Source organism: Croceibacter sp., from assembly GCF_002716225.1.
Taxonomy (GTDB): domain Bacteria; phylum Bacteroidota; class Bacteroidia; order Flavobacteriales; family Flavobacteriaceae; genus Croceibacter; species Croceibacter atlanticus.
Genome location: NZ_PAZX01000013.1, coordinates 1 through 57,671 on the forward strand (window position 1 = coordinate 1; position 57,671 = coordinate 57,671).

Below are 57,671 nucleotides of genomic sequence, written 5' to 3' on the forward strand. Positions count from 1 at the left end.
TTATGATTATTTAGAACAATTTTTTAGAGCTTATGTAATGGCTGGCGTACTTATAGGTAATGATCCTGTAACACCAACTTGGACTAAAGGAGATAAGTACGAAGAAGCAGCAAAAGAATTATATAAAAAGTAAATTTTAATTGAAAAAGAAAAAGCCCTTTCAGAATTACTGAAAGGGCTTTTTCTTTTTATAAAAGTTGCTTAATGTATTATGCTAATACAGCTTGTACTTTATCTGCAGCTTCTTTAAACTCGATAGCACTTTGTACTGGTAAACCACTATTGTCTATAAGTTCTTTTGCTATGTCTGCGTTTGTTCCTTGTAAACGTACAATGATTGGTACTTTTACAGCATCTCCCATTGCTTTGTAAGCATCTACAACACCTTGTGCCACACGGTCACAACGTACAATACCTCCAAAAATGTTTATTAAGATAGCTTTTACTTCTGGATCTTTTAAGATTAATCTAAAAGCAGCCTCTACTCTAGCAGCATCTGCAGTACCTCCAACATCTAGGAAGTTAGCAGGAGAACCACCAGCTTGCTTAATTAAATCCATAGTTGCCATTGCCAATCCAGCACCGTTAACCATACAGCCAACATTACCATCTAGATCTACATAGTTAAGACCAACTTCTTTAGCTTCAACTTCTGTAGGATTTTCTTCTCTTATGTCACGCATTGCTGCATAATCTTTATGACGGAACAATGCATTCTCATCTAAAGTTACTTTTGCATCAACAGCAATAATTTTATCGTCACTAGTTTTTAAAACTGGATTAATTTCAAACATAGAAGAATCAGATTCCATATATGCTTTGTATAATGCAGTAACAAACTTTGTCATTTGTTTAAATGCCTGTCCTTTAAGACCTAGGTTAAAAGCTATTTTACGAGCTTGAAAACCTTGTAGTCCAGTTGCAGGATCTATCTCTTCTGTAAAAATTAAGTGTGGTGTTTCTTCGGCTACAGTTTCAATATCCATTCCACCTTCTGTAGAATACATTACCATATTTTTACCTGTTGCTCTATTTAAAAGCACACCCATATAATATTCTTCTGGTTCACTATCGCCAGGATAGTAAACATCTTCTGCAACTAATACTTGGTGTACCTTTTTACCTTCTTTAGAAGTTTGGGGAGTTACCAAATTCATCCCGATGATATCATTAGAAATGCTTTCTACCTCTTGAAGGTTTTTAGCCAACTTAACACCGCCACCTTTACCACGGCCACCAGCGTGAACCTGTGCTTTAATCACGTGCCAACCTGTTCCGGTTTGCTCTGTTAATTTCTTAGCTGCCTCAACAGCTTCTTGTGGAGTTTGTGCCACAATACCGCGTTGTATCTCAACGCCAAAACTGCTTAATATTTCTTTTCCTTGATATTCGTGTAAGTTCATAGTGGTTGTCCTAAAATTTTAGATTGCAAAAATAAAAAAAGGGAGTCGATTACCCTAATCTATCTTATAAAGGTTTATCAAAAAAAGAGAAAGCTTGTTATTTAGGAGATTTTATAATACAAAATTTTAAGGTTAAGCGTATTTATTAGAGTTTCTTTAAGAGATATACTCAAAGAGTTGTTTAATTTTACGCCCTTATTTTAATTTCAATTATTTAACAATGAAAAATCAAGACCTTTTAAACATTACTGAGGCATACGGTAGTCCCGTATATGTGTACAATGCTGAGACGATTGAATCTCAGTACAAACGCTTAACCAGTGCATTTAAAAAGGTCAAACAGGTGCGTATTAACTACGCAGTTAAGGCATTATCTAATTTAGCAATACTTCAACTAATGAAGCGTATGGGCGCAGGTCTAGACACCGTTTCTATTCAAGAAGTAAAATTAGGCTTAGCTGCTGGCGTAGATCCTAAGAAAATTATATACACTCCAAATGGAGTGTCTATGGAGGAAATAGAAGAAGTTGCAGCACTTGGTGTTCAAATAAACATAGATAATCTTTCTGTTTTAGAGCAATTTGGTACTAAACATCCTAAAATTCCTGTTTGTATTCGTATAAACCCACACGTAATGGCAGGTGGCAACACTAACATTTCCGTAGGACATATAGATAGTAAATTTGGAATAAGCATTCACCAAATTCCGCATATACTAAGAATTGTAGAGCTTACTAAAATGAATATAAATGGTGTGCATATGCATACGGGTAGCGATATTTTAGATATTGATGTTTTCTTATATGCTTCTGAAATTTTATTCGACACGGCTAAAAACTTTAAAGATTTAGAGTTTATAGATTTTGGTAGCGGATTTAAAGTACCTTATAAAGAAGGCGATATTGAAACTAATATTGAAGAGTTTGGAGACAAGCTTTCTACACGCTTTAAAGAATTTTGCAAAGAATATGGTAAAGACCTAACCTTAGCGTTTGAGCCAGGTAAATTTCTAGTAAGCGAGGCTGGTAAGTTTTTAGCCAAAGTAAATGTTGTAAAGCAAACAACATCTACAGTATTTGCTCAAATAGATTCTGGTTTTAATCACTTAATAAGACCAATGCTTTACGGTTCTCAACATGAGATTATGAACATTTCTAACCCTAACGGGAGACAACGTTTTTATTCTGTTGTAGGCTATATCTGTGAAACAGATACTTTTGCAAACAACAGACGTATAAACGAAATTAAAGAAAATGACATTTTAGCCTTTAGTAATGCAGGAGCCTATTGCTTTAGTATGGCTAGTAATTACAACTCAAGATTTAGACCACCAGAAGTACTTTGGTACCAAGGTAAGGCACATTTAATACGCGAACGTGAAACCTTCGACGATTTACTGAAACACCAAGTTCCTATGGAATTTGAACCAGTAACTGCCTAACTATAAAGACAAAGCCGAGCATAATGCTCGGCTTTATTTATTTAATTTAAATTTTAGAATCGCAAAATATTTTTACAAAAAGCTAAATAGAATAATTCTAAATAAATTGTAGATTTGTGCAACATAATATCTAGACACTATGAAGTTTATAAAAACTATCCTTATCATTCTTTTAGTAGCACTTGTTGTTATTCAATTTATTCCTGTCGAAAAAAACATACAAGACAATTACACTAGCGTTGTTGCTTTTGAGACAGAAACAAATATGCCAGAAAACATTAAAGCTATTATGCGTAAGGATTGTTATGATTGTCATAGTAACCAAACGGTTTATCCTTGGTATGCACAAATTGCACCTGCAAATTTCTTTTTAGCAGATCACATAGAAGAAGGTAAAGAACATTTAAATTTTTCTGGCTGGAATGAATATAGCGCAAAACGTAAAGACCATAAATTAGATGAACTTATTGAAGAAGTTGAAGAAGGAGAAATGCCTTTGGAATCTTATACTTGGGTTCATGGCACTATTACCGAGGAAGAAAAAGAAAGCCTAATCTCTTGGGCAAAACTTGCAAGACAAGTATATACACCTCAATTACAGACTACAAAACAATAGAGCATACTTCCCCAAGTTTAACTAAATGTTAAACTTTAATTTTATTTAGAATAAATACAGATAACCTTGTTTAGATTGTATCTAGATAGTATATTTGCACGCAGATATAATTATCTATTTATAATAAATCTAAATAAATACAACCAAAGACTCCATTATGAGACACCTTATGTTATCTGCAATAGTTGCAACAAGTTTAGCAACTGTATCATGTTCATCAGATGATGATTCTAATGTAATAGACCAGCCTTCAGAAATAAATGTTCCTTCAACGTATAGCTTTTCAAGAGGTGGCGAGTCTACCGTAAGTTATAGTGGCCAAACTACACGTATATTAATGAGTGAAGAAATTGTATCTTCATTTAGTGATTTTGACAATGCTACAGAAGCTTCAATCGATGCAATGTTTGCTCACGAAGAAGGCGCAAACGATTTTTCTTCAGAAGACTTAAACGCTTCAAACAAAAGTGTACGTAGTAAAGTTGCTGCAAGTAGAGATTTCTTTAGCACTAACACTACAGAAAGTGCAGAAATTAAAGCAGATTTTGATGGTTTTATTGCAGACCAAGTTAACATTGTATTTCCTAATCAAAACACAGCTGCGCAACCTGGTGTTGCAGGACAGATTGCAGACGGAACTTCAACACGCTATGTAAATGAAAGCGGTATAGAGCTTAACCAATACTTTGCTAAAGGTTTAATTGGTGCATTAATGACAGACCAAATTTTAAACAACTACTTAAGTACTGCTGTTTTAGATGAAGCTGACAACAGGGACACTAATGACAATGATATAACAGAAGAAGGAAGTGCTTATACCACAATGGAGCACAAATGGGATGAGGCTTATGGTTACTTATTTGGTGCATCTGCAACTGCAGACAATCCTGTAGCTACTATTGGTGATGCAGATTCATTTTTAAATAAATATGTTGGCCGTGTAGAAGGAGATGCAGACTTTGCAGGCATTACACAAACTATTTTTGATGCCTTTAAATTAGGTAGAGCTGCAATTGTAGCTAAAGATTATGAGGTAAGAGATGCGCAAGCAGAAATTATAAGAACAGAAATCTCTAAAGTTATTGGTATAAGAGCTGTTTACTACTTGCAACAAGGTAGTGTAGCCATTACTAACAATGATATGGGAGCTGCTTTTCACGATTTATCTGAAGGTATAGGATTTGTTTATAGCCTTCAATTTACAAGACAACCAGGAACAAATGCTCAACTATTTACAAGAGCAGAAGTACAAGCACTTATCGCTAATTTATTAGACGATGGTGAAAACGGACTTTGGAATATAACTCCTGAAAGCTTACAGGAAGTTTCTGAAGCTATTGCAAGCAAGTTTAGCTTTACAGTAGCACAAGCAGGAAGCGCACAATAAGTGTTAATTTTTTGAATTGGTAAGCGACCGGTTGCTTAAAACAATCGGTTGCTTTTTTTAATAAATTTGCAAACTAATGAGTATAGAAATCACAAGAATGACAAAAGGTTTAAACTGGGTATTATCGCTGTTAACTATTGCAGTTATAGTTAGCTGTTCTTCAGATAGCGGTTCAGATGATGGTACAACTACTGGAGGAAACAACCAAGACAACTTTAACCGTGAAACTATGCTCATAAACTGGGCAGATAATATCATTATTCCTAGTTACATTTCTTTTAAGGCAGATGCAGATGCAATGGTTACTGCAACTACAACCTTTACAGCAACACCAAGTCAAGCTAATCTTGATAACTTAAGAGCTGCTTGGGAAGCAGCATACCTTTCGTTTCAAAATGTATCTATGTTCGAAATTGGCAAAGCCGAAGAAGAACGCTACAGAAACAGATTAAATGTTTATCCTACAAATACAACAGAAATAGAAGACTTTATTGCTTCTGGTTCTTATGACCTATCCTTACCATCTACTATAGATGCTCAAGGTTTTCCTGCTTTAGATTATTTAATTTACGGTGCAGCCAATACAGATACAGATATTATTGCACTTTACTCTACAAATGCTAATGCAGATAATTACAAACAATACTTAAATGAGCTATCTCAAACTATAGCTACATTAACAGATATTGTACTAACAGATTGGCAAACTAACTTTAGAGATACGTTTGTAGCAAACACTAGCTCATCTTCAACAGGATCTGTAGATAAGCTTGCAAACGATTATATTTTATATTACGAAAAAGGTTTGCGTGCAGGTAAAATTGGTATTCCTGCAGGTAATTTTTCTAATGAAACTCTACCAGAAAATGTAGAAGGTTTTTATAGAAAAGATTTATCTAAAGCTTTATTTAATGCATCTTTAACAGCTACTCAAAATTTCTTTGAAGGAAAGCATTTTAATAGTAATACAGAAGGCGAAAGCTTTAAAAGCTATTTAAATTTCTTAAACACCATAAAAAATGGTGATGATTTAAGTACACTAATTGTTAATCAATTTGAAGCTTCAAGAACACAAGGAAATTTATTAAATGATGATTTCACTCAGCAGATTGAAACAGATAATTCTGTTATGCTGTTAACTTTTGATGAATTACAACGCAATGTTATTCTTTTAAAAGTAGACATGTTGCAAGCTTTAGATATTAATGTAGACTTTATAGATACAGATGGCGATTAATAAATGCTAAACAACATTACAACATATCTAAATAAAAATACTGAGACCGCACCATTAGCGGTCTTTCGTATTTTTTTTGGGGTAATGATGTTGGCTAGTATTATTAGATTTTGGGCTAATGGCTGGATTTATAAATTATATATTGAGCCACAGTTCTTCTTCTCCTATTTTGGATTTAGCTGGGTTAAACCTTTAGGGTCTTACACCTACCTCCTATTTGTAATTTGTGGCTTGGCTGCTTTGTTTGTGGCACTTGGCTTAAAGTACAGAATTGCCATTATAACGTTCTTCTTAAGCTTCACCTATATTGAGCTTATGGATAAAAGCACTTACTTAAACCATTACTACTTTATAAGTTGCCTAAGCTTTTTAATGATATGGCTACCAGCTAACAGGTATTTTTCTTTAGATACCAAATACAACCCCAAATTAAAACTTAATCAAGTCCCAAATTGGACAATTGATGCGATTAAGGCATTACTATTTATCGTATACTTTTATGCAGGTTTAGCTAAATTAAATTCAGATTGGTTAGTTAAAGCTATGCCTTTAAAAATTTGGCTTCCTTCTAAATATGATTTACCACTTTTAGGAAATTTAATGCAACAGGAATGGATGCATTATGCCTTTAGCTGGAGTGGCGCATTATATGATTTGGCAATTCCTTTCTTATTACTGTGGAGACGAACTAGATTTTTAGCATTTATATTAGTTGTTGTATTTCACGTACTTACTAGAGTATTGTTTCCTATAGGTATGTTTCCATATATCATGATAGTTAGCGCACTTATCTTTTTTGATTCGGGTGTACATCATAAAATCTTAGCAGTAATTTCTAAACTTTTTAAAATAGAGACCTCTAGCCTTAATGTTGAAGAAGCTAAATCGCCTAATAAATATAAAGGAAGCTTTAACAAAGGTTTAGTGGGCGTATTCCTTGTTATTCAATTACTTTTGCCGTGGCGTTATTTAGCATATCCTGGAGAGTTGTTTTGGACAGAAGAAGGCTATCGTTTTTCTTGGCGTGTTATGCTAATGGAAAAAGCTGGCTATGCTCAGTTTAAAGTAGTTAATGCAGAAACCGGTAAACAATTTTACGTGGATAACAGTGATTTTTTGAGTCCGTTACAAGAAAAGCAAATGAGCACACAACCTGATTTTATTTTGGAGTATGCGCAATTTTTAGGACGTCATTTTAAATCTCAAGGCCATCAAAACATACAGGTTTTTGTAGAAAGCTATGTTGCATTAAACGGCAGAAGAAGCCAACCCTACATAAACCCAAAGGTCGATTTATTACAACAACGTGATAATTTAAATCACAAAACTTGGATTTTAGATTTTAAAGATGATATTAAAGGATTATAATATTTTGAGAGTTAAAAGCAAAAGCATCAGTTTAATAAAAAGCATCCTAAACCACACTAAAGCTTTAGAGGTTAAAGAATTAAAAGATTTCAAGACATTCTCTCTAACTATTTTATTTTCAGTTTTACTTTCCACTGTTTCATTTTCTCAATACACCTTTTCTGGCCAAGTAAATTCAGAAGACAGAAACTTACCTATTGCAGAGGCTGAAGTTTATATTACAACACTAGGCATTTCAACAACTACAGATAATGAAGGGAATTTCAGCTTTCAAAATTTGGATGAAGGCACATATAGCATAACCATATTTACCTATGAGTATGATTTATATGAAGAGACAATCCAACTTACAGATAACCTTCAGAAAACATATACCTTAAAACAATTAGGAGATCAGCTTACAGAGGTAATTATCACTCAACGTAAAGAACGTATTTTTGCACTAAGACAATTAAAACCTGTTGAAGGCACTGCTATTTATGCAGGAAAAAAGTCTGAAGTTGTTATTGTAGATAATATCTCGATGAATACTGCAACCAATAATGCACGCCAATTATACTCTCAAATTGTAGGCCTTAATATTTATGAGAATAATGATGCAGGTTTACAGTTAAATGTTGGTGGTAGAGGCTTAAATCCTAATAGAACCGCAAATTTTAATACGCGACAAAATGGCTATGATATTTCTGCAGATGTGTTAGGATATCCAGAAAGTTATTACACACCACCAGCCGAAGCTTTAGAAACTATTGAAGTTGTGAGAGGTGCCGCATCTTTACAATACGGTACTCAGTTTGGTGGTCTTATTAACTTTAAAATAAAAAAACCATCTAAAAAGCCTTTCGAGTTTATTACTAGAAACACATTAGGAAGTTACAACCTATTTACAACTTTTAATAGTGTAAGCGGCACAGTAAACGACTTTGAGTATTACTCTTACATTAACTACAAAAAAGGAGATGATTTTAGGCCAAACTCCAATTTTGAGTCTTATAATGGTCATGCTCATTTAGGGTATCAACTTTCAGAAAAAACTAAATTAACGTTTGAAGGGTCTTATTTATATTACTTAGCGCAACAACCTGGCGGTCTTACAGATGAGCAGTTTGAAGAAAATCCAACATTTAGTAACCGTACAAGAAACTTTTTTGAAGTAGATTGGAAACTTTATAACCTTAGATTAGATCATAAATTTTCAGAAAAAACTGATTTTAGTTTAAGTCTATTTCATCTAGATGCGCACAGAAAATCTGTTGGATTTCGAGAGAATAGAGTTTCTCAAGAAGACGACCTAGATGCGCCGAGAGAATTAATTGAAGGCAATTTTAGAAATTGGGGTGCAGAAGCTAGAGTGCTTACCAATTATGAGTTATTTGGAGATGATAATGTCCTGCTTTTAGGTGGCAAGTATTACCAATCTAACAATAACGAACGCCAAGGACCTGGTACAAATGGTACAGATGCCAATTTTGAGTTTGCCACAGAAGACTATCCCAACTATGCACGCCAATCTGATTTTGAATTCCCAAATCTTAATCTAGCCTTCTTTGGAGAGAATATCTTTAATGTTACAGATAAGTTTTCTGTAACTCCTGGATTTAGATTTGAATATATAAAAACTGAAAGTCTAGGAGAATTTAAACGTATTAACTTTGATATAGCTGGCAACCCAATCTTAAATGAAGATGTGCCAGACAATCGTGATTTTGAACGCAACTTTGTACTCCTAGGTGTTGGTTTTAGTTACAAACCTTATACATCTATTGAGTTATATGGTAATGTAAGTCAAAACTACAGATCTGTAACCTTTAATGATATTCGTATAACTAATCCATCTTTAACAGTAGATCCTAACATAAGCGATGAAGAAGGTTATACTATTGATTTTGGTGCAAGAGGACGTATAGGAAAATATATTAATTATGATATTGGCGGATTTTTCTTAAGCTATCAAGACCGTTTAGGAGTAATCTTAAGAGAAGTAAGTGATATTGAAGAAGAACGATTTAGAGGTAATATAGGTGATGCTATTACTTATGGTTTTGAAGGTTTTGCAGATTGGAACATTTGGGACACGTTTTCTGAAAACAAAGATTTTAGACTTAGTGCATTTACTAATTTATCCTTAACAGACTCAGAGTACACATCGTCTCAAGAAAATAACGTTGAAGGTAACAACGTAGAGTTTATTCCCGATGTTAACTTAAAAACAGGATTAAGATTTGGATACAAAAACTTTTTAGGCAGTTTACAATATACGTATTTAAGTGAGCAATTTACAGATGCTACAAACTCACCTAGAGATTTAGAAAGCCAAAGTGGTATTGTTGGTGAAATTCCAGCGTATGACATCTTAGACTTATCTGTGTCTTATACTTATAAACGTTTTAAGTTTGAAACTGGCATTAACAACTTATTAGACAACAGCTATTTTGTAAGACGAGCAACCGGTTATCCTGGACCAGGAATAATTCCTAGCCAACCTCGTACCTATTATGGTACACTTCAAATAAAGCTATAAATTAAAATCCTGATAAACCGTAAAGCTTATCAGGATATATTTATTAAATCTGTTAGGATTATGCTTCAGCTTGTGGTGCCCAAGACGCGCATAACATACCTGCAGATGCGTGATCTGGATGAGCACAATGTTCAGTTTCAAAACGTGCACAACTTAAACAGTTTCTATCATTTTTAAGACTTAGCTTCATATCAAAACTATCACAAGTGTGTTTTCCTGAAACCATTACTTTATGTATTGCACAAATGCCACCATCTACATAATGGTCACAGTTTATACAGTTATTCGCTAATCTAATTGCCATAATTATTATTTTTTAACTAAATTATTAATAATATCATTAAGATTCAATTTAAATTATACGCTTAGGATACCTAAATGTTACTAATATTAAATGCTTGTAAATTTATGTTTTACAACGTATTTGAGGAATTTAATCGTTATCTTTGCACGCAATTAAACACGAACTCACTTCTATACTTCAGAAGCCAATTTAATTGCTATGACTGCACACGAAAACAAAATATTAGGAGAAGGATTAACTTATGATGATGTCCTTCTTGTTCCAGCCTTTTCTGAAGTACTTCCTAGAGAAGTCAGTATAAAATCTAAATTTACGCGCAACATAACTATTAATGTACCAATTGTATCTGCTGCTATGGATACTGTTACAGAAAGTAGAATGGCTATTGCCATGGCTCGTGAAGGTGGTATTGGTGTACTTCATAAAAATATGAGCATTAAAAAGCAGGCGCTTAAAGTACGTAAAGTTAAGCGTGCAGAAAGTGGTATGATCATAGATCCTGTAACATTGCCTATCACTGCTACAGTAGCAGACGCCCAAGCTAGTATGAAAGAATTTAGTATTGGCGGTATTCCTATCGTTGATGATAATGGTAAATTATTAGGAATTGTAACCAATCGTGATCTTAGATTTGAAAAAAATTACAGTCGCTCTATAAGTGAAGTAATGACTTCAGAAAATCTTGTTACTGTATCTGAAGGTACCTCATTAGAAGACGCTGAAGATATTTTACAACAACACAAAATTGAAAAGTTACCCGTAGTTAGTGTTGAAGATAAATTAGTTGGCTTAATTACATTTAGAGATATTACTAAACTTTCTCAAAAGCCAATTGCTAATAAAGATGAATATGGCCGTTTGCGTGTTGCTGCAGCTATTGGCGTAACCGGAGATGCAGTTGAGCGTGCAGAAGCATTAGTAAATGCTGGTGTAGATGCTGTGATTATAGATACTGCTCATGGTCACACTAAAGGTGTTGTTGCTGTATTAAAAGATGTAAAAAAGAAATTTCCAAAATTAGAAGTAGTTGTTGGTAACATTGCTACTGGAGAAGCTGCTAAATATTTAGTTGAAGCTGGTGCAGATGCTGTAAAAGTAGGTATTGGTCCAGGTTCTATATGTACAACACGTGTGGTTGCAGGTGTAGGATTTCCTCAATTTTCTGCTGTATTAGAAGTAGCTGCTGCTATTAAAGGCTCTGGCGTTCCTGTTATTGCAGATGGCGGTATAAGATATACTGGAGATATCCCTAAAGCCATTGCTGCAGGTGCAGATACTGTAATGTTAGGTAGTTTGTTGGCAGGTACAAAAGAATCTCCTGGCGAAACTATTATTTACGAAGGAAGAAAGTTTAAATCATATCGAGGTATGGGTTCTGTAGAAGCTATGAAACAAGGTTCTAAGGATCGTTACTTTCAAGATGTTGAAGATGACATCAAGAAACTAGTACCAGAAGGAATTGTAGGACGTGTACCTTATAAAGGTGAACTTTATGAAAGCATACATCAATTTATTGGTGGTTTGCGCGCTGGTATGGGTTATTGTGGTGCTAAGGATGTAGATACCTTAAAAGAGACCGGACGTTTTGTAAAAATTACGTCTTCAGGAATTAATGAGAGTCATCCTCACGATGTTACTATTACTAAGGAGTCTCCTAATTATAGTAGATAAGAAAATTTTAAAGTATTAAATATATAAAGCCCAATCATTGTAGTTATGATTGGGCTTTGTATTTGTTAACTATTAACAAACTAAATTAGATACTATCTATTTAATTACAATATGGACAAGTTGCCTCATAATCTGCAATGATATCACATAAAAGATTATACTCTGTTGTATTACCAGTACACTGCGCTAATTGGGCTGTTTGACAAAATTGTGCGATTTGACCTTCTGTTGGTCCATTGTATTCAAGATTACCGCAATCTGTTCCACTGCCACCACCATTACCATCATCATCACTTGTATCAGAGCTAATAAACTCATCTGGTTCTATAACGATATTTTCACCTTCTAAGTTAAAATCCATAGACACATCCTGACTATTACCGCTTTCATCTGTAAATGAAAAATTAAGTGCGCCACTTACTTTTTCCAATGGATAATCTTGGCGCACACCATCTATTACTTGCTCACGACCATTAGAAACTCGCTCATTAACCACCATAGATACATTCTGAATACTAACAACTACTTCATTTGAAGAACCATTACCAAAATAAGCATCTTGTCCATTAATTACACCGCCTCTGTAAAAGCTCACTTGATTCTCAAAACGCATTGTAAATGAAAAGAAATAAGGATTTGTTACAATTTGGCCTACTGCAACACCATTAGAATTAAAATCTGTATCAAAGGTGAAATTAAAAACATCTATACCTACACCATTGTTTAACCCAAATCGAAAAGTGCTTGAGTCCCCAAAATGTACAATTTCATTGATATCACAATTTGATTCATCTTGTTCTTCATAATATGCACCACCTTTTAACGCGTAGGCTTGATCGTTTACTGTTATAGTAACATCTTGCGTTCCTAAGAAGTTATCTGCAGGGTTCTCATCATCGGAACAAGAAATTGCTAAAACTGCTAAGACTACATAAAGTGTAATTCTAAATACTGATTTCATAATTTTAGGTTTTAAACAAAACTAGCTGCTTAAATACAGTTATGTAATACCCATTTTTGGTTATTTTTTTAGTTAAAATAAGTCCATAAAAAAACCCGTTCAAATTGAACGGGTTTTTAAATTTATTTATCTCTTTTAATTCTGTCCTTGCGGTTGCTGTTGTTTAATAGTAACTCCCATACGTTTCATTACAGCTTCTGTAACATCAAATTTTGGATCGGCATAGCCTAATGCTCCAGAACCTATGTTTAAAACCTGAGAATAGTTTTGTGCTTTAGCTTCAGCATCTAAAGCTTTACCTATACGTTGGTACAAAGGCGCTAAAAGTTGATCTCTTCTTAAACTTAACAATTGAGAACCATTTTTTCTAAACTGCATTATATCATTCTCTACGTTAGCAATTTCTTGACTTTTAGTTTGCTTCATAGCATCAGTCATCGTTGCTTGAGCAGCATCAAAAGCTTTGTACTTAGTTTCATAGTCTGTCATCTTTGTTTGCAGTTGTGCAGATAATGATGCCTCGTAATTTGCAAGACTATCATTAACTTTTTTAAGCTCATCTGTCATGTTGGTTAAGATAAAATCTACATCTACTGTTCCAACTTTAGATTGTGCCATACTTACAGTAGTTGTAACTATAAAAAAGGCTGCTAATAAAATATTCTTCATCATATGTTTAAATTTTTACAAATGTAATAAAGCTATAAGAACTAACACATTAGTCTTAATCTTTTACAGCGTGTACTACACCTCTATGTGGTTTTAATGCATCTCTAACAGTTTTCATTTCTGTTTCTAAAACTATTACATATGCTATACTATGCATTATTGAAAGGGTTTCAACACCTATGCCAAAATGTTCTTTAGACTCAATTTGAAAATATTCTTTGAGGTGAATCTCATGATGTTTAGCTATAGGCTCTGCATCTGGACCTCTAAAATCCCAAATTAGTTTTAGTTGTCTATTTTTTTGCATTTTTCTGAGCTTCTGCCTGTTCCATCATTTCTTGCATTTTCTTAGAAAATCTGTTTTGTTTTTTAGGCTTCTTCTTGTTTGCTTCTATCTTAGCGTGAATCTTATCTTCATCTATAATTACATTCTTAATAACTAACATAATACCAATTGTAATAAGGTTAGAGATAAAGTAATATAATGATAAACCACTCGCGTAGTTATTAAAGAAGAACAACATTAATAATGGCGACAGGTACATGATAAACTTCATGTTAGGCATTCCTGGCTGAGAGTTTTGCTGCATGGTTTGCCCAGTAGTCATCGTCATATAAAAGAAGATAGCTACAGATGCTAATATTGGGAACAAACTCACGTGGTCGCCATAAAATGGAATGCTAAAAGGTAACTCTGCAATAGTATCATAACTTGACAAATCATCTGCCCAAAGGAAACTTTTCTGCCTTAGTTGAAATGCACTTGGGAAAAATTGAAACAATGCATAGAATACAGGCAATTGCATAAGTGCCGGTAAACAACCACTCATTGGGCTTGCGCCTGCCTTACTATACAGCTTCATTGTTTCTTGCTGCTTTTTCATTGGGTTGTCCTTATACTTTTCATTAAGCTCATTTATTTCTGGCTTAAGAACTTTCATCTTAGCTTGAGACAAGTAAGATTTATAAGTAACTGGAGACAGCACTATTCTTACAACAATTGTCATAATTATAATTGCCACACCATAAGATACAACTCCAAAACTTGTAATAAATGCAAAGAATGGTATAAATACATAACGGTTTATCCATCCAAAAATTCCCCAACCTAATGGAATAACCTCATCAAGATTCCTATCATAATCATTTAAGATTTTATAATCTGAAGGACCGTAGTACCAATTCATATTATAATCTATTTCACCACCTTTAGTTTCTAATGGAAACTGTGCTGTAAATTCCTTTGTGTAAACTGTATCTATATCTTCATCTTCAACCAAATTTTTAGACGTAAACTTACCTGTTTTAAAAGGCGTATCCGTAAGTAAGATTGAAGTAAAGAAGTGTTGTTTAAATGCTACATAAGTAACATCTTCCTCTTCATCATCTGTAAAATCTTGCTGTCCTAAGTAATCATCTTTACCATCTTCATATTCATATATAGCCTCAGTATATCTGTTTTCATAAGAAATACTCTTAGCGTGCCTATAACCTTTTAATTTCCAGTTAAGCACAGCAGCTTCAGATGTATTCAATACATTTTCTAAACCTTTAGAGTTTATAGAAAAATCTAACATATACTCACCAGGCTTAAGCTCATAACGGTATTCTAGATATTCAGAATTTGAAACCTTAAGCTTCATACTTAAAACTTGGTTGTCACCACTTTTAGATAAAGTAGGCTCAAATGCTAAGTTTTCAGTATTTAAAGTGCGGTTGTCAGACGTTTTAAAATTAATATTGAAAGATGCGTTGTTATCTTTTATAAGATGAACAGGAATAGAGTCGTAGGTTTTAAAATTCTTCATTTTAGCCTCAACTATTTGACCTCCTTTGTTTGCTACCTTTAAAAACAAAACATCATTTTCAAATGTTGTTACTGTGCCATTATCATATTGGTTTGAATAACCGAATGATCCTAATTGTGCATTAGCCCTAGCTTGTTTTATAGAGTCTGTTTCTGTGGTGGCTACCTGAGTAGAGTCAACAGTAGTTGGTGTAGCAACTTCATTAGTTGCGTTTACTTTTTCAACTTGCTCTGTAGTTGCTTTTTCTTGAAGTTCCTCTTCTGTTGGTGCATTTCTGTAAAGCATCCAAATAAGAATACCACCAATTAATATAAAACCGATTAATGAGTTAAGGTCAAATTTTTTATTTTCCATGTATTTATCTTCTGTGGAATTGCACGTTTCAAAAACACGCCCATTTATTAATGATGTGCCAACTTGGCACGAGTTCTTATGTTATCTGTTTTGAGAATATTGTTTACAAGCTTCAACAAAGCCAACAAATAATGGATGCGGATTTGCTACTGTACTTTTATATTCTGGATGGTATTGCACACCTATAAACCAAGGATGGTCTTTAAGCTCAATAGTTTCAACTAATCCTGTATCTGGATTTATACCTGTACTAATTAAACCTGCAGCTTCTAATTGCTCCTTATATTTATTATTGTATTCATAACGATGTCTGTGACGCTCGTGTATGGTTTGAGAGTTGTAAATCTCATGGATTTTAGAACCATCTTTTAATTTACATTCCCAAGAACCTAATCGCATTGTGCCACCCATTTGGGTAATGTTCTTTTGATCTTCCATTATTGCGATAACAGGGTTTTTAGTACTGCCATCCATCTCAATAGAATTAGCATCTGAAAGGTTAAGTACATTTCTTGCATACTCTATAACAGCCATTTGCATACCTAAACAAATACCAAAAAATGGTAAGTTATTTTCTCTTGCAAATTTTACAGCATCTACCTTTCCTTCTATACCACGTTCTCCAAAACCAGGTGCAACTAAGATACCATCTAAATGAGATATTTTGTCTTTTATAGTAGCATCATCAATAAATTCTGAGTGTATGCTTTCTATATTCACTTTTACCTCATTCTCTGCTCCAGCATGAATAAATGCTTCTAAAATAGATTTATAAGAATCTTGCAGCTCAACATACTTACCTACCAAACCAACAGTTACTTCACAAGTCGGATTTTTATGTCGTTTTAAAAAGGCATTCCAATGTGTAAGATCTGGTTGGGTGTCCTTAGAAAGTTTTAATTTATCTAAAGTAATAACATCTAAACCTTCTTCTAACATAAGGTTAGGAACATCATATATTGTAGAAGCATCAATAGATTGTATAACGGCTTCACGCTTTACATTACAGAATAATGCTAGTTTATCACGAAGGTCATCAGACAATTCATGCTCTGTTCTACAAACAAGGATATCGGCTTTTATACCGCTTTCCATTAATGTTTTTACGCTATGTTGTGTAGGTTTTGTCTTTAACTCTCCTGCTGCAGATAAGTAAGGGATTAATGTTAAGTGAATAACTAATGCATTATCATCTCCTAGTTCCCACTTTAATTGCCTTACACTTTCTATGTATGGTAAAGACTCAATATCTCCAACAGTACCTCCAATCTCAGTAATCACAATATCATAATCACCGTGCTTACCTAGCATTTGTATACGTTCCTTAATTTCATTGGTTATATGAGGAACAACTTGCACTGTCTTACCTAAAAACTCTCCACGACGCTCTTTTTCTATAACACTTTGATAAATGCGACCAGTAGTAACGTTATTTTCCTGAGACGTATTTACATTTAGAAATCGCTCATAATGACCTAGATCTAAATCTGTTTCTGCACCATCTTCTGTAACATAACATTCGCCATGTTCATAAGGGTTTAGTGTTCCTGGATCTACATTTATGTAGGGATCTAATTTTTGTATGGTTGTTTTGTAGCCTCTTGCTTGAAGTAGCTTAGCAAGTGATGCGGCTATAATGCCTTTTCCTAATGAAGAGGAAACGCCTCCCGTAACGAAAATATACTTGGTTTGTTGCGCCATTGTTTTGTCTTTACGGGATGCAAAGGTAATAAAAGTTAAGCGTGTATTAGTAAGAGATAGGATTAAACTGAATAAAATAGTTATTGTAATAATTAATATTACAACCTTCTAATTATTAATAAAATACCATAATAAATTAAAACCTATCTCTAATAGTTCTAATCATAGGTTCTAGGCCATTTACTTTAATCTCGAATATTTGCTCTAATTGATTGCCTAATTTTCCTTTTGGAAATCCTTTTTGCTTGTACCAAACAATATAATGTTCTGGTAAATCGATTAAAAATCTGCCTTTAAATTTTCCGTAGGGCATTTTAGCTTTAGCAAGCTCAATAAGTTTAGATTGATCTGGAAGTAAACTCAATAGATTATAGTGTTTTTAGGTAGGCAATAACGGCTTTTCTAATATCTCCAGCTAAACTATCTGCATTTGGAGTAACTACATTAATCACTCCTGGCTCACCCGTTTTTAGCATAGGAACATCAAAACCTTTTAATAAATAATCTGATGTTGCTATCCAATAGGACTCTTCTGCATTTATAGGCTTTCCTTTTACAAGCCAATTACCAGTTTCTGCATCCTGTGTAATGTTATAACGTTGCAAGTATGCTCCTGTTCCAGCACTTTGTTTTCCGTAATCTAACACGTCATTTAATAAGCTTCCTTTAATATTTACTTTTAATAAATTACCTCCAAATGGTAATACTCTAAAAATATCAAAACTACTTATATCGCCTTCTAATTCATCATCTATCCTAAAAGAACCGCCATTTACAAATACAGCATCTACTTCATTATTGTAAGCAAAACTCATTGCTTTAGTCACTATCTTCCCTAAGTTGGTCTGTTTGCTTCTACCCGAAGCGTCTGTACCGTCTAAAACTTCTTTTGCGGTATAAATAACCTCGTAAGGATTGTCTATAACTTTTTTTATTTCAGCATCTTGAATAGCAGTCCATTTATCAACTATCGACTGCACATAAGGGTCTTTAGGAATAGCTTTGGTAATTGGTATTAATGTAGATTTTACACTAACCTTTTTTGTGTTTGTATTGTAAGCAAACTCATGTAAGAATGCAGACTTTGCATTGGCATCTGCTTTTGTAATTCTGGTGGATCCTACAGTAACGTCAATTGCATCATGTTCATGACCACCAATAATTAGTGGTAACTGTGGTAACTGTTTTGCTAACTCTTTATCTTCTGCTAAACTTAAATGCGTAAAACCTATAACAACATCTGTTGTGTCTTTAATACTATTATAAGCAAAGGTAGCATCGGTTAAGTAATTACCGTAATCTACCCAATCCTGTGGATTAGAATCTATGGTAACACTTACAAATCCTAAAGACATTGCAATACTATCTTTATTATAAATTCTTATAGATTTAGTTTGTGGTATACCATATTTAATGCCGTAGTGTTCTTTGAAAAAAGGTAAGATAATATCGCCACCGTTATATTGAACATTAGCAGACACCCAATTAAACATAGATTCATTTAATCTGGATTGAAATTCTTTAGGTTTCAAATCAAACTCATGATTACCAAATGTTGCCAGGTCAAATTTCATAGCATTCATCACCTCAATCATCTGCTTACCCTTAATTCGCTCTCCTTCATATTTTAAGGTTCCCAACAACGAGGGATTTAAAAAATCTCCTGCCATTGTTAAGAATGTATTTGGGTTTTCTTTCTTTAATGAATCCCTAAGTGTAGCAACTCGTGCCATACCACCTATTGTACCATTCTCCAATGCTGCAATTTCATAAACATCATTTACGGCTAGAATATTGAAGCGTATTAAGTCTTCTTCAACCACATTTTTGATAGGTGCATTAGGTAATGTAGAGGTTGTACTACAAGACCACATAATCATGCTTAAAATACAAATGCAGGATACCTTTATGGAAACTGATTTTAAAAATCTGATTGAACGTGTCATAAATGCGATTGCTTAATAGTAAAACCTATTTTTAATGATACTTGGTAAATATTTTAGTGGCTTCATTATAGGAAGATTCAAAGCTCATCATCTTAACATTGGTCTCAGCTTTAACTTGCGTCATGTATGACAATACTTTTTCTGTAGGCATATTTCCTGTAAGGTCATCTTTAGCCATAGGGCAACCGCCAAAGCCTTGTATTGCACCATCAAAACGCACACAACCGGCTTGATATGCGGCGTGTATTTTTTCGTGCCATGTCGTTGGTGTGGTATGCAAATGTGCTCCAAACTCTATGTCTGGATATTTAGGAATAAGGTTTGAGAACAAATAATCTATAGTCTCAGGATCTGAGGTTCCTACAGTATCTGATAATGACAATATCTTAGCACCCATTGCAGATAATTTTTCTGTCCACTCTCCTACAATCTCAACATTCCAAGGATCTCCATAAGGGTTACCAAAGCCCATAGATATATAAGTGACCACTTCTTTATTTGAAGCATCTGCTATATTTAAAATCTCTTGAAGTGTTTCAACAGATTGTTGAATGGTTTTATGCGTATTACGCATCTGAAAATTTTCAGAAATAGAAAATGGATACCCTAAATATTGAATTTCAGGATGATTAGATGCATCTTGAGCGCCTCTAGTATTGGCTACTATTGCTAATAATTTACTCGTTGTTGAAGAGAGATCTAACTTAGATAACACTTCAGCAGTATCAACCATTTGTGGTATGGCTTTAGGAGATACAAAGCTCCCAAAATCTATAGTATCAAAACCGCAACGCAACAAGGCTTGAAGGTATTGTACTTTTTTCTCTGTTGGAATAAAATCTTTGATACCTTGCATAGCATCGCGAGGGCATTCAATGATTTTTACAGCGTTGGACATACTTACATTTTGAAGTTATTCAAAGATAATCAAATTGGATGCTTAAATAAATATGAAGATGGCTATTCCTACAAATACTATAATTTGAAGCCACTTTAACACCACGCCTATTGTATTACTTTGTCTTAAATATTTTGATATTTTTCCTGCTAGTATAGCTATACTTGAAAACACTAAGAACGAGACTAACATAAAGGTTCCGCCTAATATAAAGAATTGCAGTGTTGTATTGCCATCTGGGTTCCAAATAAACGCTGGAAAAAATGCTAAAAAGAACAGCATTACCTTGGGGTTGAGTAAATTCATTACAACGCCAATTTTAAATAATTCGATGTATGATTTTTTCTCTTGTGTACCATCTATAGCAATAGATGCATCACTTTTATAAATTTTAAACGCCAGGTATAATAAATAAGCTGCACCAATTAGTTTTATAATAAAAAAGAGTTGTGGTGATGCTGTAATAAGCGCAGACACTCCAAATGCTAGTAATGCAGTGTGTACTATACAACCAGAAATTAATCCAGCTACCGTCGCAATTCCTGCCTTGCTCCCATTGCTTATACTTTGGGTTAATACATAAATATTGTCTGGACCTGGAGAAAATGCCAATACAATAGTTGCCAAAGAAAATGAGATAAGTGCTTCTAACATTTAAGCTTGTAACAAAAGTTCTGTATTAATATCTTTTATTAGCTGTGGCCCTTCATAGATAAATCCTGTATAAAGTTGTACTAAAGATGCTCCTGCTTCAATCTTCTCAAGCGCATCTTCGGCAGAGTGTATGCCTCCAACTCCTATAATAGGAAAAGCCTTATCACTTCTTTCAGAAAGAAATCTTATAACTTCAGTGGAGCGTTTTGTGAGTGGTTTTCCACTTAAACCACCAATCTCTTCTTTATTTACAGATGTTAAACCTTCTCTAGAAATTGTAGTGTTTGTTGCAATTACGCCGTCAATTTTTGTAGTTGCTACTATATCAATTATGTCTAATAATTGGTCTTCAGTAAGATCTGGTGCTATTTTTAATAGAATTGGCTTACGTTTCTCCTTTTGGGCATTTAAGTCTTGCAATGTTGCCAACAACTTAGTAAGTGGTTCTTTGTCTTGTAATTCTCTCAAACCTGGTGTATTCGGTGAGCTAACATTAACAACAAAGTAGTCTACAACATTAAACAATGCATTAAAGCATAAAATATAGTCGTTAACAGCTTCATCATTTGGAGTTACTTTATTTTTCCCAATATTACCACCAATAAGTACATTCTTATTTTTTTGTAATCTAACAACAGCTTCTGCTACACCACCATTGTTAAACCCCATTCGGTTAATAATGGCCTGATCTTCTTTTAATCTAAATAATCGTTTTTTAGGGTTTCCTGGTTGTGGTTTAGGTGTAACCGTACCTATTTCTATAAAGCCAAAACCAAAATGAGATAATTCTTTATAAAGCTTGGCATCCTTATCAAATCCTGCAGCTAAGCCTACTGGATTTTTAAATTTAAGACCAAATACCTCACGCTCTAATCGCGTATCATTAACTTGATACAGTTTTTTAATAATATTCTTAGAACCTGGCACTTTAAATAAACGTCTTACACTTGAAAATGTAAAATGATGAATTTCTTCAGGGTCAGATTTAAAAAGGATTGGCCTTAGGATAGACTTGTACATAGCTGAAATTAGGTGCTTCAAAAATAACTGATTTAATTAGGTGCTACAAATAGGCTTCAAAAAGAAATTTTAAAGTTATACACTACTAATCCTAGCTTGTTTTTAGGACCGCATTTCTATACTTTTGAAGTAAAACAAAAAAAGCAATGATGCCCATAGATAAAGAAAAGTTAATTAAACGCTTTGTAAGCTATGTAACTATAGATACTGAGAGCGATCCAGAAAGCAACACTACACCAAGTACAGAAAAACAATGGGTCTTAGCTCATAAACTTGTTGAAGAGCTTAAAGAAATGGGTATGTCTAATGTTACAATTGATGATAATGCCTATATCATGGCTACCTTACCGAGCAATGTAGATTATGATGTTCCTGCTATTGGTTTTATTTCTCATTTTGATACAACTCCAGACTTTACGGGTAAAGATGTTAAGCCTCAAATTATTGAAAATTATGATGGTAAAGACATTATCTTAAATGCTGAAGAAGATATTGTATTGTCTCCAGCATATTTTGAAGATTTACTGCAATACAAAGGTCAAACCATTATAACAACAGATGGCACAACACTCTTAGGTGCAGATGACAAAGCCGGAATTACAGAAATAATGGAAGCTATGAAGTACCTCTTAGCTCACCCAGAAATTGAACACGGCGATATAAAAGTAGGGTTTACACCAGATGAAGAAATAGGAAGAGGTGCACATAAATTTGATGTCGAGAAATTTGGAGCAGAATGGGCTTATACAATGGATGGCAGCCAGATAGGAGAACTTGAATATGAAAACTTTAATGCTGCTGGCGCAGTAGTAACTATTAAAGGAAAAATTGTACATCCTGGTTATGCCAAAGGGAAAATGGTAAACTCAATGTATATAGCACAAGACTATATTAACTCACTACCAAGATTAGAAACTCCTGAGCATACCTCAGACAGAGAAGGTTTTTTCCACTTATATCAAATGAATGGCAAAGTTGAAGAAACAAAACTTCAATATATTATAAGAGATCACGATAAAGAACATTTTGAAGCTCGAAAAGCTATTATGCAACAAGTTGCTAATGATCTTAATGAACAATTAGAACAAATTGCAATTACTGTTGATGTTAAAGATCAATATTTTAATATGAGAGAACATATAGAACCTGTAATGCATATTGTAGATATTGCTAAAGAAGCTATGGAAACGCTAGGCATACAACCACTTATCAAACCAATTCGTGGTGGTACAGATGGTTCTCAATTAAGTTTTATGGGATTACCTTGCCCTAATATTTTTGCTGGCGGACATAATTTTCACGGACGCTATGAATATGTACCTGTTGAGAGTATGATGAAAGCTGTACAGGTTATTGTTACTGTTGCAGAACTAACTGCTAAACGATATATTTAAATACTCACTATGGACTCTAAGCAAGATAAGATTGAAGCATTTTTCAAAAAAGACTCTCCATTTAAATCACAGCTACAACAGCTAAGAACGCTACTAAACGACACAGAGTTTACTGAAACTCTTAAATGGGGAATTCCTACTTATACTATAAATGGTAAAAATGTGGCAGGCATTGGAGCTTTTAAAAACCATTATGGCATTTGGTTTTTTCAAGGTGCGTTTTTAAAAGATGAAAAAGGATTGTTGAGAAATGCCCAAGAAGGAAAAACTAAAGGGATGCGACAATTAAATTTCACAAAAGATGATGTATTGCCATTAGAAGATATAAAGTCTTATATTTTAGAAGCTATACAAAACCAAAAAGATGGGAAGGAAATTAAAATTGCAAAAGCCCCTAAAGCTAAAGATATTGTCTTGCCTGAAGAATTGTTAGCTGCGTTTAAAAGCGATAAAGATTTTCAAACTGCGTTTAAAACTTTAACATCTGGAAGACAGAAAGAATATGCACAACATATAGCAAGTGCAAAACAAGAAAAAACTAGGGTTAATAGATTAGAAAAAGCTAAACCACTTATTTTAGATGGCAAAGGCTTACACGATAAATATAAGAACTGCTAATTTTAAATTTTAGACCACAAAAAAAGCCTTCTATTAAAGAAGGCTTTTTCATTTAATTGTTAGAAACTTACAGTCCTAGCATATTTTCTTTAAGGTCATCATCTGCTGGTTTTTTTCCTAACCATATTCCAAATAATGCTTTTTTAAATTCCATACCTTTAATAGTACCTAATTCCTTACCATCTTTAAAAGCTACAACTCCAACTCCTGGTTGGTAAGTAATGTCAAATACATTGTTTTTCACAATCTCCTCAGAGAAAAATCCAGTGAATTTTTTAATGTCTGCTGCAATAGCACTTGTATTACCATTAGTTGAAGCATCAAAACCATCATTTACAGCACTTATCATTTTATCACTAGTAATAAGTTTAGATGTAATGTGTAGTTTTATAGCCATTGGTCTATCTGCATTAATAATGTTGCTAGCATTAGATGCTATTTCTGTAAGGTAAAGACCTCCAGAATAAAGATCAAACCACATTTTTTCTCGTATTCCTGCACCATTAAGTTGCAGACTAGCATCTCCTACTTTCATTGTATTAGGAAGTGTTACATCTCCTACTTTAGTTTGAGCTTGGCTTGGTGCAATCATTAAGAAAGCAATCAGGGTAAAAAGTAAAATTCTCATATTTCTAGTTTTTGTTTATAGCGGTTAAATTAATAAATTTTTATTATGTACGCATAATTTATGCGAAATTCTGTTTTAATCTGTAAATAGATGCATTCAATTCAAAACCTAAAAGGATAATGTTTGAATTAATCCAAATGTATACCATTAGTATTAATAGTGTTCCTATAGATCCATAGAGTTCATTATAATTGCTGAAATTTTCAATATAAATTCCAAATAAATATGTGGTTAACATAATTAGCAATGTTGTAAATAAAGCTCCTGCAGACCAAAAAGAAGTATGTTTTCCTTCTCTTGTTCCTGTATAATACAGTAATGCAGTAATTACATATACAATTATTACAAATACACCATATCTTGCAATTTGCAACCAGAAAACATCATCATTAAAAATACCCATACTGGTTAAGCCATCTATAATATACGATATGTAAACTGTTGCTATAACTGTAGTTAGCAACAACAATGCCAATATTATTGAAACACCTACAGCAACCATATACTGTCTTATTATAGATCTATTTATTGAAGTGTGAAATGAATACTCAAAACCCGTAAATACAGCATTTACACCGTTTGCCATTAAAAATATAGATAGCACGAATGTAAAAGACAGTAAACCACCACGTTGGTTACTTGCTATATCTGCAAAAATACCATTAAAGAACTCGGTTGTCGTTGGAGGCAAAAGAGCATCCATAAATGTGAGAAACTCTAACTGAAAATCATCAATAAAAGTTATAAAGGGTATAAGGTTAAGCATAAAAAGTAAGAACGGAAATACAGCCATAAAGAAACTAAAGGCTATTGCACTTGCTCTTGTTGAAAAAGTTCCCTTTATAATTCCTACAGAATACATTTCCCATAGGTCGTATAAAGACAGACCTTGCATACCTGGTAAGATGATTTTCTTCCCTGAAGCTACAAACCAGCTAACTATAGGGATTTTTTTTAACTCATCTTCTACAGGTTTACTCATTTAAACGGCTTTAAGACTAAGATCCATATTATAAACTGAATGTGTAAGTGCGCCACTTGAAATAAAGTCTACACCACATTCGGCGTACTTTCTTGCTGTATCTAGAGTAATGCCACCACTACTTTCTGTTAAGCACTTATCGCCTATTAACGTTACAGCGGTTTTTGTGTCTTCGTAATTAAAGTTATCTATTAATATCCTGTAGACACCATCAGATTTTAATATGGTTTTTATTTCATCTAAATCTCGAGCTTCAACAATGATTTTAAGATCTAAGTTGTTTTCTTTTAAGTATGATTTTGTTTTATCTATGGCTTTAGTGATTCCGCCTGCAAAATCTATATGATTATCTTTTAACATTACCATATCATAAAGTGCGAACCTATGGTTGGTACCACCACCTATTTTTACTGCCCATTTTTCAAGAGCTCTAATTCCTGGTGTTGTTTTACGAGTATCTAGAATTTGAGTTTTTGTACCTTCTAATAATTTTACAAACGTATTTGTTTTGGTTGCAATAGCACTCATACGCTGCATTGCATTTAGCAAAAGACGTTCTGCTTTTAAAATAGATTGTGATGCGCCTTCTACATAAAAGGCAATGTCACCATAGTTAACAGGATCTCCATCCTTAATAAGCTGCTCTATTTTAATTTGAGGATCTACATACGAAAATACTTGTTTTGCAAACTCGATTCCTGCAATAATGCCGTCGTCTTTTACAAGTAATTTTGCCTTTCCTTGTGCCTCTGAAGGTATGCAAGCCAAAGAACTGTGGTCTCCATTTCCTACATCTTCACGAATTGCATTTTTTATAATTTGGTCTATCTCGAACTGAAATTGTTCTTCTGAAATCATTTCTCTGGTTTTAATGGCAAATTATACTTTTTATAAGTTAATTTGAAATTATGAAATTGAAAGTTTTACTTTTATTATCTATTGTTTTCTTTTCCCTTCAATTAAGAACTCAAAACACCAATCCTAATGATACTTTCTATCTAGATGTTTATAAACAGGAGATAGATAAGACAAGGTATTCTGAGTTAAAGCTTACAGGTATGTTTAAAAATATATCATTTAACATCGAAGGTGATACTCACTATAAAATTACTGATAAATATAGCTTTGGAAAAATTTCAAGAGAAAATACCAATTACTTAATTAATTGTTTTTAAAATGAACATACAATTATATGCCATTGGCAAAACAGACCAAAAATTAATTGAAGAGCTCACAGATATATATACTAAACGTGTAAGCCACTATATAAATTTTGACTTTACAATTATCCCAGATATAAAGAATACTAAAAACCTTTCTATAGAACAACAGAAGAACGAGGAAGGCAAACTAATTATGAAACAGTTAGAAACTTCAGATTTTGTTATTCTTCTTGATGAAAATGGTAAAGAGTTTAGTTCTGTTAACTTCTCTGCTTATCTTCAAAAACGAATGAACACAGGTTTAAAACGTCTGGTTTTTATAATTGGCGGTCCTTATGGATTTTCCACGGAGGTTTATAGCAGAGCAAATAGTAAACTTTCACTTTCAAAAATGACATTTTCACATCAAATGATTCGTGTGTTTTTTATTGAACAGTTATACCGTGCATTTACAATTTTAAGGAATGAACCTTATCACCATCAATAGTAAATTACCTATAGCTACTTAATGTAAACTGTCTTTTTATTTACAAACTCTTTAATACCATCTTCAGACAACTCCCTACCATAACCTGAAATTTTTGTTCCACCAAATGGTAGTCGCGGATCACTTTTTACCAGCTCATTTACAAATACAGCACCATCTTCAAACAACGGAATTAGTTTTTCAATTTTAGAATCGTTTTCAGTAAATATCGAAACTCCTAATCCAAAATCAGATTGATTTACTAAATCAACTGCCTCTTCATTTGTATTAAATGTAGTCACAGATAAAACAGGTCCAAATGTTTCTTCTTTAAAAATTGACATTTCTGGTGTTACATTAGTAACTATAGTTGGCTCAAAGTAAGCATTGGTTCGCTTTCCTCCTATTAAAATTTTAGCGCCTTCTTTAACCGAAGCTTTTAATTGCTCTTCCAATTCTTCAGCTAAATCTTCTCTGGCCATTGTTCCTATATAGGTATCTTCCTCTAAAGGATTCCCGCTTTTTAAAGCAATTACTTCTTTTTTCAATTTATCAAGAAACTCTTCTTCAATAGATTTATGTAATAACAATCGTTTTCCTGCTATACAACTTTGCCCTGTATTTTGAAATCTTGCTTGTACACATGTTGCTACAGTATTATCTATTTCTGCATCTTTAAAAACAACCAGTGCATTACTACCACCAAGTTCAAGTACAGACTTTTTAATTTCTTCACCTGCCACACTTGCAACCATACTACCAGCAGGTTTACTACCTGTTAAGGTAACCGCTTTAATATGTTTATGCCTTATAATAGCTTCAACCTTGCTTGAATTTATTGGTAAATTCTGAAAACAATGCTTAGGGAAGCCAGCATTTATAAACACAGCTTCTATAAGTTCTGCGCAGCCCATAACATTACTTGCATGCTTTAAAACGCCAACATTTCCAGCCATTAATGCAGGAACAATGAACCTAAATACTTGCCAGAAAGGATAATTCCATGGCATAACCGCCAAGACAACACCAATAGGTTCGTAGTTTACATAGCTTTTTGCAGCATCTGTCTTAATTATCTTAGTGGTTAAATGTTGCTCTGCAGTATCTGCATAATATTCGCATAACCAAGCACATTTATCAATTTCTGCTTTAGCTTGAGTAATTGGCTTACCCATTTCAAGGGTCATTGTTTTAGCGTATTTATCTTTTTGTTCTCTTAATCCTTTAGCTACAGAACGCATTAAGTTAGAACGCTCACTAAATGAGGTTTTCTTCCAAGAAAAAAAAGCTTCGTGTGCTTTAGTTATTGAAGCACTTACTTGAGATGGCGTAAACTGCGTAAATGTTTGTATGGTTTCTCCTGTATAAGGATTTATAGATTTCATATACTGTTTTTTATAAAATTACAAAATGCTTATGGCTCTCCTACACCTATTAGTAGTAGTTTAACGCAAAGTGTTTATAACACGTTAAAAACTAAAGTGACTACTTACAAGATTGTATTTAAAGTATCGTTAATTTTAATAGAAAATGATCTTATTATGAATGATAGAGACAGAGAAATTAAAGCAATGCGTCCTAAAATTGTAACTGCAACAGTTACTGCAAGCACAAGTTCTGGAGAGAAATTTCAAAACGAAACCATTAGGCCTATACTTAAATTACAGAATGATTTATTAATTGAAGTCTTTAGAAATTATATAAGAAAACACAAAAACCTGTTTTACAAGTTAAATGCAGAAAAGCGGTTTGCATATATAGAAAATGCAATTCAGAAAGATATAAAATTTAGGAATAGCCTGAAAGGAATTCTAATAGGACAGTTTACTAAATTAGAATATTTAACCTATATAAATGATTCATCTGCTCTTAACAAACGTATGATGAATCTTACAACAGAACGCTTACAGTCTCAAATACAGCTGTTTGAAACACTAGAAGTTGCCTAATTATTTTAATTTTTTTTAACACATAGTCCTTTGATTAACATTATCTTTGCCCATGTTAAACAAAAACAACCGCAATGAAGAAAATTTTATTAATTGGATTATTATTACTTACAGGCACAATAGTGGCTCAAGAGGCAGACTACAATAAATGGTCTATCGAGTTACAAGGTGGTGCTAGTAAAGCAACAAGACCTTTCACTCCTGGATACGTAGCAGATGAGGCTACTTTTTTCCAAGGTTCTGTAGGTGCACGATATATGTTCAACAATAAATTTGGTGTAAAGCTAGATTTTGGTTACAACAATATCGAAAACGACAATGATAGCAACTTAGAATTTAAGAACAACTATTACAGAGGTTCTATTCAAGGTGTAGCTAATTTAGGTACTATTTTAGACTTTAACACATTTACAGATTGGTTTACAATCTTAGGACATGGTGGTTTCGGATATTCTTCTGCTAAAGCTGATGATATTAACTTTGGTGCAGATGAAGACGATGCTATGTTTCACGCAATTCTTGGTGTAACACCTCAATTTAAATTAAGCGAGCGTGTAACTTTCACTACAGACCTTTCTATTATTGGTCACGTAGGGCAAGATGTTACTTGGGATGGACAATCTTCTGTAAGATCTATTGCTGGTGATAATGCTGCAAGAGGTTTTAACAGTATGCTTGTAAATGTATCTGCTGGTATCTCTATTAACTTAGGAAGTGCTTCTACTCACGCAGACTGGTATTACGAAGCTGATGCTTTAGAAGAAGAAATGGATTCTCTTAGAATGCGTATTGCTAAGATAGAGAATGATATGATAGATGACGATAAAGATGGTGTGCCAAACTACTTAGACCAAGATAACAGAACTGAGTCTGGTGTAGCTGTTAACACTCGTGGTCAAGCTATCGACTTAAACAAAAATGGTATTCCAGATGAAATGGAATCTGCTTTAGATGCTAGATACTTAAAAACTGGATCTGAAACTACAGTTAATGGTGATGACGTAATTGCTGAACTAATTGATAAAGGTTACGTAAACGTATACTTTAAGTTTAACAGCGAAGAGCCTTCTGTTTACTCACTTGAAGCTATTAACTACTTAGTAAAGTATATGAATGCTAATACAGATGCTAACGCTACTTTAGTAGGTTATGCTGATGAAATTGGTAACGAAGCTTACAACCAAAAATTATCTGAGCAACGTGCACAGAAAATTAATGACATCTTAGTTGCTTCTGGAGTATCTGCAAGCAGACTAACTGTTAAAGGTGGTGGCGAAGACAACTCTGTAGACAAGTCTTCTAAATACGCAAGACAATTAATGAGACGTGTGACTTTCAAATTGAACTAATCACACCTACTCTTTTATAAATATTAAAAAGGCTTCAGTTAATTCTGAAGCCTTTTTTTTATACACTATACTTTAGTCTTTAAGACTACCATATTAGCTAATAGTATTCTATCGCTACAGGGTTGTTTCTGAAGCTTAAGAAGTATCTATCTATAAGTATTAACTCATCTTGTCAAGGGTTTATGTATAAGAGTACAATTCAACAGGTATAGCTATACCCGAATAATTGAGAGCTACTTAATTTTAAGCATTCTTAGACCTAGTTTTTAAGATATTGTCACTCAGTATTATTATGAAATAAAACTATAGAATCTGCAGAACATCTCTATTAAGGCCTTAACCTTGTATCTTTTTTAAGCTTGTTTAGCTTGTCATAGATAACAAACTCACTTTATAACTAAAGAGCCTTTAAACCTTAGTAAACAAAGAATTTTAAAGTATCTTTTATATAGTTAACACGTTGTAGATACACGAAAGTTTAAGGCATAAAAAAAAGCTTCAGAATTAACTGAAGCTTTTTTAATATTCTAATAAGGTTAAATCATTATTTAACTACCATCTTTCTTGTTGAAATTAATTTTCCATCTACGTATAAAGTATATAAGTAGATTCCAGCAGACAAATCTGATGCGTTTACATCTAATTCAGAATATCCTCGTTGAGTAAGATCTATTGAAGAAACTGTTTTCCCACTAGTATTTGAAAATTTAACTACTGCAGACTTAGCTTGTTCTGGCACAAAAAGCTTGATAGAACTTGTAGCCTGAAAAGGATTAGGTATATTTTGGTAAAGTTTTGCAGAGTTTTCTGTAGTCACCTTAGCGTCTACATCTTGAGTTTGAGTTTGTGTTCCTCTAGCATTAAGACCGCCATTAGCTTCAATTGTTTGTGGCTTACTTTGCCCAGTTGTTTTAATAGTCTGACAAGAACAAGCTTCTAATGCTGTTACACGTTCAGTTAAAGCTTCAACTTGTAAAAGTAAAGCTTTAATAGCTAATTTATGTTCTTCAAAAACTGGCGCCATATCAATATCGATATCATTACCATTAGAAATACTTAGTCTTAAGTTGTTTGCACTTGTTGTAGCAGAAATTGTTTGCTCGTCTGTATTATCCATATAGCTAGAAAAATCTACAGAGCCACCATCTTCTAGTAATAACATATGGCCAAACTTTAAAAGGTATTGGTTATCTGTATTATCTCTAAGGTCAGATAAATCAACAGGATCAGCATTGTCTATCAATAGCATATCACCATCTCTGTGAGCATTTTGAGCATACTCTGAAAAATCTACAGAACCACCATCTTCTAATAATAAGGTGTGTCCAAATTTTAATAGGTATTGATTGTCTGTGTTATCACGTAGGTCAGATAAATCAACTGGGTTTGCATTATCTAGATAAAGTATATCTCCATCTCTAGTAATATTTTGATTATCGCTATTATCTAAATAAGTAGATAAACTTGCTTGTGGCAAACCTTGAAAATAAATCATGTGATCTTCACTTAAGGTGATTATTGGATCAACTTGAGCAGAAAGATTGGAAGAAGAAAGTAAAGTTGCTGCGAAAAGCGCTGCAGTCGTAATTTGTAATGTTGTTTTCATAATAAGAGGATTTAAATTTTTAATACAAATACAATTTACGACCGTATTGCACCTCTTCCAGAATTTTAACAACGCTGAAATGTATTTAAGAATATATTAACAAGAATTATTGTACACGCATAATAAAAATTATGGTTAAACCATAACTAAGTATTATTTGAATAATTATTAAATGCTGAAATTACATAGCTTCAAATAAAAAATTAAGATTTTATTAAGAATAATCAATATTTAAAACATCACCTATGTTAATCTTTTTAACATAATTACGTATTTTATTAAAAAAATCTTAAAATGGTATTTTATTTAACAAAATGAAGACTGTTAATGCTTGTGCAGAAGTGAAATATTTTGTTAAAAAAGTCTAAAAACGAAGAAATCAATTAATTTTATTTCAAGTACTCTGTTAAATTATTCGATATTCTTGAAGTAATATTAGAAATATCTGATTTTATAAAAGCCTCACCTGTAATGTTTTCGTAAAGCTCAATATAACGATCTGAGACAGATTTAATATATGCATCACTCATTTCAGGAATAGTTTGTCCTTCAAAACCTTGAAAATCATTAGCAATTAACCATTGCCTAACAAACTCCTTAGATAACTGTTTCTGGGCTTCACCAGCGTTTTGACGATCTGCATACCCTTCTTTATAAAAATATCTAGAAGAATCTGGTGTATGAATTTCATCAATGAGTAGGATTTTTCCGTCTAAAGTTTTCCCAAATTCATATTTAGTATCTACAAGTATTAATCCGCGCTTATCTGCAAGTTCGCTGCCGCGTTTAAAAAGCTTTTTAGTATAGTCTTCTAATACCGTATAATCTTCTTTAGAAACAATGCCACGTTTAAGAATATCTTCTTTCGAGATATCTTCATCATGATCACCTTTCTCTGCTTTAGTTGCAGGAGTTATTATAGGTTCTGGAAATTTATCATTCTCTTTCATACCATCTGGCATAGCTACGCCACAAAGCATTCGTTTTCCTGCTTTATATTCTCTTGCTGCGTGCCCAGATAAATATCCTCTTATAACCATTTCTACTTTAAATGGTTCACAAGCTATACCCACAGCAACATTAGGATCTGGTGTTGCTTGTAACCAATTAGGTACTAAATCTTCTGTAGCAGCCATCATCTTTGTGGCTATTTGATTTAGTATTTGTCCTTTATATGGTATTCCTTTTGGCATAACAACATCGAAAGCACTTAACCTGTCTGATGCTACCATAACCAACCTACCATCATTTAATGTATAAACGTCTCTTACCTTTCCTTTATATACATCTGTTTGACCTGGAAACGTAAAATTTGACTCTGTAATCGTATTCATTGTAATGCGTTGATAGGGTTATAAATTGTTGTGATTGTCTTAGGTTATCCTAGCTTTGGTTTTCAATAGCTTTGTAAGCTTCAATAACCTTTTTAACAAGTTTATGGCGTATTACATCTTTGTCATCTAAATACACCATGCCAATTCCTTCTGTATCCTTAAGCACTAAAATAGCTTCTTTAAGGCCACTAATAATTCGTCTAGGTAAATCTATTTGTCCAGGATCTCCTGTTATCATAAATTTTGCGCTTTTACCCATACGGGTTAAAAACATTTTCATTTGTGCATGCGTAGTGTTTTGTGCTTCATCTAAAATAACAAAGGCATTATCTAAAGTACGCCCACGCATAAATGCCATTGGTGCAATTTGGATTACTCCTTTTTCTATATACGTTTCTAGCTTTTCATGAGGTATCATATCTCGCAACGCATCATACAAAGGCTGCATATAAGGATCTAATTTTTCTTTTAAATCTCCAGGAAGAAACCCTAAATTTTCACCAGCTTCAACTGCAGGTCGTGTTAAGATAATACGTTTTACTTCTTTATCTTTTAACGCTTTTACAGCTAATGCTACACCTGTATACGTTTTCCCTGTTCCTGCAGGTCCTATTGCAAAAACCATATCGTTCTTACTCATAAGATCAACCAACTTACGTTGGTTTGCCGTCTGCGCTTTAATAAGTTTTCCGCTAACACCATGCACTAACACATCTCCACTAGTTGCAGAGGTTTCGTAATCAGATTTTTTGTCGCTAGTAAGTACACGTTCTATTACATTTTCATCTAGCTTATTATACTTAGAAAAATGTTCCATTAGCATACTCATGCGTTTATCAAACTCCTCTAAGTGATCTTCATCTCCAAAAGCCTTTAACTTATTGCCTCTTGCAACAAGTTTTAACTTAGGAAAATATTTCTTAAGAAGCTGAATATTTGAATTTTGAGACCCAAAAAATTCTTGTGGGTTAATTTCGGAAAGTTCTATGATAAGTTCGTTCAAAAGCCGGTAGGATTTATTTACAAAGTTGTGTTTAATTGCATAGTTTTGTCTAACAAATTTAATGAAAATATATCCTCATAAAGTGTTTTCATTCTTAATTTCTTAAATCTAAATATTAACCTTTATATATGGCTATAATTACGCTTACTACAGATTTTGGGGAGAAAGACCCTTTTGCTGGTGCAGTTAAGGGTGCTATATATAATGAGATGCCAGATATGCGTATTGTAGATATTACGCATAGTATTTCACCGTTTCACATTCCAGAGGCTGCGTACATTATAAAAAATGCCTACAAAAGTTTTCCTGAAGGTACCATTCATATTATTGGTGTAGATGCAGAGCTAACCCCAGAAAACAAACATCTTGCATTAAAACTAGATGGGCATTTCTTTATTTGTGCAGATAATGGAATTATGAGTTTGCTTACTTCAGAAATTAATCCTGAAAAGATAGTTGAGATTAATATTCACGATGCTATTAAGACAAATTTTCCTGTTCTAGATGTTTTTGTAAGTGTTGCTTGCCACATAGCGCGTGGAGGTACGTTGGAGGTTGTTGGAAAAATTAGTGAAACTATTAAAGAGTTACATTACCTAAAAGCTCAAGCTAATAATGACCTAACACAAATTACAGGACACGTAATATATATAGACAATTATGGTAATGTGGTTACCAATATTAGCAAATCTATTTTCGAGACTATTGGTAAAGGAAGAGCGTTTACCATACACGCGAGAAGTTTAAAGATTTCTAAAATATTTACCAGTTATAGCCAGGCAATTGATTTTACGGTAAATAAAGAACAACGATTTGATGATGAAGGTAAGAAACTTGCCATCTTTAATACATCAGATTTCATAGAGCTGGCAATGTACAGAAGTAACCCTCAAACAAGTGGTGGTGCCTCTAGTCTATTTGGGCTTACCTATTTAGATACTGTTACCGTAACTTTTAAATAATCCTATGTTTGTAAGAATTGTAAAATTGATTATTAAAACTGAAGAGATTTCTTCGTTTAAAACAATGTTTGATGAGAAGAAAGCTTTAATCAGAAATTTTCCAGGATGTCAATTTTTAGAATTATATCAGGATAAAAATAATAAAGAGATTTTTTTCACGTATAGTTATTGGAATCTTGAAGAGGATTTAGAAAATTACAGACACTCAACCCTTTTTAAAGCTGTTTGGGCAGAAACTAAACTGAAATTTAATGGCAAACCAGAAGCTTGGAGTGTCAACAAATTGGTATCATTGTCATAGCTTATGTACGCCATCTTAAAAAAAGACATACAAACCTTTTTCTCAAGTACCATAGGGTATTTGGTCATTGCTGTTTTCCTAATAGTTAATGGATTATTTCTTTGGGTGTTCCAAGGTGACTTTAATGTCTTTAATTATGGGTTCGCTGAGTTGTCTTCTTACTTTAGGTTAGCACCTTGGGTATTACTCTTTCTTATTCCTGCTGTTACTATGAGAAGTATTGCTGAAGAGCGAAAACAAGGTACATTAGAGTTATTACTCACCAAGCCTATTAGCTCTAAGCAACTTATTTTAGGGAAATATTTTGGTGCATTGTCATTAATAGTAATTGCAATACTACCAACACTTGTTTATGTCTGGACCATATATGCATTAGGTAATCCTACAGGTAATTTAGATTTAGGCGTTATCCTTACCTCATATATAGGTATGCTGTTATTAGCATCTACATTTGTAGCTATTGGATTATTTGCTTCAAGCGTAACCCAAAACCAATTAGTGGCATTTATAATTGCCGTTCTAATATGTTTTTTAATGTTTTATGGATTTGATGGGATTTCAAGCCAATTAATTAATGAGTCGTCTTTTAATCTTAGTTTTTTTGGATTACAATACCATTATGATAGTTTAGGAAGAGGTGTCTTAGACACTCGTGATCTTATCTATTTTATAAGTATAACTGTTCTCTTTATAGCCTTAACGCATTTCAATATTAAACGCTATATTAATTAATTTGAAAACGTCTAACTCACATATAAAGCCACTCATATTAGTTGTTGTCATACTTGTTATAATAAACAGTGTTTCAACTTCATTTTTTAACCGATTTGATTTTACAAAAGACAACAGATATACACTTTCTGAAGCTGCTTTAGATATTACCAACAAAGCAGAAGCTCCACTTATAGTAGATGTATTTTTACAAGGAGAATTTCCATCGGAGTTTAAAAGACTTCAAACAGAAACTCGATCTATCCTTGAAGAGTTTAATGCTGAAAACCCTAACATATACTTCAACTTTATAAATCCATTAGAAGGAAATGCCGATGCTGAGGCCATAGCTACACAGTTTTACCAAATGGGAATGACACCAGCAAGAGTGACCGTTAAAGAAAATGGTAAAAATGAGCAACGTATTATTTTTCCGTGGGCAATGGCTAATTATAACGATGAAACTGTAAAAATTCCATTATTAAAAAATAATTTAGGAGCTACCACAGAAGAACGTGTTAACGCTTCTGTGCAACAACTTGAGTATGTGTTTGCAGATGCATTTTCTAAATTACTTACACCAAGAAAGCAAAAAATTGCAATTATGAGAGGTAATGGTGAATTACCAGATCTAAATATTGCAGACTTTATAAAGACTATAAAACCGTATTATCGTGTTGCTCCATTTACTTTAGATAGTGTTGCTAATAATCCAACTGGTACATTAGAGAAGCTAAATGAGTATGATTTAGTGATTGAAGCTAAACCAACTCAAGCTTTTACAGAGCAAGAAAAATATGTTTTGGACCAGTATCTTATGCAAGGTGGTAAAATGCTCTGGCTAACAGAGCAAGTTGCTTTTGAAACTGATAGTCTCTTTAACCCTACTCAAACTTCATTTGCATTACCAAGACCACTTAATTTAGATGACTATTTCTTTAAATATGGCATTAGGATAAATACTGAGTTGGTAAATGATCTGTATAGCGCGCCATTAATTTTAGCAAGTGGACAAGGTGAAGACACACAATTTAACCCATATCCTTGGTTTTACTTTCCGCTACCAACAGCAACAAAAGCACATCCTATAGTTAACAATATTGAAGCTGTAAAATTTGAGTATGCCAACCCAATAGACACATTAAAGAATAGTATAAACAAAACTGTATTACTTACAAGTTCACCCACAACAAAGCTCGATGCTGTACCAAGACAATTATCCTTAAAAGCTTTAGGGCAACAACCAAATTTAGAACTTTATAAAGATGGCGAACAACCTTTAGCTGTATTGTTAGAAGGTTCTTTTACATCTGTGTATGAAAATAGATTAAAACCTTTTAGTTATAAAAACAACATAAACAATAGTGAAGCTACTGCAATGCTCGTCATCTCAGATGGAGATATTATTAAAAACAAAACTAACGGCAATCAACCTTTAGAGTTAGGTTTTGAACGTTATACTGGCGCTGCTTATGGAAACAAAGAATTTCTCTTAAACAGTGTAAATTACTTGCTAGACGATACTGGGTTAATAGATATTAGATCTAAAGAAATATCTATTGCCTTCCTAAATCCAGATAAAATAGCAGATGAAAAACTTAAGTGGCAGCTTATCAATATTTTATTGCCACTTGTCTTATTAGCTATATTTGGAGTTGTATTTATAAGTCTTAGAAAACGTAAATACACCTTATAATTTAGCACTTACATTTCTTTAATTTTATAGAAAGCTATACCTTTCTACTACGACCAACCAACTTAATTTATTAGTTATGAAAGCATTTTTTGCAACCTTATTAGTGTTCACTACGCTACTATCTTGTAAAACAGAAACTACTACTAACACTCAAGAAAGTCTCCCTTTAAAAACAGGAGATTGGCATGCTGTTTTAGATGTACAAGATGGTAAACAGTTACCCTTTACATTTAAGGTTAATGATAATAATACCTTAACGGTTTTTAATGCCGAAGAGGAAATTAATGTTGAAGATATTAATGTAGAAGGCGACACCATTACTATTCAATTTCCTGTATACGAAGGTATCATTAAAGGCACATTCGACTCTACAAATATTTCTGCTAAGTATATTAAACCAAGCTTAAATCGCATTGTAAACTTTACAGCTACATATGGTAAAAAAGATCGGTTTGAAATTGAAGATGAACCAAGTGTAGACATGACAGGCTCATGGGAAACTATTTTTAGTCCAGGCACAGAAGATAGTTATGTCGCAAAAGGTATTTTTAAACAACATGGTAATACCATTACGGGAACTTTTAGAACTACAACTGGAGACTACCGTTACTTAGAAGGTGTTGTATATGGCAACTATTTTGAACTTTCTACTTTTGATGGTGCTCACGCATTTTTATTTAGCGGCCAAGTAGAAGGTGAGCAATTAAAAGGAACTTTTTATTCTGGCAATCATTTTAAGGAACCCTTTGAGGCTATGCGCAATGATGCTTATGAGCTTCCAGATGCAAATTCATTAACTTATATTAAAGATGGTTATGATGGTTTAGAGTTTACTTTTCCAAATCTTAAAGGCGAAAGTATCTCCTTAAATGATGACAATCTTAAAGGAAAAGTAAGAATTATACAAATTATGGGAACTTGGTGCCCTAACTGTTTAGATGAGACAAGATATTATGTAGACTATTATAATGCTAATAAAACAGATGATTTAGAATTTCTAGCTCTTGCTTTTGAGTATGCTCCTACCGAGGAAAAGGCTTTTAAAAGTATTGAAAGGTTAAAAGACAATGCAAATGTCCCTTATCCTATATTATTAGCACAATATGTTAGTGCAGACAAAGCTAAATCTCAAGAAAAGTTACCTATGCTTAACCAAATTCTCTCCTATCCTACTACTATATTTGTAGATAAAAAAGGTGTAGTAAGAAAGATTCACACTGGTTTTGATGGTCCTGCAACTGGAGAAAAGTATGAAGTTTTTAAAAGTGAGTTTGATGCTTTTGTAACAGAATTATTAGCTGAATAACTAAGAAACCTTAGCTCTCAAACTGTTTTCTTGCTGCAACCTCAACATTCATTTGTTTAATACGGCTGTCTACTTTGCGTTTAAAATCTGTATCTGCTATTATGGCCATATTATCTAGATAGCGAATAACTTCTTGCTTTCTTATGTCAGAGAAATTAAGGCCTTTCATATTGGCTTTCATTAACTCCCTAAGCATATCGAGCTTTGTGTTATAGGTTTTCTTAAAATATATTTCAGGATTTTCATACCAGTCTTCGGGCAAATCGAAATCTGTTAACCTTAGCGAAATTGCACTCTGTATATTTCTTACATCTCTAGAAGAGAAAAATGGAAAAACATCTTGTACTTGTTTGTATAACGCTGCATAAAATTGGTGCTCGTTAGCTGTATGAGCAGCTTCAACAGTTTCATAAATTTTCAAGACGCGTTCTTCTGTTGGCTTTTCAATTGTCTCCATAAGTTGAGATAAGTTTGAAACCAATTGTTGATCGGCTAAAAAACTATAGTCTGGATTTTTCATACTTACAAAACCAGGTAATGTGGTTTCAAATTTTTTCCACCACAAATAGTCTTGATCTATAAAGTCGTTCTCAGATTGCGCGCCATCAATTTTAAATCTGCCTTGAATCCTATTTATTACTGCTTTATCTAATTGCTCTGGTAAGTTTGTAAATAAGCCAATAGATGAATTTCCGTAATTCATAGCATATGCACCTTCTGTATACCTTAAAAACACACCTATTACTTCTTTAACACCTGCAGAAACACCTTGTGCTGTACGTTCTTGTAAATTATTCTCAGCATCATCTATAGGTGCAAAGATTAAGCGAGTTGGGTCTTGCAAAGGTTTCATCCACTGTACCATCTTTTCCGCAGAACCACCTTGAAATGTAGATATTAACGTATCTGGCATTGGGTGAAATAAAAATGGAACTTCTAATTGGTCTGTTAACTCTTTTAATCGTGTTGCAATAGCTGCAATTAGCATACTCTTTCCTGTACCAGGAATACCGTAACCCATAAATACTGGCATAAAGCCGCCTAATTCCTGAAACGGGTTCTTCTTTGCTTCTACATCATAACTTAGCAAACGCTCTGTTAGCCGTCTAGAAAAATGTTTGGCGTCTCGGTTACCAACAATTTCTTCAAACTTAATTTTATTAAACTCTACACTCTTTGCTGTATCTAAAAAATTTAGATCCCAACCTGAGATAGAAAATGTTGAATTCTCTAATTTATATGTTCTGTCTGTTATAGTTTCTGTGTGCTCCAACGCATTTTTACGAAGATTAATTTCTCCTATTAATGCTTCAAAGAAAACAACCGTAAAATCTATACTATCACGTTCTTTAGTAATAATATCAGGATGATTTAAGTACTTGTCATAATAAAACAGCACACACGATAGTCCTTTTGTAGGTGTGTTTAAAGACAGTTCTGGTATTCCTGCAAACTTGTTTTTCATCACGTTTACAGTTTCACTTGTGCGTTCTTTTAATGTAGTGACTATGTAACTTGCCAAACTAAATAACATAAATGCCGTAGCGGTTTGCATCTTAGCTTCTAAGTCGTGACGCTGGTTAGGTGTTAAGGTTGCCTTGCGTTCATTTAAATCGCTTAAACCAGAGGCATCATAATAACTATCCTTTGCCCATATACCTATGGCTATAGCTTCTTGTAAAACAAATAGCGTCTCATTTAGTTGTAATGGTAATGCTACTGTATCTGGCAACAACCGTTTTTTAAGAGCTAAAATTGTTTTTGAAACAGAAGTAATGTCTGTGGCAGAAGAACCTCCAGTTGCTTTAGAAAGGTAAAGTAATATGTTTTCCTGCTCTTTGGTTTCCTTTTCCTTGCTTTTTGCTCGATAACCTTGCTCCCATTGTATTCCTTTAATATAGGAAGCCGCTTCTTCTCGCAACGCTTTTAAATCTGCTTCTTTTATTGGGAATGTACTGTTATGTTCCATTTGTTTTAGGTTAAGATAGTTGTCTGGTTCTATGAATAAAAAATTATAAGAAAGCACTTTACGGCACTAAGTACTATTCCCTAAATTCCTTTTTTCAATGTTCTTTTTTCTTTAAATCAATTTCAAGATCGTCTATTAGGAAAGGAGATTTACTTAACCTTGTAATTGTTTCTGGAACGTTATGATATAACATTTGCAATACACGATGTGGTGCAAATAAGTATTTCTCTGTTGGTTGCTTATCCCAATGTTGAAGGGTTTGCTTCATAAAAAAACTACCTTCCTTAAAAGTGCCTTTTGTAGTTAAGTTGTCTATACTTAATGTTAATGCATAAGAAGATAACGGTAAGTCTTTACTTACAATACTCTTAAGTATTTGGTGTGTGAAAATATTTTCGTCTTTTGCAAATACGCTATGAATTGGTCCTAAATCTAATCTCCTTAATAGTTTTGGATATACCTTATATAGTTTTTTGTCTATAAGATATGCCAAGGTATCCAAACTCATAGATCGGTCTGCAGTACTTAACAACACTGTATATAAATCGTCTTTTAGGTCTTCTACGTCTCCAGAATAATCAAAGTACATGAAGTTTAAAAAAGGTCTGTTTAAGCTCACATCATAAAAGCACCAACTCACCATATATTGAGCGTTGTGTGCATTTGCCTTTAATATTTTTCCCTGTATAAATCTTTTGAAAATTTTATGCTCTTCAACATCTGAGTAATATACTATAGATGCTGCTTGAAATAATTGGTGCTCACTAATATGAGTTTTGTCTTTTAAAAGAGTATCTAAAAATTTCTCCTTTAGCTCTTCTACTTTAGGTAGCCTATTAATATGTTCATTTCTTAATGCTAAGTCGTTTATAAGATATCTAAACTCAAGGTAGTTAGGAAAACCAGATTCTGTAACATCAATTTTCATATGATGCTCTTCATCATATTTATATTTAACACGCATCATCTCTAAAGAATACAAGAATAGCTTCATGTATTGCTTAATTAAAACTACTTCTTGGGTATTACATAAGCTATGAGTTTCTAAGCCTTTTAAGACAACATCTATAGCATGTGTTACAATATGATGATAAAAAACATACTGTTCCTTAGTCTCTAAGGTAGCAGAATCTAACGGTGTTACAATTTGATTTAAGGACATGTAATATATTGGAAAACTAGAATAGACAGTAAAAAAAAGTACTCGTATTATTGAAAACACTAAAAATGCAACACTATGCGATTACATTTTTAGTGTTTAAACTTAAAGGGAATTAACTTAAAAGGTCATCTCCAGAAGTGTCTGGTTCACTTGGTTTCTTAGGAGTTTCTGGTGTAGGATTTTGCTTTTTATCATCTGCGTAATATTCTTCAAACAGTTCTTTCATATCTATCCCATATCTGTCTGCAAAATTTTGTCGTATTGTAGCATCCTTTTCTCTTATTTCCTGTAATGCTTCAGCATAACTGCCATACACACCTTTCATAACTTTTTCATGAACAGGAATGTTATCCATCATACTTTGTCTTGCCTTAGCACTTGCTGTATGCATAGATGCCAATGTTTCTCCTATATGCTCATCTGTCTTAACACCTAGGTGTTCTAAGATTGCCGCAAACTCTTGATCTGTACGTGCTTTTAATGCTACAATATAACCATCATAGTATTTTAGACGCTCTTCTGTATCACTCTTTAATTTAGCACGATGCGTTTGTAAGTTACTGCGTAAAGACGTTAAAACTTTAATGGTAAGATTATGTTTATGTACAAAGCTGTCTTTTGAAGCTGCAAGCGTTATATAGGCGTTTCTCAACCCTTCTAACTCTTCTACTTTTTGCTCAATCTGAGTAACTTTTCCTATTGCCTCTGAGTATTGTGTAGATTGCTTGTCAGTAACTTCTTCTAGAGCTTGACGTGCTTGCTTCAACAATGCATATTGCTCTTCTAGCTTTTCTTCTGTTTCTGCTTTTTTCTCAAGTGCTTTTGTATGGTTTTTACTTGCTTCTACAATAGCATCTTGTAACCTGTCTTCTACTTCTTTAATTTCAACTTCCCTATTTTTAAGACGTGTAACTGCTGCTTGAGACTTATAAGATAATTCACCTAAAAGTGTTTGTACATCTGCACTTTCAATACGCTCTTGAAACATTGCTTTAGCTTTATTATCTGCAGCATCTCTAGTTTTCTGAGCTTCTTTAAGTTCTTCTTCTTTCTTTTTAATTCGGCTTTTGCGACCAAATAAATTATTCCACCACGTGTCTTTTACATTTTCTGCATCTTCCAGTTCAATCTTAGCACGTTCTAATGCTTTTTGAGCATCATCTATCACTTTTTGCTCTTCGGCATTTAATGATGAGAATTTCTCGAATATTATTCCTACTTCATCTTGATAGTCTGTAAGATCTTTAATGGCATCTAATAGTGTAGACCTATCTGTCTCTGCCATTTTCACAACATCGTCTAATGTGGCATTTAAGATTTTTTGTCTTGTTTGTGGGTCTTGTTCCTGAGAAAGTCTAGACTTCATCTGGTCTATGGTTTTGCCCCAGTTTACATCTACTTTTTCTTGGCTCTTTTCTGAAGATGCCGTTTCTAATAAATCAAAATCGTCTGCCATGTTGTATTTAAATTGTGTTAAGTCTTAGTGTTGATTAATGAAAAATGTTATAGCAATTTCGTTAAAATAGTTGAGTATTAAAATTTTGAAGGCTTTCATTTTTACAAGTAAATAAAAATTACTGTGAGTATTAAAATGAGAACTATTGTTGTGAATACGACAATCTTTTTCAATCTCATTTTATGCTCCTTTTTTAATCGTCTTCTTATATCGAATAATAATGATTCTGTAACCTCAACTGAATGTAGTTTTTTAACCTTACCTGAATATACTTTATGCGTGGATTGCTTAAAGAATTCCTGAGTACGAGAAGACGTCTTTTGCCTTCTGTCCTGTAACATTTTCATCTGATGTGGACCGTAACTCATTTTTAGGGTTGTTTAATAGATAAGTAATCAAAATCGTTAAAATGTTACAGTTTATTTACAAAATAAGCCTTAAAGACTAGATTTAGCACAAAAAAAATCCCGATGGTTAAACCATCGGGATTTAATAATTTATAGTATTTAAATAGTGTTTAGTCTAACACAAACTCTGTTGTAGATAGTAATTCATTACCATTAAATACATTTACTGTATACTTTCCTTCTAAGAAATCTCCTCTTGTGTTTTTTACATTTTCACAAACATCTAAAGGCTTGTTCTCGTAGTAGAATCTTGAAATTTTACTATATGTTATCTGCTCACCATCAACTGTAACAGTTTGATTGGCACCCATAATAATACCTTTAGGATCTTTTACTTGTACATATAATACTTTGTCTCCAGGTTCTGCTAAACGGTTTGTAGGTATAGTATAACAAGTTCTTATTAAGTCTACTCTACTTGCGTTGTCATTTTCAACTAAACGTCCTGAACGTCTTTCAATAACTGCATTAGATTTTAAACTTACTACAGATAATCTAGCTTCTTTGGCAATTACCGTTTCTAACTCTTCTGCTTTAGTAGCTAAAGAATCTTTTGCTGCATTGGTTTGATCTAACTCTTCCTTAGTTTCTGTAACACGCATAGCTAATAAGCTATTAGTACCTCTTAAAGAATCGTTTTGAGCAAATAAATACTCTAACTGCTTGTTAAGCTTATTAACTTGACCTTGGTAACGACGTAATACAGCAATATCTGCTTTCATTACCTCAACAGAATCTATAAGTATTTTTACACGCTCTCTAGCTTCATTTAAGTCTGAGTTTACAAGGTTGTTTTCTTCAATAACCTCATCATACTGCACAACCATTTCATTAAGGTCTTTAAGTACAATTTCTTTCTCTTTCTCTAATTGAGCTTTAGTCTCTTTTTCCTGGTTGTATAACTTTACAACCATAATACCCGCAACAACTAGCAATACTGCTAATAGTATAGTGAGTACACGCATTCCTGTGTTATTTTTTTCAGTTGTCATAAATTTAATTTTTATAGCTCTACACTAAACGTGGAGCATTTATACGTTGCAATATTATATAGTTAAACGTCTCGAATGTATTGAAATTATGTTATTTAGCTAAGATTTAACGTGTTTATGTAAAAATATGTTAAAATAAAAAGAGCTTAACTACTGGTAGTTAAGCTCTTGTAAAATTTAATCGACGAACTAATCTCTTGTTAGTCGTTTGTATTTGATTCGTTTTGGCATTAAATCGCCTCCTAATCGTTTCTTTTTGTTCTCTTCATAGTCACTAAAACCACCTTCAAAGAAATATACTTGACTATTACCTTCAAAAGCAAGAATATGAGTACAAATTCTATCTAAGAACCAACGGTCGTGAGAAATTACTACTGCACAGCCTGCAAAGTTTTCTAAACCTTCCTCTAATGCTCTAAGTGTATTTACATCTAAATCGTTAGTAGGCTCATCTAACAGTAATACGTTACCTTCTTCTTTAAGCGTCATTGCCAAGTGAAGACGGTTTCGTTCACCACCAGAAAGCTTGCTTACTTTTTTGTTTTGTTCGCTACCACTAAAATTAAATCTGCTTAAGTAAGCTCTAGAGTTAACCTGCTTGCCACCCATCATTACTAATTCTTGGCTATCGCTAAAGTTTTCCCAAATAGATTTATCGTTATCTATATTAGCGTGCTTTTGATCTACATAGGCGATCTTAGCTGTGTCTCCTACCTCAAAATTACCGCTATCTGGACTTTCTTCGCCCATAATCATTTTAAAAATTGTTGTTTTACCAGCACCGTTTGGTCCAATAATACCAACAATACCTGCTTGAGGAAGTTGAAAGTTTAAGTCGTCATATAACAATTTATCACCGTAAGCTTTACTTACGTTTTTAGCTTCGATTACATTTGTTCCTAAACGTGGACCATTTGGAATATAAATTTCCAACTTGTCATCTAACTGTTTTTGGTCTTGAGATAATAGCTTATCATAATTTTTAAGACGTGCCTTTTGTTTAGTCTGGCGTCCTTTTGCACCTTGACGCACCCATTCTAACTCTCGCTCTAAAGTTTTTTGACGTTTAGAGGCTGTTTTGCTTTCTTGAGCCAAACGTTTAGACTTTTGATCTAGCCAAGAAGAGTAGTTACCTTCCCAAGGAATACCTTCACCTCTATCTAATTCTAAAATCCAACCAGCAACGTTATCTAAAAAGTACCTATCGTGAGTTACTGCTATTACCGTTCCTTTATATTGTTGTAAATGGTGCTCTAACCAATGTACAGATTCTGCATCAAGGTGGTTGGTAGGCTCATCTAATAAAAGAACATCTGGCTCTCTAAGCAGTAATCTACATAAAGCAACACGACGGCGTTCTCCACCAGAAAGTACACTTATTTTTTTATCTGCATCTGGCGTACGTAGCGCATCCATAGCTATATTAAGCTTTGTGTCTAGATCCCAAGCATTGCTGGCATCTATCTCGTCTTGCAAAACTGCCTGACGGTTCATAAGCTTTTCCATCTTATCTGGATCTGAGTAAACCTCTTCTAATCCAAATTGATCATTTATTTTATTGTACTCATCTAAAACAGCAACAGTTTCTGCTACACCTTCTTTTACAACTTCCAGTACTGTTTTGTCTTCATCTAATTTTGGTTCTTGCTCTAAGTAACCTACAGAATAATCTTGAGAGAAAACCACATCACCTTGAAAATTCTTATCTACACCTGCAATAATCTTTAATAATGTAGACTTACCAGAACCGTTTAAACCTAGGATACCAATTTTAGCACCATAGAAAAAACTCAAATACATATTCTTAATTACTGGTGTATTAGCACCAGGAAATGTCTTGCTTACACCAGACATTGAAAAAATTACTTTTTTATCGTCGCTCATAAATAGTCAAAAATTTAAATTTAAAATAAGAGGGTTACTAAACGCGTCCTTTTAAGGCATTAAACACCCAAGCAATAGCAAAGAAACCAATTCCCACAGACACAAAGCCCCAACCGGCTACATCGTCATATTTAAAAGCACCTAGAGCAATTAATCCTAGACCTACTAATATCATTATAAATGTGGCCCAAGCCAATACTGTATTTTTATTCATCATCCTTCTATAAAATTTTATTGTGTTATTTGGGCGCTTAAACAGGCTATTCGCTAAATCTCCTTTACAAAGGAGGATACCGCTTCTATCCTTAGCGCAGTAATGAAGGACAAATATCGTGTATTGGTAACTTTCCTACAACACTGTTTTTACTTGCAGGAAAAAACCCCTTATAAAATGTAAACTACAATTTATAAGGGGTTTTGAAAAATTATATTAGCTTCAATTTAGCTTGTAGGTCCATTATCGACGTTAGACTCTAACACAGCTTCAATTGAGTTTGGAATATTTTCTAATAAATCATATCCAGTAAGGTTCTCTATAGCATTAACAGTTGTTCTATACTGTGCCCAATTGCTATTAACGCCTTGGTCATTAGGGACATTAATTGCAATGACTCTAGTGCTTGTGGTTACTCGATTAATATCATCTGTGCCATTATCTAAAATCAATGCCACTTTCCAGAACGTATCTGGCACTGTAATTTGCCCACTATCTATGGTTGCAGCATAACCATTACTTCCTGTACCACCAGAACCGTGAACCCCAGAAATAATATGAATTTCCTTACCTTCATCTGTTAACGATCTTAGATAGTTTTCAAAATTTGCCCAAGTTTGCTGGTTGTTATCTGGAGATTGTGGCGCAATGTTACTCATATAAAATGTGTTTTCATTAGCACCATCTGTATAAGTTCTATCTGCCGAAGGACACAAATGACCTCTATTAAATCCTGTACCAGTATAATCTCCAGTAGTTGGTTTATAAAAACTGCTAGGTAATGAGTAATCACCTTTAAAACAATCACAACGGTCTGCATTTCCTCTCCAAGCATCACTTAAATGCCAGCTTACCCAATTTGCTGTTCCTCGTGAGTTATTGTAAGACAAGATGAAATCTGGTTTAGAAAGGTAATAGTTGTTAGATGAAGTGTTGGCATTAGATGGATTTCCGAAGGTAATATTGCTATCTCTTGCTGCTGTTCCGCCACCACCATTTCCACTTCCAGATGATGTTGTGATTTCGAAGTTGTCTATATTTATTCTATTGCTACCACCAGAAAGTTTCATAATACCAAATCTTACAGCAGACGTTGTATTTACTGTAAATGTTACAGTGTTTAAGGTTGTAGAGTTTGTGGTTACTGTATCACCTACATAGTACCAGTTTGCTCCATTATCATAAGAAGCAATTAAACGCCAAGTAGATGTGCCATTGCTACCGTATTTAGCGTGCCTAACTCTTACTATGTTTGCACCGTTATCCATATTAAAATTCATGATAGCATAACCAGAATTTCTTATGCGCATAGATTTAGAGCCATATTTTCTATCATTAGATAGTGAGCCTAACAAAGCATCTGTTAAGTACCAGCTTCCAGATGCAAGCGTAACATTGGCACCAGCGTAACTACCTTTAGAGCCGCTTTCAAAAGCTTCAGTAAAGCCATCCACTCTTAGTCCTGAGAAGTTATGTTCATGTGCTCCACTATTATCTTGTAAAGTTGTCTTAGCTTCAATTTCTCCAATAACTTCAACAGAAAGTGTTTCTAAAGATTCATAAGTATCATCATCCTTCGAACAGGATACAATAATTAAAAGCGTTGATAATACAATTAGGGGTTTAAATAAAAATGATTTCATAAATGTTTGGTTTGGTTAATACAAGTGATAAATGTACATCTAACTCCCTATATTCTATGTTAATATAAGATGAACAATTACAAATCTATTTGCGTGTTATAAACAGGTTTTAAACATTTTCCATTTATAAAAGGAATACTGCCAATTGAAAAAATATAAACTCTTAAATTTCAAAGTGGTTTTTTGTATTTTCGCAACAATAGCAAACCAACACATCATTATTCTATGGATATCAACTTCAATAAAAATGAAGACGTTAATAAATTAAAGGTTTCAAATTTAAGAGATCGACTTGCAAAAATTAAACTTGGCGGCGGTGAAAAGCGTATTGAAAAACACCATGCTAAAGGAAAGATGACAGCAAGAGAACGTATTAACTATTTACTAGATGATCACGAAGCTGCTATTGAAATTGGTGCTTTTGCTGCAGACGGTATGTACGAAGACCATGGTGGTTGCCCAAGTGCAGGTGTTGTTATTAAAATAGGACATGTTAAAGGCAAACAGTGTATTGTTGTAGCAAATGATGCTACCGTAAAAGCTGGTGCTTGGTTTCCTATGACTGGCAAGAAGAACTTGAGAGCCCAAGAAATAGCTATGGAAAATAGATTACCTATTATTTACTTAGTAGATAGTGCTGGTGTGTATTTACCTATGCAAGATGAAATCTTTCCAGATAAAGAGCATTTTGGGCGCATTTTTAGAAACAATGCTGTAATGAGTAGTATGGGTATTACTCAAATAAGTGCAGTTATGGGTAGTTGTGTTGCTGGTGGCGCCTATTTACCTATTATGAGTGATGAAGCGTTGATAGTAGATAAAACTGGAAGTATATTTTTAGCTGGAAGTTATTTGGTAAAAGCTGCCATTGGTGAAACTATAGATAATGAAACTCTTGGAGGCGCAACAACACATTGTGAAATTAGCGGTGTAACAGATTATAAGTCTAAAGACGACAAAGATGCTTTAGATACCATAAAGAATATCATGGATAAAATTGGCGATTTTGATAAAGCTGGTTTTAATCGTAAAAAAGCTCAAAAACCATCTTTAAATCAAGATGAAATTTTCGGAATCCTACCAAAAGCTAGGCATGAGCAATATGATATGATGGAGATTATCTCAAGATTAGTAGATAACTCTGAATTTGAAGCTTATAAAGACGGCTATGGACAAACAATTATTACTGGATATGCTCGCATAGATGGTTGGGCTGTTGGAATTGTAGCCAACCAACGTAAAATTGTAAAAACCAAGAAAGGTGAAATGCAATTTGGTGGTGTAATTTATAGCGACAGTGCAGATAAAGCCACACGATTTATAGCAAACTGTAATCAAAAGAAAATACCGCTAGTGTTTTTACAAGATGTTACAGGTTTTATGGTAGGTAGTAAAAGTGAACATGGTGGCATTATTAAAGATGGCGCTAAATTAGTAAATGCTGTAAGTAACAGTGTTGTTCCTAAGTTTACTATTGTAATTGGTAACTCTTATGGTGCTGGTAATTATGCAATGTGCGGAAAGGCTTATGACCCAAGATTAATTGCGGCTTGGCCAACTGCAGAACTTGCTGTAATGAGTGGAAACTCTGCCGCAAAAGTCTTATTGCAAATTGAAACTGCATCTTTAAAGAAACAAGGCAAAACAATTACTAAAGAGAAGGAAGATGAAATGTTTAAGAAGATAAAAGATCGTTATGACGAGCAAGTGTCTCCTTACTACGCTGCATCTAGATTATGGACAGATGCTGTAATTAATCCTTTAGATACCAGAAAATGGATTTCTCATGGGATTGAAGCTGCAAACCACGCTCCTATAGAGAAGAAGTTTAATCTTGGTGTTTTACAGGTTTAATATCTTTAATTCATAAGATTTTGATCCAGTGTATTTAATCTATGTATTTTACCTGAGTCTGTCTCTTCAAATTTTTCTATAAATATGATTTGTTTTGGACGCTCAAAACGATCTAGTGTTTTCAAGCTTTTTATGGCTTGAGAAAGATTTGTTTTGGTTTCTTCAGAAAATTCTCTCTCTACGAGTAAGATTAGTTTTTCTCCTAGAGAATCATCTTCTACAGAAGCTACAAAAAATCTATGCCCTATTATTTTAGATAATTTGGTTTCAATTTCTTCAGGATACAATTTTACACCACCACTATTTATGACATTGTCATACCTACCACGCCATATAAATTTTTTATAGGTAAGCAGCTCTACAACATCATTTGTTACAAGTTCCTCATCACTAACATTAGGTGCTTTAATTATAAGACAGTCTCTATGGTCTAACTTTATAGTTACCTTAGGAAAGGTCTTAAATGGTATGGTCGTTTTTTTCTGCTTTTTAGGATTTATACGTCGTGCGGCAATATGACTACAGGTTTCTGTCATACCATAAGTTTCATACACCTTAGTTTTAATTCCTTGTACAAGCTTGCTTAAATTAACAGAAATAGCACCACCACCAACTATTAGTTTTTTTACTAAATGCAGTCTCGCTAATGAGTTATCAAGCTGAAATGGCGTCATTGCACAAAAATCATAACGCTTGTAAACTTGATCTAAAGGATTTGCTTTTGGAGGAACCATATCTAGTTCCCAACCCAAAACTATTGCCCTAACCAACATCATCTTACCAGCTATATAATCTGCAGGCAAACATAATAATGCAGTACATGGATTTTGAAGTTTAAAGAATTTTTGAGAGGCAAGAGCACTATTTATCATATGCTCTTTTTTAAGTTTAATTACCTTAGGTTTTCCGGTAGAACCAGATGTACTAACTTCTACATAGTCTTTCTCATCTAACCAATCTAAAAGAAAATTACCTACTTTCTCTTCATAAGGCTCTCCTTCCTTTACCAAACTGTAAGCAACCACCTTTAGGTCTTGAGAAGAATAATGGTGCTTGTTAAGTTTAAAATCTCGATGTGTCTCTACGGTCTCTATATTTAGTTCTTCTAACATAATTATCAATGTTAGACTAAGATATTAACTTATACGTTATGAGAATACTAAGAAAGCGTTATATTTTTATTCTAAATCTTCAGCATCAGATAGTATACTGTAATCTGGATCAACAGGTTTTTGATAAACATTTACTTTTCCAATTAGACGTTCCTTCCAATTATTCCATTTGTAAACTTTTCCAAATATGAATAATAATAAAGGAAACATTATAAAAACTGGAGCAATTAACTCCACAAACCCTAAGCTAGGGTCTGAAATATCTTTAAAAATAGAATCGGTTTGCAATGCTGTCCAGTCTGCGGTAACTAAGAGCGCAGTAAATATATTATTTGCAGCGTGAAACCCTAAGGCCAACTCCATACCATCATCCATTAAGGTAAGTATCCCTAAAAACAAACCTGTACCAATATAATATACCATAACACCATAGCCTAGTTTATCTACTTCTGGGTTTGCAATATGCAATAATCCAAATACTACTGATGTAAGCAGTAATGGAAACCATTTGTTTTTCACAAAATAACCAATGCCCTGCATTAAGTATCCTCTAAATAAATATTCCTCAAAACTGGTTTGAAAAGGTAATAGCAGGAAAGATATAAGACAAAGTATTATGAATGGTTGCCAATTAAAATTTAACACATAATCTTCAGGTGTAACAGCATAATCTAACAACACCAATCCAGATGATAGTATACCCCAAAAGAAGAATGCAAAGAATATTCGCTTCCAGTCTACAGTTTTTCTTGCTGTTGTTAATGAAGTAATGCTTTGCTCGTGTAGTTTTTTTACTGCAAAAAGCAGAAACAATAAACCACCAAGAAACGGAAGAATGATAAAAATTAAATTAACGTTGGAAGAAAATGCTGTCATAACTGCAGAAACATCTTCTAATTGTGAAGCCTCTAATTCACCTTGTGCCACTTTGTAACCTAATCCTATAAGATGTGGTACAGAGAAAACAAAAACACCAACTATAGCTATTATCACACCAATAATGTAACGCCACCAATCATGAAGTGTGTTTTGAACTTGTGCTATATACATAAAATTTAATTTAAGGGTTTAGAGATTAGACGCCATAAAAGTATCTATGTTACGTCTGAATATTAGATACAGTAAATTGAATTATTCACCATCTGACATTTCTTGCTTTTTCTGTTTAAATGGTCTAATTATTAGTCGTGCAGCTTTATCATAATTAATATAATTATACGTCCAATTAAAGAATGTAACTAACCTATTTCTAAAACCGACCAAAAACCAAAGGTGAATAAACATCCAGATAAACCAAGCAAAAAAACCACCAATACGAAATTTACCTAAATCGACAACTGCTTTATTTCTACCTATAGTAGCCATTGTGCCTTTATCAAAATAGCTAAACGGCTCAAGTGGTTTACTTTTTAATATATGTTTAATGTTTTTGGCAAGTTGTGCACCTTGTTGAATGGCAGGTTGTGCAACCATCGGATGTCCTTTAGGGTATTCATTACTTGCCATTAATGCTATGTCTCCTACCGCAAAAATATGCTCATAACCCTCAACTTGATTAAATGCGTTTACTTTATATCGGTTTGCTTTATCTATAATAGCATTAGCGTTTAAACCTTTTACTGGTGCTCCTGTTACACCTGCAGACCAAATAAACGTTTCGGTTTCAAAAGACAAATCGCTTTTAGTAGTTACTGTTTTACCATCATAGTCTTCAACAAACGTTTCAAAATGTAGCTGTACTCCTAAGTTTTTTAGGAATTTCTCTGCTTTTTTTGAAGCTGCCTCACTCATTGGCGGTAAAACCCTATCTAAACCTTCAATAAGATGTATTTCCATCTCATTTATATCTAGTCCAGGATAATCTTTGGGAATTACATTGTTTTTAAGTTCTGCAATAGCACCACTTAACTCTACTCCAGTTGGACCAGCACCAGCAATGACAAAGTTTAATAATGCTTTCCTCTTTTCTTTTGAAGCTGTAATATTAGCTTGCTCTAAGTTTTCAAGAATTAAGCTTCTAATGTTTAAGGCTTGTGGTACAGTTTTCATCCACATTCCGTTTTCTTCTATACTCTTATTGCCAAAGAAATTTGTTTTGCTTCCTGTAGCAATTACCAAGTAGTCAAATTTTAAATCACCTATGTTGGTTGAAATTGAATTTGTTTCAGCATTTATTTGATGCACCTCTGCCATCCTGTAATGACAGTTGCTTGCATTCTTAGTTATTTTTCGCAATGGATACGCTATGGAATCCGGCTCTAAACCACTAGTAGAAACCTGGTATAATAAAGGTTGAAACGTATGGTAGTTTCTCTTGTCTAATAACACCACTTGTAATGGCAATCCTTTAAGTTTTTTTACTAGAGAAATGCCTGCAAAACCGCCACCAATTATAACTAATCGTGGATGTTCTGTTTTTGGAAGATTCATAGAAGATGTTTCTCCCAAAGATACGAAACAAAGCATTTTACTATTCTTAAACAGGCGTTAAACCAGTGCTTTTCTAAATATATATTTGCTTCAGATATTTTAAAACTTATTTTTTTTCTAATTGCGCTGTAACAAGTTATAACTTTATACAACTAACAAGTAACTATCTAACAACCTGTGAAAACACAATTAGAACAACGTTTTGTAGCCCAACTCGAGGAAAACCAAAACATTGTGCATAAAATTTGTCGTATGTATACCAACGACCAACAATCGCACAAAGATTTGTTTCAAGAGATTACCATACAGTTGTGGCGTGCCTACCCTAAATTTAGAGGAGACTCTAAGTTTAGTACGTGGATGTATAGAGTAGCCTTAAACACTGCTATAACATTATACAGAAAATCTAAACGCCGAATTAAAACACAGGATTATGAGACGGTTCATTTTAAGATTAGTGACATACCTTATGATGATGAAACAGAACAACAGCTTAACCTAATGTATAAAGCCGTTAAGCAGTTAAATGATATAGAAAAAGCTTTAGTATTTCTTTATTTAGAAGATAAGAATTACAGAGATATTTCTGAAACCTTAGGAATAAGCGAGGTAAATGCAAGAGTGAAGATGAACCGAATAAAAACAAAATTAAAAACAATATTAAATCCGTAGATATCATGGAAGGATTGGATTTATTGAAACAGGAATGGAAGAAGCAGGATGCTTCTCTTCCTAAATATAAGAGTAACGATTTATATAAGATGCTTCTAGAAAAGTCGTCTTCTATAGTAAAGTGGATATTTTATATAAGTATTATAGAGTTTGTATTCTGGATAGGCTTATCTGTTATCATTGCTATTTTTGATAAGGATAATATGATGACAAAACCAGAATTTCAAGTTTTTAACTGGATTAGTAATATTATCTTTTATGGGGTAATTATCTTTTTTATGGTTAAGTTTTATATAAACTACAAACGCATAAACACAGATGATTCTATAAAAGGGCTAATGCGAAATATAATACAGACAAGACGTACTGTTAAGCATTATGTCTGGTTTAACCTTTTATTCTTTGCACTTTCATTTTGTGTAGTAAGTGTATTAATGTATACCCATAATGAATTTAGTACAACTCCAGAAGGTGTCTCTCCATACCTGTTGTTGTTTGTATTAATTGCCACTCTAATTGTTATTTTAGGGATACTAATACTTTTTTACAGATTGGTATATGGTATATTAACAACACGCTTAAAAAAGAACTACAAGGAACTAAAAACTATGGAGATATAAGGAATGTGATGTTGCTATAGTTTAATGACTATTGCTTACTAGCAAACATCTTTACATCTGTTTCTACAATCTCTTTGTTTCCTAAAATTATAAGACGCTCAACTACATTACGCAGTTCACGTATGTTTCCTGTCCAATCATATTCCTGTAATAGCTTGATGGCATCTTTTGAAAAACTTTTAGCAGGTGTGCCGTGTTCTTCAGATATCTTACCAGAAAAATAGTTTACCAGTAGTGGTATATCTTCTCTACGCTCGTTTAATGAAGGTACTTTTATAAGTATTACTGCAAGCCTATGGTAAAGGTCTTCCCTGAAATTCTTTTCTTCTATTTCTTGCTTAAGGTCTTTATTTGTAGCGGCTACAACACGTACATTTACTTTTATATCCTTATCACTACCCACACGTTGAATCTTATTTTCTTGAAGTGCACGTAGTACTTTAGCCTGTGCTGACAGACTCATATCACCAACCTCATCTAAGAAAATTGTACCACCATTTGCAGCTTCAAACTTACCAGCGCGATCTTTGTTTGCAGAAGTAAATGCACCTTTTACGTGACCAAATAATTCACTTTCAATTAACTCTGAAGGTATTGCAGCACAATTAACCTCAATCATAGGTCCTTTAGAACGTTCACTCTTTTGGTGTATCCAATGTGCTACCAACTCTTTTCCAGTACCATTAGGACCTGTTATAAGTACGCGTGCATCTGTAGGTGCTACTTTTTCTATCATTTCCTTAATAGTGTCTATTTCTTTAGACTCGCCTATCATTTGATAGTTTTTACCAACCTTACGCTTTAATCGTTTGTTTTCAACTACAAGTTCTTTTCTATCTAATGCAATTCTAACTGTATTTAAAAGCCTGTTTAAATCTGGTGGTTTAGAAATATAATCGAATGCTCCTAAACGCATAGTGTTTACTGCAGTATCTAAATCGCCATGACCAGAAATCATAACAATTGGAGTTTCTGGTTTAATTTTCTTCGCAGCTTCTAACACTTCGACACCATCCATCTTTGGCATCTTAATATCACAAAGAACCAAGTCAAAATCATTATCTTTTATAAGCTCAATTCCAGAAAGACCATCTTCTGCCTCCTGCACTTCATACGTGTCATTTTCTTCAGAAAGTATTTTAGTAAGTACGCGGCGTATTGCAGCTTCGTCTTCTATTATAAGTATTTTTGGCATTGTTTAGAGTTTAAATTTAATTCCGCCACGAGAATAAAACGTGTTAGAATCGTTTACAGTATACACATCGTCTGTATCTTCGTTTCGCATTCTTATATCATTAAGAAGTGTATATCCTGCATAAGCATAAAGTAACAGGTGATCTGTTAAGTAATATTCGTAACCTAGTCCTGCTAATACAACTGTCATGGAGATATTGTCTGCTGGTTTAGTTGTAGGGTTACCATCTACATCTATGTTCTCTTGTATATTTGCAAAAAATCCGTCTAGAGTTACAAAAGATTGTACAATACTCTTTTCACTAAAATAATGTTTGAGGTTAGTTTTTGGAACACCCAACGTATAGCTCCATTTTTCTGAAGCTCTTACATTATAGTTAATTACAGGTAAGGGAAAAGGCCTACCAGCTGTGGTTGAATATCTTAACCCTAAGATTAATCTCCAGTTTTTAGAAGTTCCTGGTTGGTCCTCCATATCTTTATCTTTAATAAAGTATACAGCTCCTGAGAATAAAAGATCGTCTGATTTTATACCATCTGTAAAGTTAGACGCTATAATTGTTCCTGTTTTTACTCCAAACCTCCAGTCATTTTTCATTTTAAAGGTATAACCTAATGAAAGATCATAAGACTGG

Annotated in this window: 52 protein-coding genes (1 of these 52 running past the window's edge); 21 read left to right on the top strand and 31 right to left on the bottom strand. The window is 33.5% G+C overall.

All coding sequences use genetic code 11. The annotated features are described in order from the left end of the window. Positions 1-209 precede the first annotated feature (209 nt). Positions 210-1,403, bottom strand: coding sequence for an ADP-forming succinate--CoA ligase subunit beta (gene sucC, locus CL818_RS09775; RefSeq protein ID WP_013187452.1), 1,194 nt, complete (start codon positions 1,401-1,403; stop codon positions 210-212). Between the two features lie 220 nt (positions 1,404-1,623). Here sucC and lysA point away from each other — a divergent pair, with 220 nt between their 5' ends. The 6 genes from lysA to CL818_RS09805 all read left to right on the top strand — a co-directional run bounded on the left by lysA (position 1,624) and on the right by CL818_RS09805 (position 9,973). After that, complete coding sequence (lysA, locus tag CL818_RS09780; RefSeq protein WP_219359597.1) at positions 1,624-2,844, top strand: diaminopimelate decarboxylase; 1,221 nt, start codon at positions 1,624-1,626, stop codon at positions 2,842-2,844. A 139-nt stretch (positions 2,845-2,983) separates the two neighbouring features. Then, entirely contained in the window at positions 2,984-3,460 is a 477-nt protein-coding gene (locus CL818_RS09785) for a heme-binding domain-containing protein (RefSeq protein WP_272974325.1), read from the top strand. Between the two features lie 157 nt (positions 3,461-3,617). After that, complete coding sequence (locus tag CL818_RS09790) at positions 3,618-4,847, top strand: DUF4856 domain-containing protein (protein ID WP_272974326.1); 1,230 nt, start codon at positions 3,618-3,620, stop codon at positions 4,845-4,847. Positions 4,848-4,923: 76 nt separating this feature from the next. After that, positions 4,924-6,084, top strand: a complete 1,161-nt coding sequence (locus CL818_RS09795; RefSeq protein ID WP_272974327.1) for an imelysin family protein — start codon at positions 4,924-4,926, stop codon at positions 6,082-6,084. Between the two features lie 3 nt (positions 6,085-6,087). Next, complete coding sequence (locus CL818_RS09800; protein WP_272974328.1) at positions 6,088-7,452, top strand: HTTM domain-containing protein; 1,365 nt, start codon at positions 6,088-6,090, stop codon at positions 7,450-7,452. Next, entirely contained in the window at positions 7,433-9,973 is a 2,541-nt protein-coding gene (locus tag CL818_RS09805) for a TonB-dependent receptor domain-containing protein (RefSeq protein ID WP_272974329.1), read from the top strand. The genes CL818_RS09800 and CL818_RS09805 overlap by 20 nt, the downstream gene beginning before the upstream one ends. A gap of 58 nt (positions 9,974-10,031) precedes the next feature. Here the strand turns inward: CL818_RS09805 and CL818_RS09810 are convergent, their stop codons facing one another. Beyond that, a complete protein-coding gene (locus CL818_RS09810; protein ID WP_013187445.1) occupies positions 10,032-10,277 on the bottom strand; it encodes a hypothetical protein in 246 nt (81 codons plus the stop codon). 198 nt (positions 10,278-10,475) lie between these two features. Between CL818_RS09810 and guaB the strand changes: the two genes are divergently transcribed. Continuing rightward, positions 10,476-11,948, top strand: a complete 1,473-nt coding sequence (gene guaB, locus CL818_RS09815; RefSeq protein WP_272974330.1) for an IMP dehydrogenase — start codon at positions 10,476-10,478, stop codon at positions 11,946-11,948. Positions 11,949-12,048: 100 nt separating this feature from the next. Here guaB and CL818_RS09820 read toward each other — a convergent pair whose 3' ends face one another. The 10 genes from CL818_RS09820 to CL818_RS09865 form a co-directional block, all read right to left on the bottom strand. Continuing rightward, positions 12,049-12,909 (bottom strand): hypothetical protein, encoded by an 861-nt coding sequence (locus tag CL818_RS09820; protein ID WP_272974331.1) that lies wholly within the window; start codon positions 12,907-12,909, stop codon positions 12,049-12,051. A gap of 135 nt (positions 12,910-13,044) precedes the next feature. Continuing rightward, complete coding sequence (locus CL818_RS09825; protein ID WP_272974332.1) at positions 13,045-13,581, bottom strand: OmpH/Skp family outer membrane protein; 537 nt, start codon at positions 13,579-13,581, stop codon at positions 13,045-13,047. Between the two features lie 52 nt (positions 13,582-13,633). Next, on the bottom strand, positions 13,634-13,885 hold the full coding sequence (locus CL818_RS09830) for a hypothetical protein (protein ID WP_272974333.1): 252 nt from the start codon (positions 13,883-13,885) through the stop codon (positions 13,634-13,636). Then, complete coding sequence (yidC, locus tag CL818_RS09835; protein WP_272974334.1) at positions 13,872-15,740, bottom strand: membrane protein insertase YidC; 1,869 nt, start codon at positions 15,738-15,740, stop codon at positions 13,872-13,874. Before yidC ends, CL818_RS09830 begins: the two co-directional genes overlap by 14 nt. Positions 15,741-15,821: 81 nt before the next feature. Beyond that, entirely contained in the window at positions 15,822-17,441 is a 1,620-nt protein-coding gene (gene pyrG, locus CL818_RS09840; RefSeq protein WP_272974335.1) for a CTP synthase, read from the bottom strand. 136 nt (positions 17,442-17,577) lie between these two features. Further along, a complete protein-coding gene (locus CL818_RS09845) occupies positions 17,578-17,805 on the bottom strand; it encodes a DUF3820 family protein (RefSeq protein WP_013187438.1) in 228 nt (75 codons plus the stop codon). A gap of 4 nt (positions 17,806-17,809) precedes the next feature. Beyond that, on the bottom strand, positions 17,810-19,387 hold the full coding sequence (locus CL818_RS09850) for a bifunctional metallophosphatase/5'-nucleotidase (protein ID WP_272974336.1): 1,578 nt from the start codon (positions 19,385-19,387) through the stop codon (positions 17,810-17,812). Positions 19,388-19,418: 31 nt separating this feature from the next. After that, positions 19,419-20,285 (bottom strand): hydroxymethylglutaryl-CoA lyase, encoded by an 867-nt coding sequence (locus CL818_RS09855; RefSeq protein ID WP_286972883.1) that lies wholly within the window; start codon positions 20,283-20,285, stop codon positions 19,419-19,421. Positions 20,286-20,327: 42 nt separating this feature from the next. Beyond that, a complete protein-coding gene (locus CL818_RS09860) occupies positions 20,328-20,939 on the bottom strand; it encodes a LysE family translocator (protein ID WP_013187435.1) in 612 nt (203 codons plus the stop codon). After that, positions 20,940-21,959, bottom strand: coding sequence for a quinone-dependent dihydroorotate dehydrogenase (locus CL818_RS09865; RefSeq protein WP_272974372.1), 1,020 nt, complete (start codon positions 21,957-21,959; stop codon positions 20,940-20,942). 146 nt (positions 21,960-22,105) lie between these two features. Between CL818_RS09865 and pepT the strand changes: the two genes are divergently transcribed. Further along, a complete protein-coding gene (pepT, locus tag CL818_RS09870) occupies positions 22,106-23,353 on the top strand; it encodes a peptidase T (protein ID WP_013187433.1) in 1,248 nt (415 codons plus the stop codon). 9 nt (positions 23,354-23,362) lie between these two features. After that, positions 23,363-23,971 carry a YdeI/OmpD-associated family protein gene (locus CL818_RS09875; RefSeq protein ID WP_272974337.1) on the top strand — a complete coding sequence of 203 codons (609 nt, stop codon included), beginning with the start codon at positions 23,363-23,365 and terminating at the stop codon, positions 23,969-23,971. Between the two features lie 67 nt (positions 23,972-24,038). On the opposite strand, the gene CL818_RS09880 is transcribed toward CL818_RS09875, so the two are convergent. The 3 genes from CL818_RS09880 to nadC are packed head-to-tail and all read right to left on the bottom strand — an operon-like array spanning position 24,039 to position 26,439. After that, positions 24,039-24,599: a chalcone isomerase family protein gene (locus CL818_RS09880; protein ID WP_272974338.1), complete on the bottom strand. Its 561-nt coding sequence runs from the start codon at positions 24,597-24,599 to the stop codon at positions 24,039-24,041. A 58-nt stretch (positions 24,600-24,657) separates the two neighbouring features. Next, the gene (locus CL818_RS09885; protein ID WP_013187430.1) at positions 24,658-25,581 is read right to left on the bottom strand and encodes a YihY/virulence factor BrkB family protein; all 924 of its coding nucleotides are present in this window, start codon (positions 25,579-25,581) and stop codon (positions 24,658-24,660) included. Next, positions 25,582-26,439 (bottom strand): carboxylating nicotinate-nucleotide diphosphorylase, encoded by an 858-nt coding sequence (gene nadC / locus CL818_RS09890; RefSeq protein ID WP_272974339.1) that lies wholly within the window; start codon positions 26,437-26,439, stop codon positions 25,582-25,584. Between the two features lie 50 nt (positions 26,440-26,489). Here nadC and CL818_RS09895 point away from each other — a divergent pair, with 50 nt between their 5' ends. After that, positions 26,490-26,756: a hypothetical protein gene (locus tag CL818_RS09895; protein ID WP_013187428.1), complete on the top strand. Its 267-nt coding sequence runs from the start codon at positions 26,490-26,492 to the stop codon at positions 26,754-26,756. A gap of 1 nt (position 26,757) precedes the next feature. Then, entirely contained in the window at positions 26,758-27,231 is a 474-nt protein-coding gene (gene rlmH / locus CL818_RS09900; RefSeq protein ID WP_272974340.1) for a 23S rRNA (pseudouridine(1915)-N(3))-methyltransferase RlmH, read from the top strand. Between the two features lie 14 nt (positions 27,232-27,245). Here the strand turns inward: rlmH and CL818_RS09905 are convergent, their stop codons facing one another. Further along, the gene (locus CL818_RS09905) at positions 27,246-28,595 is read right to left on the bottom strand and encodes an NAD-dependent succinate-semialdehyde dehydrogenase (RefSeq protein ID WP_272974341.1); all 1,350 of its coding nucleotides are present in this window, start codon (positions 28,593-28,595) and stop codon (positions 27,246-27,248) included. A 156-nt stretch (positions 28,596-28,751) separates the two neighbouring features. Here CL818_RS09905 and CL818_RS09910 point away from each other — a divergent pair, with 156 nt between their 5' ends. Then, positions 28,752-29,159, top strand: coding sequence for a glyoxalase (locus CL818_RS09910; protein WP_272974342.1), 408 nt, complete (start codon positions 28,752-28,754; stop codon positions 29,157-29,159). Between the two features lie 74 nt (positions 29,160-29,233). After that, the gene (locus CL818_RS09915; RefSeq protein ID WP_013187424.1) at positions 29,234-30,508 is read left to right on the top strand and encodes an OmpA family protein; all 1,275 of its coding nucleotides are present in this window, start codon (positions 29,234-29,236) and stop codon (positions 30,506-30,508) included. Positions 30,509-31,052: 544 nt separating this feature from the next. Here the strand turns inward: CL818_RS09915 and CL818_RS09920 are convergent. The 3 genes from CL818_RS09920 to CL818_RS09930 form a co-directional block, all read right to left on the bottom strand. After that, positions 31,053-32,114, bottom strand: coding sequence for a T9SS type A sorting domain-containing protein (locus CL818_RS09920; protein ID WP_272974343.1), 1,062 nt, complete (start codon positions 32,112-32,114; stop codon positions 31,053-31,055). Between the two features lie 389 nt (positions 32,115-32,503). Next, positions 32,504-33,448 (bottom strand): phosphoribosylaminoimidazolesuccinocarboxamide synthase, encoded by a 945-nt coding sequence (locus CL818_RS09925; RefSeq protein ID WP_272974344.1) that lies wholly within the window; start codon positions 33,446-33,448, stop codon positions 32,504-32,506. A gap of 49 nt (positions 33,449-33,497) precedes the next feature. Further along, positions 33,498-34,451, bottom strand: a complete 954-nt coding sequence (locus CL818_RS09930) for a PhoH family protein (RefSeq protein WP_013187421.1) — start codon at positions 34,449-34,451, stop codon at positions 33,498-33,500. 128 nt (positions 34,452-34,579) lie between these two features. On the opposite strand from CL818_RS09930, the gene CL818_RS09935 reads away from it, so the two are divergent. From CL818_RS09935 to CL818_RS09955, 5 genes are all read left to right on the top strand, one after another. Then, a complete protein-coding gene (locus tag CL818_RS09935; RefSeq protein WP_013187420.1) occupies positions 34,580-35,413 on the top strand; it encodes an SAM hydrolase/SAM-dependent halogenase family protein in 834 nt (277 codons plus the stop codon). Positions 35,414-35,417: 4 nt separating this feature from the next. Next, positions 35,418-35,714, top strand: coding sequence for a putative quinol monooxygenase (locus tag CL818_RS09940; RefSeq protein WP_272974345.1), 297 nt, complete (start codon positions 35,418-35,420; stop codon positions 35,712-35,714). A gap of 3 nt (positions 35,715-35,717) precedes the next feature. Next, complete coding sequence (gene gldF, locus CL818_RS09945) at positions 35,718-36,446, top strand: gliding motility-associated ABC transporter permease subunit GldF (protein WP_272974346.1); 729 nt, start codon at positions 35,718-35,720, stop codon at positions 36,444-36,446. A gap of 1 nt (position 36,447) precedes the next feature. Next, complete coding sequence (gene gldG / locus CL818_RS09950; protein WP_272974347.1) at positions 36,448-38,121, top strand: gliding motility-associated ABC transporter substrate-binding protein GldG; 1,674 nt, start codon at positions 36,448-36,450, stop codon at positions 38,119-38,121. Positions 38,122-38,197: 76 nt separating this feature from the next. After that, positions 38,198-39,427, top strand: a complete 1,230-nt coding sequence (locus tag CL818_RS09955) for a TlpA disulfide reductase family protein (protein ID WP_272974348.1) — start codon at positions 38,198-38,200, stop codon at positions 39,425-39,427. Between the two features lie 10 nt (positions 39,428-39,437). Here the strand turns inward: CL818_RS09955 and CL818_RS09960 are convergent, their stop codons facing one another. From CL818_RS09960 to CL818_RS09990, 7 genes are all read right to left on the bottom strand, one after another. Next, on the bottom strand, positions 39,438-41,396 hold the full coding sequence (locus CL818_RS09960; RefSeq protein WP_013187415.1) for an AAA family ATPase: 1,959 nt from the start codon (positions 41,394-41,396) through the stop codon (positions 39,438-39,440). Positions 41,397-41,490: 94 nt separating this feature from the next. After that, positions 41,491-42,558, bottom strand: coding sequence for a hypothetical protein (locus CL818_RS09965; protein ID WP_219359606.1), 1,068 nt, complete (start codon positions 42,556-42,558; stop codon positions 41,491-41,493). A 112-nt stretch (positions 42,559-42,670) separates the two neighbouring features. Beyond that, positions 42,671-44,014, bottom strand: coding sequence for a coiled-coil domain-containing protein (locus CL818_RS09970; RefSeq protein WP_272974349.1), 1,344 nt, complete (start codon positions 44,012-44,014; stop codon positions 42,671-42,673). A gap of 517 nt (positions 44,015-44,531) precedes the next feature. Then, positions 44,532-45,413 (bottom strand): DUF8428 domain-containing protein, encoded by an 882-nt coding sequence (locus CL818_RS09975; RefSeq protein ID WP_013187411.1) that lies wholly within the window; start codon positions 45,411-45,413, stop codon positions 44,532-44,534. 189 nt (positions 45,414-45,602) lie between these two features. After that, positions 45,603-47,297 (bottom strand): energy-dependent translational throttle protein EttA, encoded by a 1,695-nt coding sequence (ettA, locus tag CL818_RS09980; RefSeq protein WP_013187410.1) that lies wholly within the window; start codon positions 47,295-47,297, stop codon positions 45,603-45,605. Between the two features lie 37 nt (positions 47,298-47,334). Continuing rightward, complete coding sequence (locus CL818_RS09985; protein WP_013187409.1) at positions 47,335-47,511, bottom strand: CAL67264 family membrane protein; 177 nt, start codon at positions 47,509-47,511, stop codon at positions 47,335-47,337. A 227-nt stretch (positions 47,512-47,738) separates the two neighbouring features. Beyond that, positions 47,739-49,154: a DNA/RNA non-specific endonuclease gene (locus CL818_RS09990; protein ID WP_272974350.1), complete on the bottom strand. Its 1,416-nt coding sequence runs from the start codon at positions 49,152-49,154 to the stop codon at positions 47,739-47,741. 225 nt (positions 49,155-49,379) lie between these two features. Here CL818_RS09990 and CL818_RS09995 point away from each other — a divergent pair, with 225 nt between their 5' ends. Beyond that, complete coding sequence (locus CL818_RS09995) at positions 49,380-51,008, top strand: acyl-CoA carboxylase subunit beta (protein ID WP_013187407.1); 1,629 nt, start codon at positions 49,380-49,382, stop codon at positions 51,006-51,008. 5 nt (positions 51,009-51,013) lie between these two features. Here CL818_RS09995 and CL818_RS10000 read toward each other — a convergent pair whose 3' ends face one another. From CL818_RS10000 to CL818_RS10010, 3 genes are all read right to left on the bottom strand, one after another. Next, complete coding sequence (locus CL818_RS10000; protein ID WP_013187406.1) at positions 51,014-52,120, bottom strand: AMP-binding protein; 1,107 nt, start codon at positions 52,118-52,120, stop codon at positions 51,014-51,016. A 66-nt stretch (positions 52,121-52,186) separates the two neighbouring features. Next, positions 52,187-53,170, bottom strand: a complete 984-nt coding sequence (locus CL818_RS10005; protein ID WP_013187405.1) for a CPBP family intramembrane glutamic endopeptidase — start codon at positions 53,168-53,170, stop codon at positions 52,187-52,189. 81 nt (positions 53,171-53,251) lie between these two features. Next, entirely contained in the window at positions 53,252-54,550 is a 1,299-nt protein-coding gene (locus tag CL818_RS10010; protein WP_272974352.1) for an NAD(P)/FAD-dependent oxidoreductase, read from the bottom strand. Positions 54,551-54,727: 177 nt separating this feature from the next. On the opposite strand from CL818_RS10010, the gene CL818_RS10015 reads away from it, so the two are divergent. Both CL818_RS10015 and CL818_RS10020 read left to right on the top strand, forming a co-directional pair. Then, on the top strand, positions 54,728-55,222 hold the full coding sequence (locus tag CL818_RS10015; protein ID WP_272974353.1) for an RNA polymerase sigma factor: 495 nt from the start codon (positions 54,728-54,730) through the stop codon (positions 55,220-55,222). 5 nt (positions 55,223-55,227) lie between these two features. Further along, positions 55,228-55,842, top strand: coding sequence for a DUF8845 family protein (locus CL818_RS10020; RefSeq protein WP_272974354.1), 615 nt, complete (start codon positions 55,228-55,230; stop codon positions 55,840-55,842). A 28-nt stretch (positions 55,843-55,870) separates the two neighbouring features. On the opposite strand, the gene CL818_RS10025 is transcribed toward CL818_RS10020, so the two are convergent. Both CL818_RS10025 and CL818_RS10030 read right to left on the bottom strand, forming a co-directional pair. Continuing rightward, on the bottom strand, positions 55,871-57,037 hold the full coding sequence (locus CL818_RS10025; RefSeq protein ID WP_013187401.1) for a sigma-54-dependent transcriptional regulator: 1,167 nt from the start codon (positions 57,035-57,037) through the stop codon (positions 55,871-55,873). A gap of 3 nt (positions 57,038-57,040) precedes the next feature. Continuing rightward, positions 57,041-57,671: the 3' portion of a DUF6268 family outer membrane beta-barrel protein gene (locus CL818_RS10030; protein ID WP_272974355.1), read on the bottom strand. The gene runs 266 nt beyond the window's last position; only the last 631 of its 897 coding nucleotides appear in the window; its start codon lies off the right edge, out of view; its stop codon occupies positions 57,041-57,043.

Coding starts and splice junctions, on each gene's coding strand:
- CL818_RS09830 (WP_272974333.1), bottom strand. CDS start 13,885: ATGCAAAAAAATAGACAACTAAAACTAATTTGGGATTTTAGAGGTCCA.
- CL818_RS09810 (WP_013187445.1), bottom strand. CDS start 10,277: ATGGCAATTAGATTAGCGAATAACTGTATAAACTGTGACCATTATGTA.
- CL818_RS10025 (WP_013187401.1), bottom strand. CDS start 57,037: ATGCCAAAAATACTTATAATAGAAGACGAAGCTGCAATACGCCGCGTA.
- pepT (WP_013187433.1), top strand. CDS start 22,106: ATGATGCCCATAGATAAAGAAAAGTTAATTAAACGCTTTGTAAGCTAT.
- sucC (WP_013187452.1), bottom strand. CDS start 1,403: ATGAACTTACACGAATATCAAGGAAAAGAAATATTAAGCAGTTTTGGC.
- CL818_RS09990 (WP_272974350.1), bottom strand. CDS start 49,154: ATGAAATCATTTTTATTTAAACCCCTAATTGTATTATCAACGCTTTTA.
- yidC (WP_272974334.1), bottom strand. CDS start 15,740: ATGGAAAATAAAAAATTTGACCTTAACTCATTAATCGGTTTTATATTA.
- pyrG (WP_272974335.1), bottom strand. CDS start 17,441: ATGGCGCAACAAACCAAGTATATTTTCGTTACGGGAGGCGTTTCCTCT.
- nadC (WP_272974339.1), bottom strand. CDS start 26,439: ATGATTTCAGAAGAACAATTTCAGTTCGAGATAGACCAAATTATAAAA.
- CL818_RS09855 (WP_286972883.1), bottom strand. CDS start 20,285: ATGTCCAACGCTGTAAAAATCATTGAATGCCCTCGCGATGCTATGCAA.
- CL818_RS09805 (WP_272974329.1), top strand. CDS start 7,433: ATGATATTAAAGGATTATAATATTTTGAGAGTTAAAAGCAAAAGCATC.
- CL818_RS10005 (WP_013187405.1), bottom strand. CDS start 53,170: ATGTATATAGCACAAGTTCAAAACACACTTCATGATTGGTGGCGTTAC.
- CL818_RS09970 (WP_272974349.1), bottom strand. CDS start 44,014: ATGGCAGACGATTTTGATTTATTAGAAACGGCATCTTCAGAAAAGAGC.
- lysA (WP_219359597.1), top strand. CDS start 1,624: ATGAAAAATCAAGACCTTTTAAACATTACTGAGGCATACGGTAGTCCC.
- CL818_RS09905 (WP_272974341.1), bottom strand. CDS start 28,595: ATGAAATCTATAAATCCTTATACAGGAGAAACCATACAAACATTTACG.
- CL818_RS09965 (WP_219359606.1), bottom strand. CDS start 42,558: ATGTCCTTAAATCAAATTGTAACACCGTTAGATTCTGCTACCTTAGAG.
- CL818_RS09790 (WP_272974326.1), top strand. CDS start 3,618: ATGAGACACCTTATGTTATCTGCAATAGTTGCAACAAGTTTAGCAACT.
- CL818_RS09935 (WP_013187420.1), top strand. CDS start 34,580: ATGGCTATAATTACGCTTACTACAGATTTTGGGGAGAAAGACCCTTTT.
- CL818_RS09800 (WP_272974328.1), top strand. CDS start 6,088: ATGCTAAACAACATTACAACATATCTAAATAAAAATACTGAGACCGCA.
- CL818_RS09785 (WP_272974325.1), top strand. CDS start 2,984: ATGAAGTTTATAAAAACTATCCTTATCATTCTTTTAGTAGCACTTGTT.
- CL818_RS09875 (WP_272974337.1), top strand. CDS start 23,363: ATGGACTCTAAGCAAGATAAGATTGAAGCATTTTTCAAAAAAGACTCT.
- CL818_RS09880 (WP_272974338.1), bottom strand. CDS start 24,599: ATGAGAATTTTACTTTTTACCCTGATTGCTTTCTTAATGATTGCACCA.
- CL818_RS09865 (WP_272974372.1), bottom strand. CDS start 21,959: ATGTACAAGTCTATCCTAAGGCCAATCCTTTTTAAATCTGACCCTGAA.
- CL818_RS09820 (WP_272974331.1), bottom strand. CDS start 12,909: ATGAAATCAGTATTTAGAATTACACTTTATGTAGTCTTAGCAGTTTTA.
- rlmH (WP_272974340.1), top strand. CDS start 26,758: ATGAACATACAATTATATGCCATTGGCAAAACAGACCAAAAATTAATT.
- CL818_RS09795 (WP_272974327.1), top strand. CDS start 4,924: ATGAGTATAGAAATCACAAGAATGACAAAAGGTTTAAACTGGGTATTA.
- CL818_RS09860 (WP_013187435.1), bottom strand. CDS start 20,939: ATGTTAGAAGCACTTATCTCATTTTCTTTGGCAACTATTGTATTGGCA.
- CL818_RS10020 (WP_272974354.1), top strand. CDS start 55,228: ATGGAAGGATTGGATTTATTGAAACAGGAATGGAAGAAGCAGGATGCT.
- gldF (WP_272974346.1), top strand. CDS start 35,718: ATGTACGCCATCTTAAAAAAAGACATACAAACCTTTTTCTCAAGTACC.
- CL818_RS09850 (WP_272974336.1), bottom strand. CDS start 19,387: ATGACACGTTCAATCAGATTTTTAAAATCAGTTTCCATAAAGGTATCC.
- CL818_RS09960 (WP_013187415.1), bottom strand. CDS start 41,396: ATGGAACATAACAGTACATTCCCAATAAAAGAAGCAGATTTAAAAGCG.
- CL818_RS09825 (WP_272974332.1), bottom strand. CDS start 13,581: ATGATGAAGAATATTTTATTAGCAGCCTTTTTTATAGTTACAACTACT.
- CL818_RS09955 (WP_272974348.1), top strand. CDS start 38,198: ATGAAAGCATTTTTTGCAACCTTATTAGTGTTCACTACGCTACTATCT.
- CL818_RS09985 (WP_013187409.1), bottom strand. CDS start 47,511: ATGAATAAAAATACAGTATTGGCTTGGGCCACATTTATAATGATATTA.
- CL818_RS09975 (WP_013187411.1), bottom strand. CDS start 45,413: ATGACAACTGAAAAAAATAACACAGGAATGCGTGTACTCACTATACTA.
- CL818_RS09940 (WP_272974345.1), top strand. CDS start 35,418: ATGTTTGTAAGAATTGTAAAATTGATTATTAAAACTGAAGAGATTTCT.
- ettA (WP_013187410.1), bottom strand. CDS start 47,297: ATGAGCGACGATAAAAAAGTAATTTTTTCAATGTCTGGTGTAAGCAAG.
- guaB (WP_272974330.1), top strand. CDS start 10,476: ATGACTGCACACGAAAACAAAATATTAGGAGAAGGATTAACTTATGAT.
- CL818_RS09920 (WP_272974343.1), bottom strand. CDS start 32,114: ATGAAAACAACATTACAAATTACGACTGCAGCGCTTTTCGCAGCAACT.
- CL818_RS09895 (WP_013187428.1), top strand. CDS start 26,490: ATGAAATTGAAAGTTTTACTTTTATTATCTATTGTTTTCTTTTCCCTT.
- CL818_RS09915 (WP_013187424.1), top strand. CDS start 29,234: ATGAAGAAAATTTTATTAATTGGATTATTATTACTTACAGGCACAATA.
- CL818_RS09925 (WP_272974344.1), bottom strand. CDS start 33,448: ATGAATACGATTACAGAGTCAAATTTTACGTTTCCAGGTCAAACAGAT.
- CL818_RS10010 (WP_272974352.1), bottom strand. CDS start 54,550: ATGAATCTTCCAAAAACAGAACATCCACGATTAGTTATAATTGGTGGC.
- CL818_RS10000 (WP_013187406.1), bottom strand. CDS start 52,120: ATGTTAGAAGAACTAAATATAGAGACCGTAGAGACACATCGAGATTTT.
- CL818_RS09885 (WP_013187430.1), bottom strand. CDS start 25,581: ATGAGTAAACCTGTAGAAGATGAGTTAAAAAAAATCCCTATAGTTAGC.
- CL818_RS09910 (WP_272974342.1), top strand. CDS start 28,752: ATGAATGATAGAGACAGAGAAATTAAAGCAATGCGTCCTAAAATTGTA.
- CL818_RS09995 (WP_013187407.1), top strand. CDS start 49,380: ATGGATATCAACTTCAATAAAAATGAAGACGTTAATAAATTAAAGGTT.